Annotated in this window: 52 protein-coding genes, 1 pseudogene and 1 riboswitch (1 of these 54 cut by a window edge); of the genes and pseudogenes, 25 read left to right on the top strand and 28 right to left on the bottom strand. The window is 73.0% G+C overall.

The genetic code is table 11. The features are described from left to right. On the bottom strand, window positions 1–330 hold the 5' portion of the coding sequence (locus ACX6XY_RS14310) for an acetoacetate decarboxylase family protein (protein WP_460330068.1). The gene continues 468 nt to the left of window position 1, outside the view; 330 of the gene's 798 nt are visible here — the first part of the coding sequence; it begins with the start codon at window positions 328–330; its stop codon lies off the left edge, out of view. A gap of 117 nt (window positions 331–447) precedes the next feature. On the opposite strand from ACX6XY_RS14310, the gene ACX6XY_RS14305 reads away from it, so the two are divergent. From ACX6XY_RS14305 to ACX6XY_RS14285, 5 genes are all read left to right on the top strand, one after another. Beyond that, window positions 448–1,200 (top strand): TetR/AcrR family transcriptional regulator, encoded by a 753-nt coding sequence (locus tag ACX6XY_RS14305; RefSeq protein WP_460330066.1) that lies wholly within the window; start codon window positions 448–450, stop codon window positions 1,198–1,200. Between the two features lie 72 nt (window positions 1,201–1,272). Beyond that, window positions 1,273–2,289: a DEDDh family exonuclease gene (locus ACX6XY_RS14300; RefSeq protein ID WP_460330064.1), complete on the top strand. Its 1,017-nt coding sequence runs from the start codon at window positions 1,273–1,275 to the stop codon at window positions 2,287–2,289. A 64-nt stretch (window positions 2,290–2,353) separates the two neighbouring features. Next, window positions 2,354–2,587 (top strand): hypothetical protein, encoded by a 234-nt coding sequence (locus ACX6XY_RS14295; protein WP_411058674.1) that lies wholly within the window; start codon window positions 2,354–2,356, stop codon window positions 2,585–2,587. A gap of 107 nt (window positions 2,588–2,694) precedes the next feature. Next, window positions 2,695–3,498 carry an SURF1 family cytochrome oxidase biogenesis protein gene (locus tag ACX6XY_RS14290; RefSeq protein WP_460330061.1) on the top strand — a complete coding sequence of 268 codons (804 nt, stop codon included), beginning with the start codon at window positions 2,695–2,697 and terminating at the stop codon, window positions 3,496–3,498. Window positions 3,499–3,578: 80 nt separating this feature from the next. Then, the gene (locus tag ACX6XY_RS14285; protein ID WP_460330059.1) at window positions 3,579–4,334 is read left to right on the top strand and encodes an SDR family oxidoreductase; all 756 of its coding nucleotides are present in this window, start codon (window positions 3,579–3,581) and stop codon (window positions 4,332–4,334) included. 65 nt (window positions 4,335–4,399) lie between these two features. On the opposite strand, the gene amaP is transcribed toward ACX6XY_RS14285, so the two are convergent. The 5 genes from amaP to ACX6XY_RS14260 are packed head-to-tail and all read right to left on the bottom strand — an operon-like array spanning window position 4,400 to window position 6,708. Beyond that, window positions 4,400–4,978: an alkaline shock response membrane anchor protein AmaP gene (amaP, locus tag ACX6XY_RS14280; RefSeq protein ID WP_460330057.1), complete on the bottom strand. Its 579-nt coding sequence runs from the start codon at window positions 4,976–4,978 to the stop codon at window positions 4,400–4,402. 3 nt (window positions 4,979–4,981) lie between these two features. Next, window positions 4,982–5,656, bottom strand: a complete 675-nt coding sequence (locus tag ACX6XY_RS14275) for a DUF6286 domain-containing protein (protein ID WP_460330055.1) — start codon at window positions 5,654–5,656, stop codon at window positions 4,982–4,984. Then, entirely contained in the window at window positions 5,653–6,003 is a 351-nt protein-coding gene (locus ACX6XY_RS14270; RefSeq protein ID WP_460330053.1) for a hypothetical protein, read from the bottom strand. The genes ACX6XY_RS14275 and ACX6XY_RS14270 overlap by 4 nt, the downstream gene beginning before the upstream one ends. After that, complete coding sequence (locus ACX6XY_RS14265) at window positions 6,003–6,200, bottom strand: hypothetical protein (RefSeq protein WP_460330051.1); 198 nt, start codon at window positions 6,198–6,200, stop codon at window positions 6,003–6,005. Before ACX6XY_RS14265 ends, ACX6XY_RS14270 begins: the two co-directional genes overlap by 1 nt. Before the next feature lie 10 nt (window positions 6,201–6,210). Continuing rightward, window positions 6,211–6,708, bottom strand: coding sequence for an Asp23/Gls24 family envelope stress response protein (locus ACX6XY_RS14260; RefSeq protein WP_460330049.1), 498 nt, complete (start codon window positions 6,706–6,708; stop codon window positions 6,211–6,213). 97 nt (window positions 6,709–6,805) lie between these two features. Between ACX6XY_RS14260 and ACX6XY_RS14255 the strand changes: the two genes are divergently transcribed. Further along, window positions 6,806–7,549: a nucleopolyhedrovirus P10 family protein gene (locus ACX6XY_RS14255; protein WP_460330047.1), complete on the top strand. Its 744-nt coding sequence runs from the start codon at window positions 6,806–6,808 to the stop codon at window positions 7,547–7,549. Window positions 7,550–7,577: 28 nt separating this feature from the next. Here the strand turns inward: ACX6XY_RS14255 and ACX6XY_RS14250 are convergent, their stop codons facing one another. The 3 genes from ACX6XY_RS14250 to ACX6XY_RS14240 form a co-directional block, all read right to left on the bottom strand. Further along, the gene (locus ACX6XY_RS14250) at window positions 7,578–8,387 is read right to left on the bottom strand and encodes an enoyl-CoA hydratase/isomerase family protein (RefSeq protein WP_460330045.1); all 810 of its coding nucleotides are present in this window, start codon (window positions 8,385–8,387) and stop codon (window positions 7,578–7,580) included. A gap of 108 nt (window positions 8,388–8,495) precedes the next feature. Further along, window positions 8,496–8,717: a helix-turn-helix domain-containing protein gene (locus ACX6XY_RS14245; protein ID WP_460330043.1), complete on the bottom strand. Its 222-nt coding sequence runs from the start codon at window positions 8,715–8,717 to the stop codon at window positions 8,496–8,498. Between the two features lie 324 nt (window positions 8,718–9,041). Then, window positions 9,042–10,640, bottom strand: coding sequence for an ABC-F family ATP-binding cassette domain-containing protein (locus tag ACX6XY_RS14240; RefSeq protein WP_460330041.1), 1,599 nt, complete (start codon window positions 10,638–10,640; stop codon window positions 9,042–9,044). 232 nt (window positions 10,641–10,872) lie between these two features. Between ACX6XY_RS14240 and ACX6XY_RS14235 the strand changes: the two genes are divergently transcribed. Next, a complete protein-coding gene (locus ACX6XY_RS14235) occupies window positions 10,873–11,274 on the top strand; it encodes a VOC family protein (RefSeq protein WP_460330039.1) in 402 nt (133 codons plus the stop codon). A gap of 63 nt (window positions 11,275–11,337) precedes the next feature. On the opposite strand, the gene ACX6XY_RS14230 is transcribed toward ACX6XY_RS14235, so the two are convergent. From ACX6XY_RS14230 to ACX6XY_RS14220, 3 genes are all read right to left on the bottom strand, one after another. Next, complete coding sequence (locus tag ACX6XY_RS14230; RefSeq protein WP_460330037.1) at window positions 11,338–12,726, bottom strand: hypothetical protein; 1,389 nt, start codon at window positions 12,724–12,726, stop codon at window positions 11,338–11,340. Between the two features lie 341 nt (window positions 12,727–13,067). Further along, the gene (locus ACX6XY_RS14225) at window positions 13,068–14,195 is read right to left on the bottom strand and encodes an alpha/beta hydrolase (RefSeq protein WP_460330035.1); all 1,128 of its coding nucleotides are present in this window, start codon (window positions 14,193–14,195) and stop codon (window positions 13,068–13,070) included. A gap of 189 nt (window positions 14,196–14,384) precedes the next feature. Continuing rightward, window positions 14,385–15,047 carry a class II aldolase/adducin family protein gene (locus tag ACX6XY_RS14220; RefSeq protein WP_460330033.1) on the bottom strand — a complete coding sequence of 221 codons (663 nt, stop codon included), beginning with the start codon at window positions 15,045–15,047 and terminating at the stop codon, window positions 14,385–14,387. 190 nt (window positions 15,048–15,237) lie between these two features. Here ACX6XY_RS14220 and ACX6XY_RS14215 point away from each other — a divergent pair, with 190 nt between their 5' ends. The 10 genes and pseudogenes from ACX6XY_RS14215 (at window position 15,238) to cobI (ending at window position 29,660) form a co-directional block, all read left to right on the top strand. Then, window positions 15,238–15,969: a lysozyme gene (locus ACX6XY_RS14215; protein WP_460330031.1), complete on the top strand. Its 732-nt coding sequence runs from the start codon at window positions 15,238–15,240 to the stop codon at window positions 15,967–15,969. A 143-nt stretch (window positions 15,970–16,112) separates the two neighbouring features. Continuing rightward, window positions 16,113–17,432 carry an inorganic phosphate transporter gene (locus ACX6XY_RS14210; RefSeq protein WP_460330029.1) on the top strand — a complete coding sequence of 440 codons (1,320 nt, stop codon included), beginning with the start codon at window positions 16,113–16,115 and terminating at the stop codon, window positions 17,430–17,432. 16 nt (window positions 17,433–17,448) lie between these two features. Then, a complete protein-coding gene (locus ACX6XY_RS14205; protein WP_460330027.1) occupies window positions 17,449–17,670 on the top strand; it encodes a hypothetical protein in 222 nt (73 codons plus the stop codon). 234 nt (window positions 17,671–17,904) lie between these two features. Then, window positions 17,905–18,038, top strand: a riboswitch (cobalamin riboswitch). A 142-nt stretch (window positions 18,039–18,180) separates the two neighbouring features. Beyond that, window positions 18,181–19,125 (top strand): annotated as a pseudogene (locus tag ACX6XY_RS14200) (cobalamin biosynthesis protein); the annotation flags it as partial. A gap of 305 nt (window positions 19,126–19,430) precedes the next feature. Then, entirely contained in the window at window positions 19,431–20,996 is a 1,566-nt protein-coding gene (locus ACX6XY_RS14195) for a cobyric acid synthase (protein ID WP_460330025.1), read from the top strand. Next, window positions 20,993–24,640: a cobaltochelatase subunit CobN gene (cobN, locus tag ACX6XY_RS14190; RefSeq protein WP_460330023.1), complete on the top strand. Its 3,648-nt coding sequence runs from the start codon at window positions 20,993–20,995 to the stop codon at window positions 24,638–24,640. Before ACX6XY_RS14195 ends, cobN begins: the two co-directional genes overlap by 4 nt. 169 nt (window positions 24,641–24,809) lie before the next feature. Continuing rightward, window positions 24,810–26,915, top strand: coding sequence for a putative cobaltochelatase (locus tag ACX6XY_RS14185; RefSeq protein WP_460330021.1), 2,106 nt, complete (start codon window positions 24,810–24,812; stop codon window positions 26,913–26,915). Then, window positions 26,915–27,523, top strand: a complete 609-nt coding sequence (gene cobO / locus ACX6XY_RS14180; protein ID WP_460330019.1) for a cob(I)yrinic acid a,c-diamide adenosyltransferase — start codon at window positions 26,915–26,917, stop codon at window positions 27,521–27,523. The genes ACX6XY_RS14185 and cobO overlap by 1 nt, the downstream gene beginning before the upstream one ends. Beyond that, on the top strand, window positions 27,517–28,905 hold the full coding sequence (locus ACX6XY_RS14175; protein WP_460330017.1) for a cobyrinate a,c-diamide synthase: 1,389 nt from the start codon (window positions 27,517–27,519) through the stop codon (window positions 28,903–28,905). The genes cobO and ACX6XY_RS14175 overlap by 7 nt, the downstream gene beginning before the upstream one ends. Then, on the top strand, window positions 28,902–29,660 hold the full coding sequence (cobI, locus tag ACX6XY_RS14170; protein WP_460330015.1) for a precorrin-2 C(20)-methyltransferase: 759 nt from the start codon (window positions 28,902–28,904) through the stop codon (window positions 29,658–29,660). The genes ACX6XY_RS14175 and cobI overlap by 4 nt, the downstream gene beginning before the upstream one ends. 17 nt (window positions 29,661–29,677) lie before the next feature. On the opposite strand, the gene ACX6XY_RS14165 is transcribed toward cobI, so the two are convergent. Continuing rightward, complete coding sequence (locus ACX6XY_RS14165; RefSeq protein WP_460330013.1) at window positions 29,678–30,400, bottom strand: ZIP family metal transporter; 723 nt, start codon at window positions 30,398–30,400, stop codon at window positions 29,678–29,680. Window positions 30,401–30,514: 114 nt separating this feature from the next. Here ACX6XY_RS14165 and cobM point away from each other — a divergent pair, with 114 nt between their 5' ends. From cobM to cobC, 6 genes are read left to right on the top strand one after another with little or no spacing between them, the layout of a single operon-like run. Then, entirely contained in the window at window positions 30,515–31,366 is an 852-nt protein-coding gene (gene cobM / locus ACX6XY_RS14160) for a precorrin-4 C(11)-methyltransferase (protein ID WP_460330011.1), read from the top strand. Beyond that, the gene (cbiE, locus tag ACX6XY_RS14155) at window positions 31,363–32,679 is read left to right on the top strand and encodes a precorrin-6y C5,15-methyltransferase (decarboxylating) subunit CbiE (RefSeq protein ID WP_460330009.1); all 1,317 of its coding nucleotides are present in this window, start codon (window positions 31,363–31,365) and stop codon (window positions 32,677–32,679) included. Before cobM ends, cbiE begins: the two co-directional genes overlap by 4 nt. Beyond that, entirely contained in the window at window positions 32,676–34,454 is a 1,779-nt protein-coding gene (gene cobJ, locus ACX6XY_RS14150; RefSeq protein ID WP_460330007.1) for a precorrin-3B C(17)-methyltransferase, read from the top strand. The genes cbiE and cobJ overlap by 4 nt, the downstream gene beginning before the upstream one ends. Next, on the top strand, window positions 34,451–35,065 hold the full coding sequence (locus ACX6XY_RS14145) for a precorrin-8X methylmutase (RefSeq protein WP_460330005.1): 615 nt from the start codon (window positions 34,451–34,453) through the stop codon (window positions 35,063–35,065). The genes cobJ and ACX6XY_RS14145 overlap by 4 nt, the downstream gene beginning before the upstream one ends. Then, complete coding sequence (locus ACX6XY_RS14140; protein ID WP_460330003.1) at window positions 35,062–36,000, top strand: sirohydrochlorin chelatase; 939 nt, start codon at window positions 35,062–35,064, stop codon at window positions 35,998–36,000. Before ACX6XY_RS14145 ends, ACX6XY_RS14140 begins: the two co-directional genes overlap by 4 nt. Beyond that, a complete protein-coding gene (gene cobC / locus ACX6XY_RS14135; protein ID WP_460330001.1) occupies window positions 35,984–37,057 on the top strand; it encodes an Rv2231c family pyridoxal phosphate-dependent protein CobC in 1,074 nt (357 codons plus the stop codon). Before ACX6XY_RS14140 ends, cobC begins: the two co-directional genes overlap by 17 nt. A gap of 140 nt (window positions 37,058–37,197) precedes the next feature. Here cobC and ACX6XY_RS14130 read toward each other — a convergent pair whose 3' ends face one another. The 14 genes from ACX6XY_RS14130 to ACX6XY_RS14065 all read right to left on the bottom strand — a co-directional run bounded on the left by ACX6XY_RS14130 (window position 37,198) and on the right by ACX6XY_RS14065 (window position 53,319). Then, window positions 37,198–38,151 carry an SCO1860 family LAETG-anchored protein gene (locus tag ACX6XY_RS14130; protein WP_460329999.1) on the bottom strand — a complete coding sequence of 318 codons (954 nt, stop codon included), beginning with the start codon at window positions 38,149–38,151 and terminating at the stop codon, window positions 37,198–37,200. Window positions 38,152–38,446: 295 nt separating this feature from the next. Next, on the bottom strand, window positions 38,447–39,583 hold the full coding sequence (locus ACX6XY_RS14125; RefSeq protein ID WP_460329997.1) for a pectinesterase family protein: 1,137 nt from the start codon (window positions 39,581–39,583) through the stop codon (window positions 38,447–38,449). A gap of 44 nt (window positions 39,584–39,627) precedes the next feature. Continuing rightward, window positions 39,628–40,941 (bottom strand): pectate lyase family protein, encoded by a 1,314-nt coding sequence (locus ACX6XY_RS14120; RefSeq protein WP_460329995.1) that lies wholly within the window; start codon window positions 40,939–40,941, stop codon window positions 39,628–39,630. 34 nt (window positions 40,942–40,975) lie between these two features. Continuing rightward, window positions 40,976–41,803, bottom strand: a complete 828-nt coding sequence (locus ACX6XY_RS14115) for a rhamnogalacturonan acetylesterase (protein ID WP_460329993.1) — start codon at window positions 41,801–41,803, stop codon at window positions 40,976–40,978. Further along, window positions 41,800–43,146: an ABC transporter substrate-binding protein gene (locus ACX6XY_RS14110; protein WP_460329991.1), complete on the bottom strand. Its 1,347-nt coding sequence runs from the start codon at window positions 43,144–43,146 to the stop codon at window positions 41,800–41,802. Before ACX6XY_RS14110 ends, ACX6XY_RS14115 begins: the two co-directional genes overlap by 4 nt. After that, window positions 43,143–44,774 carry a glycoside hydrolase family 43 protein gene (locus ACX6XY_RS14105; protein ID WP_460329989.1) on the bottom strand — a complete coding sequence of 544 codons (1,632 nt, stop codon included), beginning with the start codon at window positions 44,772–44,774 and terminating at the stop codon, window positions 43,143–43,145. Before ACX6XY_RS14105 ends, ACX6XY_RS14110 begins: the two co-directional genes overlap by 4 nt. Further along, the gene (locus tag ACX6XY_RS14100) at window positions 44,771–45,634 is read right to left on the bottom strand and encodes a DUF6807 domain-containing protein (RefSeq protein WP_460329987.1); all 864 of its coding nucleotides are present in this window, start codon (window positions 45,632–45,634) and stop codon (window positions 44,771–44,773) included. Before ACX6XY_RS14100 ends, ACX6XY_RS14105 begins: the two co-directional genes overlap by 4 nt. After that, complete coding sequence (locus tag ACX6XY_RS14095) at window positions 45,634–46,809, bottom strand: Gfo/Idh/MocA family protein (RefSeq protein WP_460329985.1); 1,176 nt, start codon at window positions 46,807–46,809, stop codon at window positions 45,634–45,636. The genes ACX6XY_RS14100 and ACX6XY_RS14095 overlap by 1 nt, the downstream gene beginning before the upstream one ends. Next, window positions 46,806–47,696, bottom strand: coding sequence for a carbohydrate ABC transporter permease (locus tag ACX6XY_RS14090; protein ID WP_460330144.1), 891 nt, complete (start codon window positions 47,694–47,696; stop codon window positions 46,806–46,808). The genes ACX6XY_RS14095 and ACX6XY_RS14090 overlap by 4 nt, the downstream gene beginning before the upstream one ends. 53 nt (window positions 47,697–47,749) lie before the next feature. Then, window positions 47,750–48,706, bottom strand: coding sequence for a carbohydrate ABC transporter permease (locus ACX6XY_RS14085; RefSeq protein WP_460329984.1), 957 nt, complete (start codon window positions 48,704–48,706; stop codon window positions 47,750–47,752). A gap of 102 nt (window positions 48,707–48,808) precedes the next feature. After that, on the bottom strand, window positions 48,809–50,536 hold the full coding sequence (gene araD / locus ACX6XY_RS14080; RefSeq protein ID WP_460329982.1) for an L-arabinonate dehydratase: 1,728 nt from the start codon (window positions 50,534–50,536) through the stop codon (window positions 48,809–48,811). Next, a complete protein-coding gene (locus ACX6XY_RS14075) occupies window positions 50,533–51,459 on the bottom strand; it encodes a dihydrodipicolinate synthase family protein (protein ID WP_460329980.1) in 927 nt (308 codons plus the stop codon). The genes araD and ACX6XY_RS14075 overlap by 4 nt, the downstream gene beginning before the upstream one ends. Beyond that, window positions 51,456–52,103 (bottom strand): GntR family transcriptional regulator, encoded by a 648-nt coding sequence (locus ACX6XY_RS14070; RefSeq protein ID WP_460329978.1) that lies wholly within the window; start codon window positions 52,101–52,103, stop codon window positions 51,456–51,458. Before ACX6XY_RS14070 ends, ACX6XY_RS14075 begins: the two co-directional genes overlap by 4 nt. A gap of 85 nt (window positions 52,104–52,188) precedes the next feature. Then, window positions 52,189–53,319 carry a hypothetical protein gene (locus ACX6XY_RS14065; protein WP_460329976.1) on the bottom strand — a complete coding sequence of 377 codons (1,131 nt, stop codon included), beginning with the start codon at window positions 53,317–53,319 and terminating at the stop codon, window positions 52,189–52,191. 111 nt (window positions 53,320–53,430) lie between these two features. Here ACX6XY_RS14065 and ACX6XY_RS14060 point away from each other — a divergent pair, with 111 nt between their 5' ends. Next, window positions 53,431–54,240: an NAD-dependent epimerase/dehydratase family protein gene (locus tag ACX6XY_RS14060; protein ID WP_460329975.1), complete on the top strand. Its 810-nt coding sequence runs from the start codon at window positions 53,431–53,433 to the stop codon at window positions 54,238–54,240. Window positions 54,241–54,579: 339 nt separating this feature from the next. On the opposite strand, the gene ACX6XY_RS14055 is transcribed toward ACX6XY_RS14060, so the two are convergent. Next, window positions 54,580–55,671, bottom strand: a complete 1,092-nt coding sequence (locus ACX6XY_RS14055) for an amidohydrolase family protein (protein WP_460329973.1) — start codon at window positions 55,669–55,671, stop codon at window positions 54,580–54,582. A 130-nt stretch (window positions 55,672–55,801) separates the two neighbouring features. Here ACX6XY_RS14055 and ACX6XY_RS14050 point away from each other — a divergent pair. Then, window positions 55,802–56,602 (top strand): pyridoxal-phosphate-dependent aminotransferase family protein (locus ACX6XY_RS14050; RefSeq protein WP_460329971.1); only part of this gene is annotated, 801 nt, incomplete at its 3' end.

Raw genomic sequence — 56,602 nt, 5'->3', positions numbered from 1 at the left:
GAACACCTCTCGGCCGCCGATCAGAGCGCGCTCGTGGGTCATCGGCATGACCAGGGGGTACCAGCCCTCGACGCCGTCGTGCGCGGCGGCGACCGCGACCGATCCGGCGCCCAGGGGGTAGCCAGGCAGGTCGACGTCGCTGATGTTGGCCCGCACCAGGGGCTGTCCGGTGGGTTTCAGCGGCGGCGGCAGCACTGCGGCCACGGTGTCCGGGTCGGTCTCCCAGACGGCGACGACGCCGGTGGACCAGATGTCGGGGAGTCTGGAGTTCGCGGTGCGCGCCGCGGTGATCTCGGCCTCGGTGCGCGCGCCGTACCGTACCCGTGCCATGTCGAACCACCCTTCGCAGGTCGTGCGGAGACGTGCCGTACCAGGGAGCCTGTAACACTGTTACAGGCTTCTGGGTGAGGGGTAAAGAGCCGTGCGTGAAACGGAATGAGGGGACCGATGACCGGACCGATGACCGGACCGACGAGAGAGCCGACGACCGGACCGACGAAGCCGCCGGGGCCAGCGAGGGCGACGCGCGCGTCGTTGACCCGCGACGAGGTGCTCGATGCCGCCGCGGACCTGGTCAAGCAGCACGGCCCGGCCGCCCTGACCATGCGCAAGCTCGCCGCCGAGCTGGGCACCGCGGTCACCTCGATCTACTGGCACGTCGGCAACCGCGAGTCGCTCCTCGACGCGCTGGTCGCCCGCACCGTCCAGGACCTCGGCGAGATCCGTCCGAGCGGCCGCACCCCCGCCCAGCGCGTCGTGTCGGTGGCCCGCGCCCTGCGCCGCCAGCTGCGCGACCACCCGCACCTGGTCGCGATGGTCCACGAACGCGGGCTGACCGAGCGGATGTTCCAGCCCGCCGCGCAGACCCTGGTGCACGAGGTGCACGCGGCGGGACTGCGCGGCGCGCGGGCCGCTGACGTGGTACGCGCGGTGCAGTTCCAGGTCGTCGGGTTCGTCCTGGTGGAGCGCAACCGCGAGCGCGCTCCCGTGCAGCGCCCCAGCGACGAGGAGCTGTGGAGTGCCGCCAGCGCCGAGCAGGACCCGGCACTCGCGCGCGCGCTCGCCGGACCGCCCGACCCGGAGCAGCTCTTCACCGTCTCGGTTCGCGCCCTGGTGGACGGGCTGTTCGGACCACCGGGACAGTCCGGCGCGCCGGCCCCGGCGGGCGGCTCCGGCACACGCCCCGGCACCCGGCCCTAACATCCGCCCCGTCAACCCGGCCCCACCGGTCCTGGTCCGCGCTGTCAGTGACGGGTCGTATCCTCAGGGACCATGCTCGAAGACCACACGACCGCAGCCCCGTGGCCGACCGCGTATCCGAAGGGATACGCGGTCGTCGACGTGGAGACCACCGGTCTCGCCCGCGACGACCGGATAGTGTCCGCCGCCGTGTACCGGCTGGACGCGCGCGGCGACGTCGAGGACCACTGGTACACCCTGGTCAACCCGCAGCGCGATCCGGGACCCGTGTGGATTCACGGGCTGACGAGCGCCGCGCTCAAGGACGCGCCGCTGTTCGCCGAGATCGCCCAGGAGTTCTCCGAGCGGCTGGCCGACCGGGTGCTCGTCGCGCACAACGCGGTCTTCGACTGGTCGATGATCGCCCGCGAGTACGCACGCGCCGAGCGCACCGCGCCCGTGCGGCAGCGGCTGTGCACCATCGCGCTGTCCAAGGAACTGGGTCTGCCGCTGCCCAACCACAAACTGTCCTCGCTCGCCGCGCACTTCGGCGTCGAGCAACAGCACGCGCACCACGCGCTGGACGACGCGCGCGTGCTCGCCGAGGCGTTCCGCCCCAGCCTGCACGCGGCGGCGAGCACCGGGGTGCGGCTGCCGCTCCTGGAGTGCCGACCGCTCACCGAGTGGAGCCAGAGCCCCGCCACGCCGCGCATCGGCCACCAGGCCACGCACGCGTCGTACGGCCAGGGCGGTTGGCGTCCTTCGCGCAAGCGGCCGCCGTGCCCGTACCCCAACCCCGGACGGTACGAGGAGGGGAAGCCGCTCAAGCAGGGCATGCGGGTGGCGTTCTCCGGGGACACCTCGGTGGACCGCGAGCTCCTGGAGGATCGCGCGTTCGACGCCGGGCTGCATATCGCCACCAGTGTGTCGCGGCTCACCAGCCTGCTGGTGACCAACGACCCGGACGCGGGCACCTCCAAGGTCGTCAAGGCCAGGGCGTACGGCACCCCGGTCGTCGACGAGGCCGCGTTCGGGCAGCTGCTGCGGGACGTGGCCCCCGCCGAAGGAGCGGCTCGGGGCGCGACCGAAAGCACATCGCCAAACGGGTGATTAGCCGGACCCCGCCCCGCATGCCGCACGCACGCGGGCGCGCCCGCGTCCCACCCTGTGGCGCATGGCACGTTGTGAAGTCTGCGGAAACGACTACGGCATGTCCTTCGAGGTGCACGCGCAGGGCGCGGTGCACGTCTTCGACTGCTTCGCCTGCGCCATCCACCGCATGGCGCCCCTGTGCGAGCACTGCCGGGTACAAGTGATCGGGCAGGGCGTCGAGGTCGAGGGGCACTGGTACTGCGGGGCGCACTGCGCACGCGCGGAGGGGCGGGTGGGGATCGTCGACAAGGTGTGAGCCCGCCCACCCCGCACGGTCCTCGCGCAGTCCCCGCCGGTGCGGAATCCGCCCCCTGACGGGACCCCTCCCGCCGGGGGGCGGTCGCCTGCGGGTAACGTCGAGGCGTGTACCGCTTCCTGTTGTCCCGGCAGTGGGTGCTTCTCACCCTCCTCGCCCTCGTCCTCATCCCTGTGATGGTCGAACTGGGCTTCTGGCAGCTGCACCGCCACCAGCACCGCGTCGCGCAGAACGCCCTGATCGCCAAGAACCTCGACGCGGCGCCGGTGCCCGTCACCGAGCTCACCTCGACGGGACACACGGTGCCCCGCTCCGACTACTGGCGCCGGGTGACCGCGACCGGGACGTTCGACACCGCGCGCGAGGTCGTCGTCCGCAACCGCACCAACGCCGACGACCGGGTCGGCTTTCACGTCCTGACGCCGCTGGTACTCGACAGCGGCACCGTGCTGCTCGTCAACCGCGGCTGGGTGCCACGGGGCGCCAGCCTGCGCGACTTCCCCGAGGTACCGGCTCCCCCGGCGGGCGAGGTCACCGTCACCGGCCGCCTGATGGCCGACCAGACCACGGACGCCAGCGGTATCCGGGACCTCAAGGGGCTGCCGCCCCGGCAGACCATGCTGATCAGCAGCGAGCAGCAGGCCGAGGCCCTCGGCCAGCGGGTGCTCGGCGGCTACGTGGAGCTGATCGCCCCCCGCCCCGATGACGGCGGCCCCGAGCCGGTAGGCGCCCCGGACAAGGGCTCCATCGGCCCGCACATGGCCTACGCCGTCCAGTGGTGGCTGTTCGCCGCCGCGGTCCCGGTCGGCTGGGTGATCCTGGTACGCCGCGAGCTGAAGGAACGCGGGCAGCGGTCGGAAGGCGACGCCGAAGAGGCGGAGCAGCCGAATTCCGCCGCCGCGCAGCCGTAGCCCCGCGGCTCTCAGCCCTGCGGCTCTCAGCCCCGCGGCTCTCTCGCCTCCGGACCGTGTGACACGGCAGGATGGGGGCCATGGATCTTGGACTGAAGGACCGTGTCTACGTCGTCACCGGCGCCACCCGTGGCCTCGGGCACGCGGCGGCCCGCGAACTGGTCGCGGACGGCGCGCGGGTCGTGGTCAGCGGCCGGGACGCGACGACGGTCGCCGAGGCCGCCGACGCGCTCGGCCCGAACGCACTGGGCGTCGCCGCGGACAACGCCGACCCGGACACCGCCGACCGCCTGATCGGGGCCGCGCGTGAGCGCTACGGCCGCGTCGACGGCGTACTGATCAGCGTCGGCGGCCCGGCCCCCGGCTTCGCCGCCGACAACACCGACGCACAGTGGCAGGCGGCCTTCGACTCGGTGTTCCTCGGCGCCGTACGCCTGGCCCGCGCGGCCGCGGCGGAGCTGGGCGACGGCGGGGTCATCGGTTTCGTGCTCTCCGGCTCGGTGCACGAGCCGATCACGGGCCTGACCATCTCGAACGGTCTGCGCCCCGGACTCGCGGGCTTCGCCAAGTCTCTCTCGGTCGAGCTCGGGCCGCGCGGCATCCGCGTGGTGGGGCTGCTCCCCGGCCGGATCAGCACCGACCGGATGCGGCAGCTCGACGGCCTGTCCCCCGACCCGGAGGCCACCCGCGCGGCCAACGAGGCGCGGGTGCCGCTGCGGCGGTACGGCACGCCGGAGGAGTTCGGGCGCGCGGCGGCGTTCGTCCTCTCGCCCGCGGCCTCGTATCTGACCGGTGTGATGCTCCCGGTGGACGGCGGCGCACGGCACGGCTTCTAGGGCCTGTCCGGTTCTACGGTCTGCCCGGTTCTACGGTCTGCCCGGTTCTACGGTCTGTCCGCGGATCAGGTCACGCGCCGCGCGCGGTGGCTGGCCGCGCGCATACGGACCTCGGCCGGAAGCCGGGCGAGGCCCGCCGAATCGCGGGCCCGCCCCACCGCGTCGGCGGACAGCCGACGCAGCGCGTCCGCGGGTTCCGCGTGCGCCTCCAGCAGGAGGTGAACCCGAGCCTCGGGCGCGCGGCGCGTACCGGTGAGCGTGACCTGTGCCCGCTGTACGCCGTCCAGCGCCTCGGCCTCGTCCGTCATCACCCGTTCCAGCGCCCGCCCGCGCAGCAGCGCGACCTGCCCGTCACCGCTGTCGACCACCACATCGGCGAGCCGGGCACGGCGGGCCTGAGCCAGCAGCCACCACAGCATGAGCAGCACCAGCACCGCGAGCACCAGGAAGACCACGGGCCACCACCAGCCGTCGTCCCGCCACCGCGCGCGGTCCGCGTCGCTCAGCAGCACGTCGCCGCGCCCGTCGTACAGCCACCAGGACGGGACCGGCGCCCCGAGTCCGGCGGCGAGCACGGAGCCGCCCAGCACCAGCAGCGCCAGGCCCACCAGACCGAGCAGGACGCGGTTGACGGTCCGCAGCATCGTTCAGCCCTTCTTCCGGGGCAGCCGGGACACCCGCACCGAGAGCGCCGGGCGGCGTACCAGGCCGAGCCCGTGGACGCCCTCGCTGAGGGTGGCGTCCAGGTCGGCGCGTACCTCGTCGAGCGGCCGGAAGTGGGACACGGCGCGCACGTCGACCCTGGTGCGGGTGACCCGCACCCGCACCGACCGCACCCCGGACACCTCCATGGCCCGGTCGCGCAGCACCAGCGCGGCGGCGTCCCGGTCCAGCCAGGCCCGTACGCCGGGGTCGTCGGGTTCGCGCAACGTCAGCAGGGAGCGCTGTCCGGGCGTGGCCGCGAGCACGAGCAGCCACGCGCCCACGGCGACCGCGGCGCCCGCACCGGCCAGCACCCAGGGGTCGTCAAGCGGCCGCTCGGCGAGTTCCGTGGCCAGGGTGCGCCGCCAGCGCATGGCCGGGCGGTCGGCGCGGACCGCCGCGAGGTCGTACAGCAGGAGTCCGGCCGCGCCGAGTGCCAGCAGCGCCACCAGCGCCGCGGGGACGCGGCGCGCGGACCAGAAGCGGCCGCCGCCGTGCGGGGCGCCGTCGCGGTCACCGTCGCCGCCGTCACCGCCGTCGAGTACGGGCGGGTGCGACGCCGCGGAGGCGGACTGGCCGCGTCCCGCGTCGCCGTCCCGTCCCTTCTCCGTCGCGTTCATCGTGTCCTTCCCTGTGCCGCCGCACGGGTCGCCGCCGAGTGCAGACGCTCGACCTGGACCACGACCTCGGGCACGTCCATGTCCGCCAGCGTCTTCACCCGCTCGGCGACCTGACGGCGTACCGCGCCGCACTGGCCGCCGATATCGCTGGGAAAGTCGAGTTCCAGGCTGATCCGCACCCGTGCGCTGCCGTGCTGGACGACGACCGTGGCGTGCGGCGGGTCGGCGCCGTCGGGCACGCCGTGGCGCAGCGCCTCGCGTGCCGCGCGCGCGGCGATCTTCGCGACGACCCGGTCGGCGATACGGGTCGCCCCGCGCTCGCCCGGTGCGACCCGCGCAGCCGCCACTACCGCCGCCGGTCGCCGCGGGCGTCGCCGCGGCCGCGGAACAGGTCGCCCGCCTCCAGGTCTCCGTCCGCATACCGGCCGACCAGGAAGCCCAGCGCACCAAGCGCCGCGACCAGCAGAAACGCGCCGAATCCGCCGAAGTACGCGGCGAAGCCGAGCCCCATGCCGGCCAGCAGGCCGACCACCGCCATGCTCATCCCGAGCTCCTCACTGGAGTCGTGGTTCCGGCTCGTCCTCGTCCTCTTCGGGCAGCTTGACGTCGCCGACGGCGATGTTGACCTCGACGACCTCGAGTCCCGTCATGCGCTCCACGGCGGCGACGACGTTCTCCCGTACGGCCCGTGCCACATCGGTGATCGAGACGCCGTAGTCCACGACGATCTCCAGGTCGAGCGCGGTCTGCACCTCGCCCACCTCGGCCTTCACCCCGCGCGACACGGATTTGGTGCCGCCGGGTACGCGGTCGCGTACGGCGCCGAAGGTACGGGAGATTCCGCTGCCCATCGCGTGTACGCCGACCACGTCGCGTGCCGCGAGCCCGGCGATCTTCTCCACCACGCCGTCGGCGATGGTGGTACGGCCCCGAGTCGCGGGGTCGCCCCCGCCGCGCTTGGTCGGCCCGGTCCGTTCTGTGCGTTCGGTGCCGGGACCTGGCAGTTCCGTCTCCCCGGTGTCCGGCGTGCTGCGCTCCACGGTGTCGCCCATCGCGTTCATCCCCATCCGTACGGGTACGGTCGGCTCCTTGCGCCCACACTAAGTGTGCTTGCCCCATGGCGCTCAGGGGATGCGGCAGGCTGGGGAAATGACGGCTGACCGGTGGACCCAGGCGGTACGTGACCAACTCGGCCTCGGGCGGCTGCTGCCGCTCGGGGGCGAACGGGACGGCGCCTGGATCGCGGAGCGCGCGGCGGCGGGCGTCCTGCGGGACGCGGCGTCGGGGGTCGCCGGGGTCCGGGTGTACGCGCTCCGGATCGGCCTGGCCGATCCGGGCGCCGCCGCGCCGGAGCCCGTCGTTCCGCCGCCGCCGAGCGCGCTGGCTCCCGGACCGCTGCGGATCGAGGCCGAGGTCGCGGCCGCCGCGGCGGAGCCGCTGCCCGTGGCGGCGGACCGGCTGCGTACGGCACTGGCCCAGGCGGCGAACGCACGGCTCGGACTGCTGACCGAGTCGGTGGACCTGCGCGTGACAGGGCTGCTTGAGACCACCCCGGCTGGGACACCCGCCGCCCCGGAAGGCGCGGGCGGCCAAACCCGCGCCGCGGCCTGCGCCACCCCGGAAGGCGCGGGTGATGAGGTCCGGGTGGGGGCTGTGGTCGCGTCGGTGTCCGGGGTGTCCCGGCTCGCTGGGGCGGGGCGGGGGGTGCGGATCTCCGCGTGTGCCGCGCTGGGGGTGTCGGTGCCCGGACGCCATGTCCGTGTCGAGGTGGCCGTGTACGCGGATCACCGGGCGCTTGACGTGGCCCTCGCGGTGCGCCGGGCGGTGGCGCACGCGCTCGCCGACCGCCCGACGGTGGCCGTCCTGGTCACAGCGGTCGACCGCCCGCGCTGACCAGGACGGCCCTGCCCCGGTGGGGCCCTCAGTCGCCGAGGCCCGCCAGGTCGCGCAGGCGGCGGGCCTGGGCCGCTCGCTCGGCGACGCGCTGGTCCTCGTAGGAGCGCACGGCCGCGCCCTGGAGCAGGGTCTTCGTCTCGATCACCGCGTCCCGAGGCGCGGCGAGCAGCGCGGCCGTCAGGTCGCGCACCGAGGCGTCCAGGTCGGCGCCCGGCACCACGAGGTTGGCCAGGCCGGTGCGCTCCGCCTCGGCCGCGTGCACGAAGCGGCCGGTGGCGCAGATCTCCAGGGCCCTGGCGTAGCCGACCAGGCTCACCAGGGGGTGCGTACCGGTGAGGTCGGGGACCAGGCCGAGGCTGGTCTCGCGCATCGCGAACTGCGCGTCGTCGGCGACCACGCGCAGATCGCAGGCGAGCGCGAGCTGGAAGCCCGCGCCGATGGCGTGCCCCTGCACCGCGGCGATGGAGATCAGGTCGCCGCGCCGCCACCAGGTGAAGGCCTCCTGGTACTCGGCGATGACCGCGTCCAGGTCGGCGTCGCTGCCGCGCGCCATGTCGACGAAGGACGGCTCGCCGTCGAAGCCCTCGGGCGTGAACGCCTGTCGGTCGAGCCCCGCGGAGAACGACTTGCCCTCGCCGCGCAGCACCACGACGCGCACGCTGCCCGGCAGCGACCTGCCCGCCTCGGTCAACGCCCGCCAGAGAGCGGGACTCTGGGCGTTGCGCTTGGCGGGGTTGGCCAGGGTCACCGTGGCGACCGCATCGTCGACGGTGAGCCGTACGCCGTCCTTGTCGAGTACGGGTACCGCTACGCGGCCGGGGTCGAGCGAAGCCATGGTGCGCCTCCGATGGGACTGCAGCGACAGTTAAGTGACTGCACAGTAACCACCCGGTCGATCACCCGACCGGCCGGGTGGCCACCACCGGAGACAGTGCGCCCGCCGTCAGGCCGAGGCGGCCTTCTTGCCCCGCGTCGCACCGCCGCGGCCGCGCAGCTGGATCCCGGATTCGGTGAGCATCCGGTGCACGAATCCGTAGGAGCGGCCGGTTTCCTCGGCCAACGCCCGGATGCTCGCACCGGCGTCGTACTTTTTCTTCAGGTCTGCCGCGAGCTTTTCGCGCGCGGCGCCGGTCACCCGGCTGCCCTTCTTCAGAGTCTCGGCCACCCGTGCCTCCTCATGGGAAGTGCGCTCTGGACTTCTCATGATCACCCCTCTCGGGCTTCCTGGCCACCCATTCGACAAGGTCCGTGTGACAAGGTTCGCCGCCAGCGGACGTCCCGGTACGCGGCCGGCGGCGGCCTCCGCTCGCGTCGGCGGCCGCCGCTGACCGGGGTGTGTGGACGAACGACCTGGTCAGCGATGGGGCGGCGGCGGTCGGCCGCACGCGGGATGTACACCGGTGTGCGCGCTGTCCGACACACCGCGGTACGAGGCGCGCTCACTCAGATGATGGATCACCCATAGGCCGAATGATCCATACGGCGTTGATCACGCGAGGGCGACGAGGTCCGCGTAGTCGGCGCCCCACAGGTCCTCGACGCCGTCCGGCAGCAGGATGATCCGCTCCGGCTGCAGCGCCTCGACCGCGCCCTCGTCGTGGGTCACGAGGACGACCGCGCCCTTGTACGTGCGCAGCGCGCCGAGGATCTCCTCGCGGCTGGCCGGGTCGAGGTTGTTGGTGGGCTCGTCGAGCAGCAGCACGTTGGCCGAGGAGACGACCAGGGTCGCCAGCGCGAGCCGGGTCTTCTCGCCGCCGGAGAGCACTCCCGCGGGCTTGTCGACGTCGTCCCCGGAGAACAGGAAGGAGCCGAGCGTCTTACGGACCTCGACGAGGTCGAGGTCGGGGGCGGCCGAGCGCATGTTCTCCAGGACCGTGCGGTCCGGGTCGAGCGTCTCGTGCTCCTGCGCGTAGTAGCCGAGCTTGAGGCCGTGACCCGGCGTCACCGTGCCGGTGTCGGGCTGCTCGACGCCGCCGAGCAGCCGCAGCAGGGTGGTCTTGCCCGCGCCGTTCAGGCCGAGGATGACCACCCGCGAGCCCTTGTCGATGGCGAGGTCGACGTCCGTGAAGATCTCCAGCGAGCCGTACGACTTGGACAGGCCCTCGGCGGTGAGCGGGGTCTTGCCGCAGGGCGCGGGCTCGGGGAAGCGGAGCTTGGCGACCTTGTCGGCCTGCCGGACTTCCTCAAGACCGGCGAGCAGCCGCTCGGCGCGGCGGGCCATGTTCTGCGCGGCGACCGTCTTGGTGGCCTTGGCGCGCATCTTGTCCGCCTGGGAGTTCAGCGCCGAGGCCTTCTTCTCGGCGTTCTGCCGCTCGCGCTTGCGGCGCTTCTCGTCCGCCTCGCGCTGCTGCTGGTAGAGCTTCCAGCCCATGTTGTAGACGTCGATGACGGAGCGGTTGGCGTCCAGGTAGAAGACCTTGTTGACGACCGTCTCGACCAGTTCGACGTCGTGGGAGATCACGATGAAGCCGCCGTGGAAGTTCTTCAGGTAGTCGCGCAGCCAGACGATCGAGTCGGCGTCGAGGTGGTTCGTGGGCTCGTCGAGCAGCATGATGTCCGCGTCCGAGAACAGGATGCGGGCCAGCTCGACACGGCGGCGCTGACCGCCGGAGAGGGTGTGCAGCGGCTGGCCGAGCACCCGGTCGGGGAGCTTCAGGGCGGCCGCGATGGTGGCCGCCTCGGCCTCGGCCGCGTACCCGCCCTTGGTGAGGAACTCGGTCTCCAGGCGCTCGTAGCGCTTCATCGCCTTCTCGCGGGTGGCGCCCTTGCCGTTCGCCATCCGGTCTTCGTTCTCGCGCATCTTGCGCAGCAGGTCGTCGAGGCCGCGGGCGGACAGGACGCGGTCGCGGGCGAGCACGTCGAGATCGCCGGTGCGCGGGTCCTGGGGCAGGTAGCCGACGTCGCCGGCGCGGCTGATGGCGCCTCCGGCGGGGGCGCCCTCACCGGCCAGGCACTTGGTGAGGGTGGTCTTGCCGGCGCCGTTGCGGCCGACGAGTCCGATGCGGTCGCCCTTGGCGACGCGGAAGGAGGCGTTGTCGATAAGGACGCGGGCGCCGGCGCGCAGCTCGATGCCGGTTGCGGTGATCACGGACAGACTCCAGGGCGGGATGTGAGGACGACGGACAGCGACGGGCGGGTGGTCAGCGCCGTCTAATGCGCGAGGAGAATGGCCATACGGCCGATTCTACCGGGCGGTCGCAACCCCTTTTCCCGGCGGGCGTCGGGCGTCGGACGGGCGTTGTCAGACCCGGATGCCAGACTGTGGAGCAGGTCACATTCCGCGCCGGATCCGGCGTTGAGTCCGAGGAGGAGTGATCGTCATGGCACAGTCGCCGACCATCAGCCCGACGCTGCTGTACGAGGACGCCAAGGCCGCGATCCGCCAGCTCACCGAGGCCTTCGGCTTCACCGAGACCGCCGTGTACGAGAGCGAGGACGGCTTCGTCGAGCACGCCGAACTCTCGTATGGGAACGGCGTGGTGATGCTGGGCTCGAAGGGGCGCGAGGGAGTGTTCGCCAAGGCGATGGCGGACGCGGGCACGACGGGCGTCTTCGTCCATGTGGACGATGTGGACGCGCACCACAAGCAGGCCGTGGAGCACGGCGTGGAGATCCTGATGCCCCCGACGGACCAGGACTACGGCTCGCGGGACTATATGGCCCGAGACGCCGAGGGCAATGTGTGGAGCTTCGGGACGTACACGCCGCTGCCGGGTTCCTAGCCGACGCCTGAGCGGGCCGGGGCTCCTCAGGCGTCGGCGTCGGCGTCCGGGGTTCTGACGGGGTCAGGCGCCGCCGGTGTGCACCTGGAACGCGGCCCGGCGTACGGCCTTGGCGAGTGCCGGGTCGGGGTGCGCGGCGGCCAGGGCGACCAGGACCTGCACGGTGCGGGGGTGGCCGACGGCCCGTACCTCCTGCAGCAGCGCGGGCACGGTGGGCTGCACCGCCGACTCCAGGTGCCGTACCAGCAGCGCCGACTCGCCGTGGTCGGCCACGGCCGCGGCGGTGTCGACCCAGAGCCAGGTGGCCTCGTCGCGGGTGAGGACCGCGTGGACGTCCTCGGGGTCGGCGCCCTCGTGCTCGGCGAGCCACATCAGGGCGTAGGGGCGCAGCGACGCCTCCTGCGCCACGGCCCGGACCTCGGGCTCGGCGGGGGCGCCGACGACGCGCAGGGCTTCAAAGGCCAGTCCGCGCAGCAGGGCGTCGTCGCCGCGTGCGGTGTCCAGGAGTTCGGCGACGGCGGTGCTGGCGGGGCGGGCGGCGAGCCAGGCGCGGTACTCGGCGCGGGCGGCGTTGGGGCGCAGGCGGGCGCAGCCGCGGAGCATGGCGTCGGCGGACTGCTCGATGTTCCCGGCGGGGCTCTGGGCGGCGACGATGATCTGCTCGAGTTTGACCCAGGCGGCCCAGCTGCCGAGCGGGGTGAGGGTCGCCTGGCCCGGACTCAGGGTGAGCGCTCCGACGGCGGCGAGCGCGCCCAGGGCCCAGTCGAGGAGCGGGGGCAGCTGGGCCGGGGGGCGGGGCGCGGGGTCGGGCCGCGGCCCGTCGGGGATCTCGCAGCGCTCCTCACGGAGTTCGGTGGCGCGCTGCTCAAGGAGGTCCAGGAGCTGGGGCACCGGCACCGGGCCTGCGGAGAGCTGGAGGAAGGAGAGCAACTGGGGTACGGCTTCGACGGCTTCGGCGACGGCGGCGGGGTCGAGTCCGGCGGGCGCGGGGTGCACCAGCGACCAGGCGTCGAACAGCGCGACCCAGCCGCGCAGTACGGCGGAGTCGTCGCGGTCCCAGGCGCGCAGCCGCCAGCCGGGGCGTGCGGTGCTGCCGTGCACTTCGATCAGGCCCGCCAGCCGGGCGGTGTCCCAGTCGGTGCGCACCTGTGCGGGGGGCAGGTCCAGGTCGGCGGCGGCCTGCGCGGCGGCCGTGTCAGACAGGGCGCCGCCGTCGAGTGGGCGCACCGAGCTGCCGTGCTGGCGCGCCGCGTCGGCCCAGCGGGCGATCGCGACGGCCGGGGCGAGCCCGGCGCGGGCCATGCCCGCGAGCACCGCGGGCGCCGGTGTGCCCTCGGGCGGGCGTGGCGCGGGCCGTCGGGACGGGCGCTCGGACACGGCCTCGGGGGCGGTGGCGAGCATGCGGGGGCCGACGAGTCGGAGCCTGGAGTCGCGCGGGGTACGGGACGTCACGGGAGCAGTCTTGCCGCTGATGGCGGGAAAGCCCAAACGGAATCCCGGTACCGGGTTCCGGCGCGGGCCCGTGCTGCCCGCCCCGCGGCGGACTAGGTCCTGTCGTCAAACTCCCGTCGTCGCCCGGAGGGCGGCCGCGCGCCCGCTGCGAAGCAGCTGATGTCACCGAGGTGCGTGCTCTCGGCGTGCCGGGCGCAGGCCCTCGTACTGGACGTACTTGGGCTTGTGCCCGGTGCGGCGAGAGTGCGTGCATGGCGTCGCGGGGCAGACGGGAGTTTGACGACAGGGCCTAGCGCCTGCGTCGGCGGGCGTCCGCATCCGCGGGCGTCGACATCAGGTGTCTACATCAAGGGGGTGAGGAAGCGGCGGAGGGCTTCCTCGTACGGGGCGGGCGCGGCGTTCCAGCAGGCGCCGTGCGGGGCGTCGTGGACGGGGTGGAGGGTGATCAGGTCCGGGCGGCGGGCGGCCAGCGTCCGGGAGGGGCCCCAGGGGGCCAGGGCGTCGTCCGGCCCGTGGAAGAGGAGGACCGGGACCCTCAGCGCGGCGGGGTCGGCGATGTGGGTGAGCCGGTCGCCGCGCAGCCCGGTGCGGCCCTGGGCCGCGCGTACGGCGAGCGGGAGCACCGCGGCCGGGGTGCCGTGGGCGCGGGCGAGCGCGCTGAGGGTCGTCTCCCAGTCGAGCACCGGGGAGTCCAGGACGAGGCCGCTGATCCGGTCGCGCAGCGCGGACTCGGCGGCGGCGTGCAGGGCCATCGCGGCGCCGGTGGACCAGCCGTACAGGACGACGCGTTCGGCGCCGTAGCGCACGGCGTAGCGGATGGCGGCGTCCAGGTCGCGCCACTCGGTCTCGCCGAGGTGCCCGAGCCCGTCCGGCGAGCGCGGGGCGCCGAGGTCGCCGCGGTAGGCGAGGTCGAGCACCGGGAACCGCAGACGGTGCAGGAGGTCCATGACGACCATCGGGTGCTCGCGGGTGGTGCCGAGCCCGTGGACCGCGATGACCCAGGTGTCGCGGGCGGCCGGGACGAACCAGGCGGGCAGCCCGCCGAGTTCGCCGGGGACGTCGATGTCGGCGTGGTCCAGGCCGAGCGCGGTGCGCGGGTTGCCGACGTGCACCTGTGGGGTGAGCCAGGCCGTCGCTCCGGCCTCCAGGGTTCCGTGGGTGACCCGTTCCAGGCGGCGCACCACGGTGTCCGCGGGGCCGGGCACGTCGTCGAGCACGGGGCCGACCACCGCGTGGCAGCCGTCGCCGCTCAGCCCGTAGACGCCGGGGCGCAGGGTGGCCAGGGTGCGGGTGAGGGTGACCCGGTCGTGGTCCGTGGCGTGCACGGTGAGTGCGGGCTCGGTGGGCAGTGGACGTCCGGGGGGCGTCTTCAGGGCGGTGTCGCTGGCGTACCGGCCGACCGCGACCAGGGCCGCGCCGACGCCTAGCACGGTGGAGACGGCCGCGGCCGTGGCTTTAGCAGGGCGCACGGCTCCAGTGTCGGGGCCGGGGCGCGTACCGGCCAGCGGACCGTGGCGTTCAGGGACACCGGTCCGGGACACCGGTCCGGGACACCGGTCCGGGGCACTGGTCCGGGGCGCTGGTCCGGGGCGCTGGTCCGGGGAGGGACACCGGTTTGGGGGACGCGAGGGGGACACTGGTCCGGGGGACGCGCTGGCTCAGGGGCGCTGGCCGTAGTTCTTCAGTCGTCGTTCCACGTCCCGGAGCTGCTCCGGGGTGAGGGTCGTCGGGGTACGGCCCGGAATCGACGTGGCGGTGAGCCAGAGGCGGCAGAGCCACTCCAGGTGGGCGGTCCGCTCGTAGGCCTGGTCGAGGGTGCTTCCGTAGGCGACCGTGCCGTGGTTCTGGAGGAGGCATCCGGTACGACCGCGCAGCGCGAGCAGCATGCTCTCGGCCAGTTCGGGCGTCCCGTACAGGGCGTACGGGGCGACCCGGACCGGGCCGCCGAGCGCCATGGTCATGTAGTGGATCGGCGGCAGTTCGTCGACCAGCGTGGAGACGGCCGTGGCGTGCACCGCGTGGGTGTGCACGACGGCGCCCGCGGGGGCGGCGCGGTAGACGGCGAGGTGCAGCGGCAGTTCGCTGGTCGGGGTGAGGGTGCCGATGACCCGCTTCCCGTCCAGGTCGACCCCCACCGCGTCGTCCGGCGTCAGCCGGTCGTACGGCACCCCGCTCGGAGTGACCAGCACGACGTCACCGGCCCGGACCGACACATTGCCCGATGTACCGACGACCAGGCCTTCCGCCGCTGTTCTGCGAGCCGTGGCCACCAGCTCCGCCCAGGCCCGCTCCAGGGCCGCGTCCGATGTTCGACCGTCCATGGGGCGATCCTGTCAGGCCAGCGGGCGGTCCTGTCAGGCGCGCGGTCGTACGGCGATCGAGTGGTCGCACTGCCGTGCGGAGTCCCGCCGCCCGTAAGGGCCTATAGAGGAATACGCGGGCGTGTGCCCAGGGTCAGCCGGAGATCGCCGGGCATAGTGGCGCTCCCCGCTAGCCTCAGGATGATCTGTCGTGCACCTCACTCCCACCCTCGCCCTCACCCGTGCCGTCGGCGCGTCGGCGGTGGCGCTCGCCCTCGTGAGCGCCGCTGTCACCACCCCTTCCAGTGCCGCGTCCAAGCCCAGGGGGCATGACGTCTCCTCGCACCAGAAGGACGTCGACTGGGCGAAGGCGAGGAGCGACGGCGCCCAGTTCGTCTATGTGAAGGCGACCGAGTCGCACACGTACCGGAACCCGTACTTCCGCCAGCAGTACGACGGCTCGCGCCAGCACGGCCTGATCCGCGGCGCGTACCACTTCGCCCTGCCGCACAAGTCGTCCGGCCGGAAGCAGGCCGCGTACTTCGTACGCAACGGCGGCCGGTGGCGGGCCGACGGCTGGACGCTGCCCCCGGCGCTGGACATCGAGTACAACCCGTACGGCGAGAACCAGTGCTACGGCCTGAGCAAGACCCGGATGACCGACTGGATCAGCTCCTTCAGCGCCGAGGTGGAGCGGCTCACCAGCCGCCGCCCGGTGATCTACACCAACGCGCGCTGGTGGCGGACCTGCACCGGCGACAGCGGCGCCTTCGCGGCGCGACACGCTCTGTGGCTGGCCCGCTACGACTCGTCTCCGGGCCCGCTGCCCGGCGGGTGGTCGTATCCGACCTTCTGGCAGTACAGCGACCGGGGGGAACTGCCGGGTGACCAGAATCTCTTCAACGGCTCCGCGGCCCAGCTGAGGCGCTTCGCACGGGGCTGAACCCGCCCCGGAGGCCGCCTCGGCGCAAGCGGAACGGCGGCGACCCGGTGGGGTAAACCGCGATGCCCGCCTCAGTTCATCTTCCGTTCACTCAGGTTGCCTACGTTCTACGGGCCACTGACATCAAACGATTGCCTGGGTAAATGGAACACATCACGCTGCTGCTCGCGATCGTGATCGTGACAGCCCTCGTGTTCGATTTCACGAACGGTTTCCACGACACCGCCAACGCGATGGCGACGACCATCTCGACCGGCGCGATGAAGCCCAAAGCAGCGGTGGCCATGTCCGCCGTGCTGAACCTGGTCGGAGCGTTCCTGTCCGTGGAGGTCGCCAAGACGATCTCCAAGGGGCTGGTGCAGGAAGACGGCATCCAACCCGAGGTGATCCTCGCGGCGCTCGTCGGCGCCATCCTCTGGAACCTGCTGACCTGGCTGATCGGGCTCCCCTCCAGCTCCTCGCACGCCCTCATGGGCGGCCTGATCGGCGCCACCATCGCGTCGATCGGCGTCAGCGGTGTCAATGGCGGAGTCGTCGTCACCAAGGTGCTGATCCCGGCGATCGCCGCCCCGCTGGTCGCGGGCATCGCCGCGATGATCGGCGCCCGGCTGACGTACAAGCTGGGCAAGAACGTCGACGAGAAGACCTCCGCGAGGGGCTACCGCGGCGGTCAGATCGCCTCCGCGGGCCTGGTCTCGCTGGCGCACGGCACCAACGACGCGCAGAAGACGATGGGCATCATCACCCTGGCGCTGGTCGCGGGCGGCGCTCTCGCGCCCGGCTCCAACCCGCCGGTGTGGGTCATCGTCTCGGCCGGACTGGCGATCGCGCTCGGCACCTACCTGGGCGGCTGGCGCATCATCCGCACCATGGGCAAGGGCCTCACCGACCTCCAGCCGCAGCAGGGCTTCGCCGCCCAGACCAGCGCGGCCGCGGTCATCCTGTCCTCGTCGAACCTCGGCTTCTCGCTGTCGACCACGCACTCCTGCTCCGGCGCGGTGATGGGCGCGGGCCTCGGCCGCAAGGGCGGCGTGGTCCGCTGGTCCACCGCGACCCGGATGTTCGTCGCCTGGGGCCTGACCCTCCCGGCCGCCGGTCTCGTGGCCGCGCTGGCGGAGTTCGTGGCCCGGCAGGGCGACTGGGGCGTCACCGTCGTCGTCGTCTTCCTGATCGGCTCCTGCCTCGCGATCTGGTTGGTCTCCCGCCGCCAGGTCGTCGACCACACCAACGTCAACGACGTCGACGAGGCCGAAGGGGCCGCCCCCGCCGCCTCCGTGTCCGCCTCGGGCGAGGCCGAGCCCGCGGGCGTCATGACCAACGCGATCGCCGCGGTCATCCCGCCGCCGACCGCCGCGGCCGAAGCGGCGGAGGCCGCCGACCTGACGGCCGGCGAGCCCCTGACCCCCCTCCCGGCCCAGGCCGTCCCGTCGGCGGACACCGCCGAGCGGCCCGCCCGAGTCTGACTAAGGACACCGCAGTATGCACATCGACTGGCAAGCCCTCGGCTCCGTCTTCGGCGTCAGCCTCGTCGCGACCGTCGCCCTGGTGGCCCTGTTCACCCTGGGCATGATCGGCCTGTCCAAGCAGCAGGAAGCCGCCGACCAGGGCGGTTCCGCGGTCCTGGCGCGCACCGGCGCGTACGCCTGCTTCGCGCTGTGCACCGCGGCCGTGGCGTTCGGCATCTTTATGATCGTCTCCTGACGCGGCGGGCCCGCCGCCCGCCGCCCCGCAGGGGCGACGCATCTTCGCGTGCGGCGTCCGGCGACCTCACCAGGGTCGCCGGACGCCGCTTCCGTGCGCCCGCGCACCCGGTGAGCGGTCCGGGCACTCGCCGCCCACGTGGCCCTCGTAACACTGTCCCCGTGCAGGTCAACGGCGAGTTGACGGGCGTTCGGGGGCCGTGGTGGACTGCCGGAGCCATATACGGCGGCAGGAGAGGAAGCCGGTGCGAATCCGGCGCGGTCCCGCCACTGTCACCGGGGAGCTCTCCCCCAACACCGGAAGTCACGGTCCGCGTCCGCGGACTGGAAGGCCGGGGGAGCTGCGCGTATCCGGGAGCCAGGAGACTCACGTCGCCGTTTCCGTCAAACCAGGGCGCGGACCCTGAGTGAGGACAAAGCGCGATGCCGGGCTGCCCGTCACCAGTTCTGCCGAGTACAGAAGTTCTGTTGAGCACAGAGGTCCTTCGAGGCGTATCGGTCGGCTGACCCCGTGCGTGCCGATCGTGTTCTCGCGTACGGCGCCACCGCCGGCCTGGTCGGCGACCTGCTGCTCGGCGATCCGCGCCGCGGCCATCCGGTCGCCGCGTTCGGCCGTGCGGCGGGCTCCGTCGAGCGTCTGCTGTGGCGTGACCACCGCGGCTGGGGCGCCCTGCACACCGCCGTGTGCGCCGGTGGCGCCGTGGGCGCCGCCGCGCTGGCTTCGCGCACCCTGCGCCGCTCCCCCGCCGCGTCCGTCGCGCTGACCGCGGCCACCACCTGGGCCGTGCTCGGCGGCGCCTCGCTGGGCCGCGAGGCGCGGGCCGTCGCCGCCGCCCTTGAGGCCGGGGACCTCGACGCCGCCCGGAAGCGGCTGCCGCACCTGTGCGGGCGTGACCCACAGGCCCTGGACGGCCCCGGCATCGCGCGGGCCGTCGTCGAGTCGGTCGCCGAGAACACCTCGGACGCCGTGGTGGGCGCGCTGGTGTGGGGCGCCGTCGGCGGGGTGCCCGGCCTGGTCGGGTTCCGGGCCGTGAACACACTGGACGCGATGGTGGGCCACCGGTCGGCGAAGTACCGGCGGTACGGGTGGGCTTCGGCCCGGCTCGACGATGTCGCGGGCTGGCCGGGGGCCCGGCTGACCGCGGCGCTCGGGGTCGTGGCGGGCGGCGACCCGCGCGGCGCGCTGCGCGCCTGGCGCGCCGACGCCGCGAAGCACCCGAGCCCCAACGCGGGCCCGGTGGAGTCCTCCTTCGCCGGGGCGCTGGGCGTACGGCTCGGCGGGACCCTGTCGTACGGCGGACGGGTCGAGCACCGGCCGGTGCTGAACTCCGGGGGCCGGGCCGTCGAGGCCGCGGACATCGAACGGGCGGTGCGCCTGTCGCGCCGCGTCAGCGCCCTGGCCCTGGCCGTGTGCGTCACCGGACGCCTCGGCGCGGCGGCCCTGCGCCGCGGCGGCCCGCGCCCCGACCGCCCGCGGGTCGAACGTCTGCCGGTCGGCCGCCTGCCGGTCGGCCGCCTGCCGGTCGGCCGCCCACAGAGCGCCGGTATACGGCTCAGCGGCACCGGGACCGGGACCAGGACCAGGACCGACGGCACACGGCGAGCCGGAGGGGCGCCGCTCGGTGACGCGCGGGCCGGAGATACGCGACTCGGCCGCCCGCAGGGCGGCCGTACCCAGGCCGGGAGGACACAGCTCGGCAGGGCGGGGACAGGCGGGTCAGACGTGACCGGTGGGTCGGGTACGGATGTGCGGAGGGGATCGTGACGGGGACTAGTCGCCAGGGCGGCGGGCTGTTGGTCGCCGGGACCACGTCGGACGCCGGGAAGAGCGTGGTCACCGCGGGCATCTGCCGGTGGCTGGCCCGCAAGGGCGTGTCCGTCGCGCCCTTCAAGGCGCAGAACATGTCGCTGAACTCCTTCGTCACGCGCGAGGGCGCCGAGATCGGCCGGGCCCAGGCGATGCAGGCGCAGGCCGCCCGCGTCGAGCCCACCGCGCTGATGAACCCCGTCCTCCTCAAGCCCGGCGGCGAACGCTCCAGCCAGGTCGTGCTGATGGGCAAGCCGGTCGGCGAGATGACCGCGCGCGGGTTCTTCGGGGGGTCTGGGGGGTCGTCCCCTGAGGGAGGGCTGCACGGGGGCCGCCAGGAGGCCCTGCTCGGCACGGTGGTGGAGTGCCTGGACGAGCTGCGGCGCTCGTACGACGCCGTGATCTGCGAGGGCGCGGGCAGCCCCGCCGAGATCAACCTGCGGCGCACCGACATCGTGAACATGGGGATCGCGCGGGCGGCCCGGTTCCCGGTGGTGGTGGTCGGGGACATCGACCGGGGTGGGGTCTTCGCGTCCTTCTTCGGCACGACGGCGCTGCTCAGCCCCGCTGATCAGGAGCTGGTCGCCGGGTATCTGGTCAACAAGTTCCGCGGCGATGTGTCGCTGCTCGAACCGGGCCTGGAGATGCTGCGCCAGCTCACCGGCCGACGGACGTACGGCGTCCTGCCGTTCGCGCACGGGCTCGGCATCGACGAGGAGGACGGGCTGCATGTGTCCCTGCGCGGCGCGGTCCGCGAGTCCGCGGTGACGCCGCCGGTCGGCGACGACGTGCTGCGGGTCGCCGTCTGCGCCGTACCGCTGATGTCGAACTTCACCGACGTGGACGCGCTGGCCGCCGAACCCGGCGTCGTGGTGCGGTTCGTGGACCGGCCCGACGAACTGCACGACGCCGACCTGGTGGTGGTGCCGGGCACCCGCGGCACGGTGCGCGCGCTGCGGTGGCTCCGGGAGCGCGGCCTGGCGGACGCGCTGGCGCGCCGGGCCGCCGACGGCCGCCCCGTACTCGGTGTCTGCGGCGGCTTCCAGGCGCTCGGCGAGCACATCGAGGACGAGGTCGAGTCCCGCGCGGGCGCGGTCGACGGGCTGGGACTGCTGCCGGTCCGGGTCGCCTTCGCGCGCGAGAAGACCCTCGCCAGGCCGGTGGGTGAGGCGCTGGGCGAGCGGGTCGAGGGGTACGAGATCCATCATGGCGTCGCCGACGTCACGGGCGGGACGCCCTTCTTGGACGGCTGCCGGGTCGGCCAGGTGTGGGGCACCCACTGGCACGGGTCGCTGGAGAGCGACGGCTTCCGGCGCGCCTTCCTGCGCGAGGTCGCGGCCGCCGCCGGGCGCCGCTTCACGCCCGCGCCCGACACCTCGTTCGCCGCGCTGCGCGAGGAGCAGCTCGACCGGCTCGGCGACCTCATCGAAGAACACGCGGACACCAGTGCGCTGCTCAGTCTGATCGAGACCGGCGCTCCGCCCGGTCTCCCGTTCATCGCTCCGGGGGCACCTTCATGACCGTCCTGCTTCTGTCCACCGCCGACACGGATCTGCTGGCGGCCCGCGCGTCGGGCGCGCCGTACCGGATCGGCAACCCGACCCGGATCGACGTGGCGACCGAACTGCCCGCGCTCCTCGACGGCGCCGACATCGCCGTCGTACGCCTGCTCGGCGGCAAGCGCGCCTGGGAGGACGGGCTCGCCGCGCTCAAGGCCTCCGGCGTTCCGACCGTGCTGCTCGGCGGCGAGTCGGTGCCCGACGCGGAGTTGATGGCCGAGTCGTCCGTACCGGCCGGTGTGGTCGCCGAGGCGCTGCGCTATCTCGTCGAGGGCGGTCCGGGGAACCTCGTCGAGCTGTCGCGCTTCCTGTCCGACACGGTGCTGCTGACGGGGCACGGCTTCGCCGAGCCGCAGAAGATGCCCGAGTTCGGGGTGCACGGCGACCACGCGCGCGTGGCGGGCCGCCCCACCGTGGGGGTGCTGTTCTACCGGGCGCACGAGCTGTCCGGGAACACCGCCTTCGTCGACACCCTGTGCGCGGCGATCGAGGCGCGTGGCGCCAACGCGCTGCCGGTGTACTGCGGTTCGCTGCGCGGCGCGGACGCGGCGCTGTACGAGCTGCTCGGGCGGGCGGACGCGCTGGTCGCCACGGTGCTGGCGGCCGGGGGCACGCACGCGTCGGAGGCGTCGGCGGGGGGCGACGACGAGACCTGGGACATCGGGGCGCTCGCCGAGCTGAACGTCCCGGTCCTGCAAGGGCTCTGCCTGACGTCGTCCAAGGCCGCCTGGGAGGCGTCGGACGCCGCGCTGTCCCCCATGGACGCGGCGATGCAGGTCGCCATCCCCGAGTTCGACGGGCGGCTGATCACCGTCCCGTTCTCCTTCAAGGAGCAGGGCCCCGACGACGTCCCGGTGTACGCGGCCGACCCCGAGCGGGCCGCGCGGGTCGCCGGAATCGCCGTACGCCACGCCCGGTTGAGGCACAAGCCGAACGCCGAGAAGAAGCTCGCGCTGGTCTTCACCGCCTACCCGACCAAGCACTCGCGCGTCGGCAACGCGGTGGGCCTGGACACGCCCGCGTCGGCGGTACGGGTCCTGGACGCGCTGCGCGACGCCGGATACGGCGTCGACGGTCACCCCGACAACGGCGACGAGCTGATCCACCGCCTCATCAACGCCGGTGGCCACGACGTGGAGTGGCTCACCGAGGAGCAGCTGGCCGCCGCCCCCGCGCGCGTACCGCTCGCCGACTACCAGGCGTGGTTCGCCACTCTGGACCCCGAGCTGCGCGACGGGATGGTCGAGGCGTGGGGCGAGCCGCCGGGCTCGCTGTATGTGGACGGCGACGACATCGTGCTGGCCTCGCTGCAGTTCGGGAACGTCGTGGTGATGATCCAGCCGCCGCGCGGCTTCGGCGAGAACCCGATCGCGATCTACCACGACCCGGACATGCCGCCGTCGCACCACTACATGGCGGCTTACCGGTGGCTTGAGCTGTCGTTCGGCGCGGACGCGATCGTGCACATGGGCAAGCACGGCACCATGGAGTGGCTGCCCGGCAAGGGCCTCGGTCTGAGCGGCGGCTGCGCGCCGGACGCCGTCCTCGGCGACCTGCCGCTGATCTACCCGTTCATCGTCAACGACCCCGGCGAGGGCACCCAGGCCAAGCGCCGCGGCCACGCCACGGTGGTGGACCATCTCGTACCGCCGATGGCGCGCGCCGACACCTACGGGGATCTGGCGAAGCTGGAGCAGCTGCTCGACGAGTACGCGCTCGTGTCCGACCTCGACCCGGCGAAGGCCCCGGCCGTACGCGCCCAGATCTGGACGCTGGTGAAGGCCGCCGAGCTGCACCATGACCTGCATGTCGACGAGCAGCCGGACGACGAGGAGTTCGACGAGTTCGTCATGCACATCGACGGCTATCTGTGCGAGATCAAGGACGTGCAGATCCGGGACGGGCTGCATGTGCTGGGCGGCGGGCCGGTCGGTGAGGCGCGGGTGAATCTCGTGCTGGCCGTGTTGCGCGCCTCGCAGGTGTGGGGCGGGACGGCGAACGCGCTGCCCGGCCTGCGGGCCTGCCTCGCCGAGCACTTCGGGCTCGACGAGAAGGCGCTGCTGGCGGAGCCGGGGGCGGCCGTCAAGGTCGCCGACGGGCTGACGGCGCTGGTCGACGGGCCCGCGCGGACCGGCTCCGACGCCGTCGACCTGCTGGAGCAGCTGTGCCGACGGCTCGCCGAGGGCATGGAGGAGCACGGCTGGGACCTCACGGCGGTGCGTGGGCTGGTGCGTGAGGTGGTCGGCGTCGACCTGCCGGACGCGGTGGCCGTGCTGGGCTTCGCCTGCGAGGAGGTCGTACCGCGGCTGGCCCGTACGACGGACGAGATCGGGCACATCCTGCGGGCCCTGGAGGGCGGTTACGTCCCGGCGGGTCCGTCCGGGTCGCCGACCCGCGGTCTGGTGAATGTGCTGCCCACGGGGCGGAACTTCTACTCCGTGGACCCGAAGGCGATCCCGTCCCGGCTGTCCTGGGAGGTCGGGCAGGCGCTCGCGGACTCGCTGGTCGCGCGGTACCTACAGGACACGGGCGAGTATCCGAAGTCGGTCGGGCTGACCGTGTGGGGTACGTCCGCGATGCGCACCCAGGGCGACGACATCGCGGAGATCCTGGCGCTGCTGGGGTGCCGCCCGGTGTGGGACGACGCGTCGCGGCGGGTGACCGGCTTCGAGGTGGTGCCGGTCGAGGAGCTGGGCCGTCCGCGGATCGATGTGACCGTGCGGATCTCCGGGTTCTTCCGGGACGCGTTCCCGCATGTGGTCGGGCTGATCGACGACGCGGTACGGGCGGTGGCCGAGCTGGACGAGCCCGCCGAGTCCAACTACGTACGGGCGCACGCCGACGAGGACACCGCCGAGCACGGCGACCGGCGGCGCGCCACGGCGCGTATCTTCGGCTCGAAGCCGGGGGCGTACGGGGCCGGGCTGCTGCCGCTGATCGACGCGCGGAACTGGCGGTCCGACGCGGATCTCGCCGAGGTGTACGCGGTGTGGGGCGGCTACGCGTACGGGCGGGGGCTTGATGGGCGGGCCGCTCGGGGGGATATGGAGACGGCGTTTCGGCGGATCGCGGTGGCGGCGAAGAACGTTGACACCCGCGAGCACGATATCCATGACGCTGATGATTACTTCCAGTACCACGGCGGCATGGTGGCCATGGTGCGGCATCTGACGGGGACCTCCCCCGAAGCGTACGTCGGGGACAGCGCCACACCTGAGCAGGTCAAGACCCGCACGCTGGGCGAGGAGACGCACCGGGTGTTCCGGGCCCGGGTGGTCAATCCCCGCTGGATGGCGGCGATGCGGCGGCACGGGTACAAGGGCGCGTTCGAGATGGCCGCGACCGTGGACTACCTGTTCGGATATGACGCGACGGCCGGTGTCGTCGACGACTGGATGTACGAGAAGCTCTCGGCGGAGTACGTGTTCGACCCGGAGAACCGGGAGTTCATGGGGAAGTCCAACCCTTGGGCGCTGCGGGGGATTACCGAGCGGTTGCTGGAAGCGGCGGAGCGGGGGCTTTGGGCGGAGCCGGACCAGGAGACCCTGGACCGGCTCCGGGCGACCTACCTCGAACTTGAGGGAGATCTGGAGGGAGACGAGTGATCTCCCTGGGAACCCTCGCGTCGGCGGGGACAAAGGCGAGCACGACCTCGTCGAGGCCGACGACTACGGACCATCCCCGCACCAACGGGGACCAGACACCCACCATGACGAACCCCGAGCTGGGATTCGAGCCACTTTGCCATGAGTCATCCGAAGGAGTGATCGCCGCGTGACCACGCCTTATCCGTTTACCGCCATCGTCGGGCAGGATGATCTGCGGCTTGGGCTGTTGCTCAACGCCGTGTCACCCTCCGTCGGCGGTGTATTGGTGCGTGGTGAGAAGGGGACCGCGAAGAGCACCGCCGTGCGGGCGCTTTCGGCGCTGCTGCCGGAGGTCGCCGTGGTGGCCGGGTGCCGGTTCTCCTGTGATCCGACCGCCCCGGACGCCGGGTGCCCGGACGGGCCGCACGAGGCCGCCGGGCGGGACTCCAGGGCCGCGCGGATGGTCGAGCTGCCGGTTGGCGCGTCCGAGGACCGGCTGGTCGGGGCGCTCGACATCGAGCGGGCGCTCGCCGAGGGCGTCAAGGCGTTCGAGCCGGGGCTGTTGGCGGACGCGCACCGGGGTGTGCTGTACGTCGACGAGGTCAACCTGCTGCATGACCACCTGGTTGACCTGCTGCTCGACGCCGCCGCCATGGGCGCCTCGTACGTGGAGCGCGAGGGCGTGTCCGTACGGCATGCCTCGCGGTTTCTGCTCGTCGGCACGATGAACCCCGAAGAGGGCGAACTGAGACCCCAGTTGCTCGACCGGTTCGGGCTGACCGTCGAGGTCGCCGCGTCGCGGGAGCCCGACCAGCGGGTCGAGGTGGTGCGGCGGCGGCTGGCGTACGAGGACGACCCGGCCGCGTTCGCCGCGCGCTGGGCGGACGAGGAGGGCGCGCTGCGGGCGCGGATCGTGGCGGCGCGTGCGCTGCTGCCCTCGGTGCGCCTCGGGGACGCCGCGCTGCGGCAGATCGCGGCGACCTGCGCGGCCTTCGAGGTCGACGGGATGCGCGCGGACATCGTGATGGCGCGTACCGCTACCGCGCTGGCCGCCTGGGCGGGGCGGAGCGACGTCCTGGCCGAGGACGTGCGGCAGGCGGCGCTGCTCGCGCTGCCGCACCGGCGGCGCCGCAATCCCTTCGACGCTCCGGGGCTCGACGAGGACAAGCTGGACGAGACGCTGGAGGAGTTCTCCGGTCAGGGTGACGGCGAGAGCGACGGCGACGGCGGGGACGACGATCCGGACGGCGGGGGGCCCGGTGGCGGCGGGCGGCCGCCGCAGGACGGTCCGGATGTGCCGCCCCAGGGAGACGCCCCGGCCCAGGAGGACACCCCGGCTGAGGGCGGCGCTCCCGCACGGCCCGACGCCGACGGCTCCGGCGAGACGGCGCAGGTGCCGTCGGGCGGCGGTGAGCAGTCGCCCGTGGGGGCCGCCGAGCCGTTCCGTACGAAGCTGTTCAGCGTGCCCGGCATGGGCGCGGGCGCGGCGGGGCGCAGGTCTCGGGCGCGTACCGAGCACGGCCGTACCACCGGCGCGCAGCGCCCCCGAGGGGTGCTCACCAAGCTGCACCTGGCGGCGACCGTGCGGGCCGCCGCGCCGCACCAGCGGGCGCGCGGGCGGTCGGGGCGCGGGCTCGTCGTACGCCGGGACGATCTGCGGCAGGCCACGCGTGAGGGCCGCGAGGGGAACCTCGTGCTGTTCGTGGTGGACGCCTCGGGGTCGATGGCGGCCCGGCAGCGGATGAGCGCGGTGAAGGGCGCCGTGCTGTCGCTGCTGCTGGACGCGTATCAGCGGCGGGACAAGGTGGGGCTTGTGACGTTCCGCGGCAAGGACGCGGAGGTCGCGCTGCCGCCGACCTCGTCGGTCGACGCCGCCGCGGTCCGGCTGGAGTCGCTGCCCACGGGCGGGCGTACGCCGCTGGCCGCGGGGCTGCTGAAGGCGCACGAGGTGCTGCGGGTCGAGCGGCTGCGGGACCCGGCGCGGCGGCCGCTGCTGGTCGTGGTGACGGACGGCAGGGCCACGGCCGCCCGTACTGACGCGGGGTCCGGTGATCCGCTGGCGCTCGCGCGGCGGGCCGCGCGGCTGCACGCCGCCGACGGCACCGCGTCCGTCGTCGTGGACTGCGAGTCGGGCGTCGTACGGCTCGGACTCGCCCCGCGGCTCGCGGGCGACCTCGGCGGCACCGCCGTCACCCTCGACGAGCTGCGCGCCGAGTCGATCGCCGGGCTCGTGAAAGACGTACAGCAGGACACCACCCGTATCACCGCACCACGGACGAGGAGCGCCGCCTGATGCCGCAAGGACAGCCTGCCGTCGTACCCGACGACGGCCTCACCACCCGCCAGCGCCGCAACCGGCCGCTGGTCGTCGTGCACACCGGCATCGGCAAGGGCAAGTCGACGGCCGCGTTCGGGCTCGCGCTGCGCGCCTGGAACCAGGGGTGGCCGATCGGGGTGTTCCAGTTCGTCAAGTCCGCGAAGTGGAAGGTCGGCGAGGAGAACGCGCTGAAGGTGCTGGGCGCCTCGGGCGAGGGCGGCAGCGTCGACTGGCACAAGATGGGCGAGGGCTGGTCGTGGATCCAGCGCGCCCCGGCGGACGGCGAGCTGAGCAACGAGGAGAAGGCGCGCGAGGGGTGGGAGCAGGTCAAGCGAGACCTGGCCGCCGAGACCTACCGGCTGTATGTGCTCGATGAGTTCGCCTATCCGATGCACTGGGGCTGGGTGGACACGGAGGAGGTCGTCTCCGTGCTGCGGGACCGGCCCGGCACCCAGCATGTGATCATCACCGGCCGCAACGCGCCGCAGCCGCTGGTGGACTTCGCGGATCTGGTGACGGACATGTCGAAGGTCAAGCACCCGATGGACGCGGGCCAGAAGGGCCAGAGGGGCATCGAGTGGTGAACATCCCACGCCTGGTCATCGCCGCGCCCGCGTCGGGCAGCGGCAAGACCACCGTGGCGACGGGCCTGATGGCGGCGTTCTCCACGGCGGGTCTCGCCGTGTCGCCGCACAAGGTCGGGCCCGACTACATCGACCCCGGCTATCACGCGCTGGCGTGCGGCCGGGTGGGGCGCAACCTGGACGCGTACCTGTGCGGTACGGAGCTGGTCGCGCCGCTGTTCGCGCATGGCGCGGCGGGGTGCGACCTCGCCGTGGTCGAGGGTGTGATGGGGATGTTCGACGGGGCCGCGGGGGCTGGCGAGCTGGCGTCCACGGCTCAGGTGGCGAAGGTGCTGCGGGCACCGGTGGTGCTGGTGGTCGACGCGTCGTCGCAGTCGCGGTCGGTGGCGGCGCTGGTGCACGGGTTCGCGTCGTGGGACCCCGAGGTGCGGATCGGCGGCGTGATCCTCAACAAGGTGGGGTCGGCGCGGCATGAGGAGCTGCTGCGGGACGCGCTGGACGAGGCCGGGGTGCCGGTGCTGGGTGTGTTGCGGCGGGCCGAGCAGGTGGCCGCGCCCTCGCGGCACCTGGGTCTGGTGCCGGTCGCCGAGCGGCGGGCGGACGCGGTGGAGTCGGTGGCGGCGCTGGCCGCGCAGGTGCGGGCGGGGTGTGAGCTGGAGGCACTGCTCGCACTGGCGCGCAGCGCGCCGCCGCTGGATGTCGCGCCGTGGGACCCCGCGGGCGGGGGCGCCTGCGGCGGGCCTGTCCCCCACCCCGCCCCTTCCCGGCGGGCTGACGCTTCCCCCGTCGTCGCCGTTGCCGGGGGTGCGGCGTTCACGTTCTCCTACGCGGAGCACGCGGAGTTGCTCAGCGCTTGCGGCGCGGAGGTCGTGACGTTCGACCCGCTGCACGACGAGGCGCTCCCCGACGGGACGTCCGGGCTCGTGGTCGGCGGTGGCTTTCCCGAGGTGTACGCACCCGAGTTGTCCGCCAACGAGCCGTTGCGCAAGGCCGTCGCGGAGCTGGCGCGCTCCGGCGCGCCGATCGCCGCCGAGTGCGCCGGGCTGCTGTATCTCGCGCGCTCCCTGGACGGGAAGCCGATGTGCGGCGTCCTGGACGCCGAGGCACGGATGTCCGGGCGGCTGACGCTCGGGTACCGGGAGGCCGTCGCGGTGTCGGACAGTGCGCTGGCCGCGAACGGCACCCGGATCAGGGGGCACGAGTTTCACCGTACGGTGCTCGAACCCGGCGCGGGCCCGAGTCCCGCGTGGGGGCTGCACGCGCCTGAGCGGCGCGTCGAGGGCTTCGTACAGCAGGGCGTGCACGCGAGCTATCTGCATACGCACTGGGCGGCCTCGCCCGGCATCGCCCACCGGTTCACAGAGAGGTGCACGCAAGCATGAGCAGCGACAAGGGCAGCGACGAGGGCAGCAGGCTGATCGGTGTCGGAGTAGGGCCCGGCGACCCGGAGTTGGTGACCGTGAAGGGCGTCAACGCTCTCAAAGGCGCTGACGTGGTCGTCGTCCCTGTCATGGACACAGGCGAGCGCGGGCGCGCTGAGGCGACCGTGCTGCACTACGTTCCCGAAGGGAACGTAGTGCGCGTCGTGTTCGCGCTCAACGAGCGGACCGACCGGGCCCGCCGTGAGGCCGCCTGGGACGCTGCGGGCGAGCGGGTCGCCGCGCTGCTGCGTACGCACCGGGCGGTGGCCTTCGCGACCATCGGGGACCCCAATGTGTACTCCACGTTCACCTATCTCGCGCAGACCATCGGCGAGCTGGTGCCGGGCACGGCCGTGGAGACCGTGCCGGGTATCACCGCGATGCAGGACCTGGCCGCGCGCAGTGGGGCCGTACTGACCGAGGGCACCGAGCCGCTGACGCTGGTGCCGGTGACGGCGGGTTCCGCGGTCCTGAAGGACGCGCTGGACGGGCCCGGCACGGTGGTGGCGTACAAGTTCGGCCGCCTCGCGCACGAGGTGGCCACCGCGCTGCACGAGACCGGGCGGGTCGAGGGCGCCGTGTGGGGGTCGGCGCTGGGTCTCGACGAGGAGTCGATCCGTCCGGCGGCGGAGCTGGCCGACGGCGGTCCGCTGCCCTACCTGTCGACGCTCATCGCGCCCGCGCGGCGCGACGGCGGGCGCGGGGGCAAGCTGTGAGTCCGCCACGCCGTGGCTCAGCCCGCCGCGCCGACCACCAGCCAGATGAAGCCCACGCCCAGGGCCGTGCACAGCAGGGTCGAGCGGGCGGGGTGGCTGTGGTGTGCCTCAGGGAGGATCTCGGCGGCGGCGAGGTAGAGCAACGCGCCGCCGAAGAAGCCCAGATAGCCGCCGAGCAGGGACTCGGGCAGGGTGAACAGCAGCGTGGTCGCCGCGCCCGCCACCGGCGCGGCGGCGTCCGCGACGAGCATGGCCGCGGCCTTGCGGCGGGTGTTCCCGTACAGGCTGGTGATCGTGTACGTGTTGAAGCCGTCCGCGAAGTCGTGGGCGATCACGGCGAGTGCCACGGTGGCTCCGATGGCGCCCCCGGCCTGGAAGGCCGCGCCGATCGCGATGCCGTCCATCAGGCTGTGGCCGATCATCGCCCCGGCCGCCGTCAGCCCCACCTGCGGAACTCGGGTACCGTCCGCGCCGCGCGCGGCCTGACGTACCGCCAGCAGCCGTTCGACCGTGTGCGCGGCCAGGAACCCGGCCGCGAACAGCAGCAGGGCCTCGGGGACGCCCCACAGTTCGCGGCCCGCCGCCTCGATGGCCTCGGGCAGCAGGTCGAGCGCCACCACGCCGAGCATCAGGCCCCCGGCGAAACCCAGGACGAGATGGCGGCGGTCGGTGACGCGGTGTGCCGTCCAGCCGCCGACCAGCGTCATCAGGAACGCGCCGAGCGCGACGATCACCGCCATGCGCTCTTGCTAGTTGATTGACCCGCGTTGTGCACGTCCGCCCCGCCCCGTCCCGCCAAGTTCCACCCGCATTGATTCCGGCTGAACCCAGTGATTCCGAGAGGACCCCTATCCATGGCCCCCACATCGTCCGTCGGCAAGGTGACCTTCGTCGGCGCCGGTCCCGGCGCCGCCGATCTGCTGACCTTCCGCGCCGCGCGCGCCATCGCGGAGGCGGACGTCGTGATCTGGGCGGCCAGCCTGGTGCAGGCCGAAGTGCTTGAACACGCGCGCGAGGGCGCCGAGATCCTGGACTCGGCGACCATGTCCCTGGAGGACGTGGTCGCGGTGTACGAGCGTGCCCGGCGCGAGTGCCTGCGGGTGGCGCGGGTCCACTCCGGTGACCCGGCCCTGTGGGGCGGCACCCAGGAGCAGCTCGACCGGTGTGCCGAGCTGGGTGTCGAGACCGAGGTGGTGCCCGGTGTGTCGGCGTTCTCGGCGGTCGCCGCGCTGGCCGGGCGCGAGCTGACGATTCCCGAGGTCGCGCAGTCGGTGATCCTGACCCGGCTCGGCGGCGGCAAGACGCCGATGCCGCCCGGTGAGGAGGTGCGGGAGTTCGCCCGGCACGGCACCACGATGGCGCTGTTCCTGTCCGCGGCGCGCTCCGGGCAGCTGACCCGTGAGCTTCTGGAGGGCGGCTATCCGACGTCGACGCCGGTGGTCGTCGCGTACCAGGCGACCTGGCCCGAGGAGCTCATCGTGCACTGCACGATCGGCACGCTGGAGGAGACGGTCAAGGAGCACAAGCTCTGGAAGCACACGCTCTTTCTGGTGGGCCCGGCGCTCTCGGCGTCCGGCACCCGCTCGCATCTGTACCACCCTGGGCACTTCCACGGGTTCCGCAGGGCCGACCCGCAGGCGCGGCGTGCGCTGCGCGCCCAGAGCGCCGCGGGCGGCACGCGCACGGACGCGGACGGCCTGACGTGATCGACGTGATCGGCGCGGGGACGACCGGGGCGCCGCTCGGCGCCCCGGCCCGTGCGGCGCTGGACGCGGCCACGCTGGTCGTGGGCGGGCGGCGGCATCTGGACGCGGCCGGTCTCCACGCGCGCGTGGAGCGTGTCGTGCTGGGGCCGCTGGCGCCCGCGTTCGACGCGATCGCCGCGCATACGGCGCAGCGGGCAGCCGCTCCGGGCGGCGGCCACGCGCGCGTGGTGGTCCTGGCCTCCGGTGACCCCGGTTTCTTCGGGGTCGTGCGGGCGCTGTGCGAGCGCTTCGGGTCCGCTGCGCTGCGGGTGTGGCCGGGGGTGTCGTCGGTGGCGGCGGCGTTCGCCAGGGCCGGGCTGCCCTGGGACGACGCCGTCGTGGTGAGCGCGCACGGGCGGGAGCTGCGGACGGCCGTGAACGTGTGCCGGGCGCGCCCGAAGGTCGCGGTGCTCACCGGACCGGGCGCGGGGCCCGCGGAGCTCGGCGCGGAGCTGGCGCACCACGCCGACGACCGGACCCTGGTCGTCGCCACGGCGCTCGGAGATCCGGAGCGCGAGCGCGTGGAGCGGGTGACGCCCGCCGAGGCCGCCGCCCGTGACTGGGGCGGCACGGTGAGTGTGGTGCTGTGCCTGGACGTGTCGCGGGCGCTGTCGCCGGTGCGTACGGTCGCCGGGCCGGGGCCCGCGCCGGAGCGGTGGGCGCTGCCCGAGACCGCGTTCGCGCACCGTGACTCGATGATCACCAAATTCGAGGTGCGGGCGCTGGCGCTGGCCAGGATCGGGCCGCGCCTCGGTGATCTGGTGTGGGACGTCGGGGCCGGGTCCGGTTCCGTGGCCGTGGAGTGCGCGCGGTTCGGCGCGGCCGTGGTCGCGGTGGAGAAGAGCGCGGACGGGGTCGCGCGGGTGCGCGCCAACGCCGCCGCGCACGGGGTCGACGTACGGGCCGTGCACGGGGCCGCGCCCGCGGCGCTGTCCGGGCTCGCGGACCCGGACGCGGTGTTCGTCGGCGGCGGGGGGCGCGAGCTGCCCGCCATCGTGCGGGCCTGCGCGCGCCGGGCGCGCCGGACGGTGGTGGTGGCGCTGGCGGCGCTCGACCGGGTGCCCGCGGTGCGCGCGGCGCTGGGTGAGGCCGGGTTCGCCTGTGACGGGGTGCTGTTGCAGTCGTCCCGGCTCGCGCCGCTGCCGGGGGATGTGTCGCGGCTCGCGGCGGCCAATCCGGTGTTCCTGCTGTGGGGCGACCGCCCCTCGGCTGAGGGCCCCTCAGCCGAGGTGTCTTCTGACGTGTCTGAAGGATCTGAAGGAGTAGTCAAGTGATCGGCCTGATCTCTGCCACGGCGGCGGGCGCGGCGCATGCCGCGCGGCTGGCCGCGGCGTGGCCCTCGCGGGTCCGGGTGTACGACGGCCCTGTTCGGGAGGCCGTGGGGCGGGCCTTTGCCGAGTGTGAGCGGGTGGTGTGCTTCCTCGCCACGGGCGCCGCGGTGCGGCTGGTCGCCCCGCTTCTGGCGGACAAGGAGTCCGACCCCGGTGTGGTGTGCGTCGACGAGGCGGGCCGGTACGCGGTCGCCCTGCTCGGCGGGCACGCGGGCGGCGCGAACGCGCTGGCGTACGAGGTGGCCGGGGCGCTGGGCGCGACGCCGGTGGTGACCACGGCCACCGACGCGGTGAACGTGCCGGGGCTCGACACGCTGGGGCTGCCGGTCGAGGGGGCCGTGGCCGCGGTGACCCGCGCGATGCTGGACGGCGAGCCTGTCGCGCTGGACCTCGAAGTGCCGTGCCCGCTGCCCGCGTTGCCGCCGAACGTGGTGCGGCGGCCTGCCGTGTCGGGGGGCGGCGCGCCTGGGGCCGGGGTGCCCGGTACCGGCGCGGGCACGAGCGAGACGGGCTCGGCGCGTGTGCGGGTGACCGATCGGGTGGTCGAGGCCGGTGCGCGTACGGTGCTGCTGCGGCCCGCGTCGCTGGTGGTCGGGGTCGGCGCCAGCAAGGGCGCGCCGGTCGGCGAGATCACCGCGCTGGTGCGCGACGCCCTCGCCGAGGCGGGGCTGTCGCCGCTGTCCGTGAGCGCGCTCGCGACCGTCGACGCCAAGGCCGACGAGCCGGGGCTCGTCGCGGCGGCGGCGGAGTTGGGGGTTCCGCTCGTGTCGTATCCGGCCGACGAGCTGGCCCGCGTCGCCGTGCCGAACCCGTCCGACGCGCCGCTGGCCGCCGTCGGAACCCCGTCGGTCGCGGAGGCCGCCGCGCTCGTCGGCGGCGGTGAACTCCTGCTCCCGAAGCGGAAGTCGAGCCCCGAGGGGCGGGCCGCGATGGCCACCTGCGCCGTGGTGCGGCGCGCCCCGCGCGGCCGTCTCGCGGTGGTCGGGCTCGGCCCCGGCGCCCGCGACCTGCTGACGCCGCGCGCGCTCGCCGAGCTGCGGCGGGCCTCGGTGCTGGTCGGACTCGACCAGTACGTGGACCAGATCCGGGACCTGCTGCGGCCGGGCGTCCGCGTCATCGAGTCGGGGCTCGGCGCCGAGGAGGAGCGGGCCCGCACCGCCGTCGCCGAGGCCGGGAAGGGCCAGGCGGTGGCGCTGATCGGCAGCGGGGACGCGGGCGTGTACGCGATGGCCTCGCCCGCGCTCGCCGAGGCGAGCGACGCCATCGACGTGGTGGGTGTGCCCGGTGTGACGGCCGCGCTCGCCGCGGGCGCGATCCTCGGCGCACCGCTCGGGCACGACCATGTGTCGATCAGCCTGTCCGATCTGCACACGCCGTGGGAGGTCATCGAGCGCCGGGTGCGGGCCGCGGCCGAGTCGGATCTCGTGGTGACGTTCTACAACCCGCGCAGCCGCGGCCGTGACTGGCAGCTGCCGAAGGCCCTGTCGATCCTCGCCGAGCACCGGCGGCCCGGCACGCCGGTCGGTGTCGTACGCAACGCCTCGCGCCCCGACGAGAGCGCGCGGCTGAGCACGCTCGGCGTTCTGGACCCGGCGACGGTGGACATGATGACGGTGGTGACGGTCGGCAACACGGCGACGCGCGAGATCGCGGGCCGGATGGTGACGCCGCGCGGCTACCGCTGGCAGGGTTGTGAGCGTGCGGAGGCGGCCCAGTGAACCGGATCGTGCACCCCATCGAGCAGGAGTCGTTCCGCAGGCTCCGGGCCCGCCTGGACACCTCGCGCTTCCCGCCGCTGACCCGCGCGGTCGTGGAGCGGGTCATCCACTCCGCCGCCGACCTGGAGTACGCCACCGATCTCGTCACCGACGAGGACGCGCTGCGCGGCGCCCACCGGGCGCTGCACGCGGGCGCCCCGGTGGTGGTGGACGTGGAGATGGTCGCGGCGGGCATCACCCGCCGGGACACCGTGTGCCGCCTCAAGGAGGCCGAGTCGGGTCCTGGGCTGACCCGTTCGGCGCACGCGGTCCGGCTGGCGTACGAAGAGGTCGGCCCCGGCGCGCTGTGGGTGATCGGCTGTGCGCCGACCGCGCTGGAGGAGCTGCTCACGCTGGACGCCGCGCCCGCGCTGGTGATCGGCCTTCCGGTCGGGTTCGTCGGCGCGACGGAATCCAAGGCGGCGCTGCGCGAGAGCGGGCTGCCCGCCGTCAGCAACGTGTCCGAGAAGGGCGGGTCCGCGGTCGCCGCGGCCGCGCTCAACGCCCTGCTGTACCACCCCGAGTCAACCCATCCGCAGTCTCCGGCTGCGCAGTTCGAGGAGAACCAGTGACCGTCACCGGCCGTGACCGCCCCGCCCTGCTCATCGCGGGCCATGGCACCCGAGACGACGCGGGGGCCGAGGCCTTCCGTGACTTCGTCCGCGAGCTGGGCCAGCGCAACCCCGGTCTGCCCGTGGCGGGCGGCTTCATCGAGCTGTCGCCGCCGCCGCTCGGCGAGGCCGTCACCGAACTGGTCGAGCAGGGCGTCAGGCGTTTCGCCGCGGTGCCGCTGATGCTGGTGTCCGCCGGGCACGCCAAGGGCGACATCCCGGCGGCGCTGGCCCGCGAGAAGGAGCGGCATCCGGGGATCTCGTACACGTATGGGCGGCCGCTGGGCCCGCACCCCGCTCTGCTCAAGGTGCTGGAGCGGCGCCTGGACGAGGCGCTGGGGGGCACCGACCGCTCCGATGTGACGGTGCTCCTGGTGGGCCGGGGCTCCACGGACCCGGACGCCAACTCCGAGGTGCACAAGGCGGCGCGGCTGCTGTGGGAGGGGCGCGGGTACGCGGGCGTGGAGACCGCGTTCGTGTCGCTCGCGGCGCCCGACGTGCCCAGCGGTCTCGACCGGTGCGCGAAGCTCGGCGCGCGGCGCGTGGTCGTTCTGCCGTATTTCCTGTTCACCGGCATCCTGCCGGACCGGGTGCGGCGGCAGACCGAGGAGTGGGCGGCCGCGCACCCGGACGTCGAGGTCCGCTCGGCGGACGTGATCGGGCCCGAGGAGGAGCTGCTCGATCTGGTCATGGAGCGCTACGAGGAGGCGGTCAAGGGCGATCTGCGGATCAACTGCGACTCCTGCGTCTACCGCATCGCGCTGCCCGGCTTCGAGGACAAGGTGGGGCTGCCGCAGCAGCCGCACTTCCACCCGGACGACGACGGCCACCACCACGGGCACGGCCACGGCCATGGGCACGGGCACCATCACGGCGATCATGCGCACGCCCACTGACACCGGCTCCGCGGCCGCCCACGACCTGCGGCACCACGGCGACGCCGAGGTGCGGGGCGGGGATCTGACGGATCTCGCGGTCAACGTACGCGAGGGCACGCCGCCCGGCTGGCTGCGCGAGCGCATCGCCGCGTCGCTGGCCGGGCTCGCGGCCTACCCGGACGGCCGGGCGGCGCGGGCCGCGGTGGCGGCCCGGCACGGGCTGCCGGTGGGGCGGGTGCTGCTGACCTCGGGCGCGGCGGAGGCGTTCGTGCTGCTCGCCCGCGCCCTGACGCCGCGTCATCCGGTGGTGGTGCACCCGCAGTTCACCGAGCCGGAGGCGGCGTTGCGGGACGCCGGGCACACGGTGTCTCGGGTGCTGCTCGACGCGGCGGACGGGTTCCGGCTCGATCCGGCGGCCGTGCCGGACGCCGCCGACCTGGTCGTGATCGGCAATCCGACCAACCCGACGTCCGTGCTGCACCCGGCCGGTCTCCTCGCCGGACTGGCCCGTCCCGGACGGACGCTGGTGGTCGACGAGGCCTTCATGGACGCGGTGCCGGGCGAGGCCGAGGCGCTGGCCGGACGCGTCGACGTGCCGGGCCTCGTGGTGCTGCGCAGCCTCACCAAGACCTGGGGTCTGGCGGGGCTGCGGATCGGCTACGTACTGGCCGACGAGGAGACGGTCGTCGCGCTGGAGCGCGCTCAGCCCCTGTGGCCGGTGTCCTCGCCCGCGTTGGCGGCGGCCGAGGCGTGTGTGACCCCGCGGGCGCTCGCCGAAGCGGCGGACGCGGCGGTGGCGATCGCCGCCGACCGGGCTCATCTGCTGGCCGGGCTCGCGGAGTTCGCTCAGGTGCGTACGGCGGGCCCGGCGGCGGGGCCGTTCGTCCTGGTGCGCCTGGACCGGGCCGCCGAGGTGCGGGAGCGGCTGCGCGCGCTGGGCTTCGCGGTCCGGCGCGGGGACACGTTCCCCGGTCTCGGCCCTGACTGGCTGCGCATCGCCGTACGCGACCGGCCGACGACCGACGGGTTCCTCCGGGCCCTGGCCCGAGCGCTGGCCCAGCTCTCCGCCCCCTGACGGGCCCGCGCCGGGACCCTGCCCTGACGGGTCATGCCGGGCCTGGCTCAGGCTGTCGAATCCCGATCCTGGACGCCAGGGCCTGGCATGGCCGCCAGGCCCTGGCCCTGGGCATCAGGCCCTGGCGTCAGGCACGCGCCTCAGGTGCGGCGGCGGCCTCGGGCCGCGAACAGGACTCCGGCGAGCAGCAGGGTGACCGCGCCGCCCGCGATGTAGGGCGTACTGGAACTGCCGCCGGTCGCGGCGAGGTTCTGCTTCTCGACGGCGGGCGCGGGGGCCGACTGCGGCCGCGCGTCGCTGGCGGCAGCGGGCTCGGCGTCGTCCCGCTCCGACTCTGGTTTCTTCTCCGGCGCGGCCTTCTTCTCCGGCGCGGCGGGCGACTCGCAGGTGGCGCCCGCCAGGGTGACGACGCCCTCCACCTCGGCGACGTTCAGGTTCAGCGGGTTCACCGAGACCTTCAGCTCAAGCGCTGAGGCGGCGGCCGTACGGGATGTGGTGCGGGTCTTGGACAGGTCGAGCGTGACCTCTCCCACGCCGGGCGCCTTCACCTGGGTCGGGCCGCCCGCGCTGAGGGTGACCTTCTTGCCCAGGACGGTCACCGCGCCCAGCAGGTTGGACTCGGCGACCGGCTGTTCGCCCGCCGCGCAGACGGCCTTCGACGTGACCTGCTCGATCTCGATCAGCGAGAGCAGGGGCAGCCCCGGCACATGCACCGTGGCCCCGGCGAGGCGGGTGACGCCTTCGGCCTTCTCGCGGTCCACGGTGGCCTTGGCGGTGGCGACGTCGGCGCGCAGCACGCTGATCGGGCGGCCCCCCTCGACGCCGTCGAGACGCACCGTCAGCGCGGTCTTCTCGGCGCTCCGCGGTGCCTGTACCTCGTTGAGCGAGGCCTTGAGCGGAACGTGGACGGTCTTGTTGAGCAGGCCGACATCGAGCCCGGCGCGGAGGACGACCGCGCTCGCCGTGCCGCCGCCGTCGCCCGTGGCGTGGGCGGGTACGGCGCCAGCGAGGGCCGCGGGACCTGCGGCCAGGGCCGTCGCGGCCGCGGTGGCGGCGAGACGGCGTGCGGGCATGCGGAAGGTGTTGCTGTTCAAGATGGTGGAACCCCCACAAGTGACTTTCGACAGAAGTCGCGCCGGTCGGCGCCCGCTGGGACAGCGCGGGCGCCGACGGCGTCGATGGGGGAATCCTTACGCACAGAGGGTGAACTGACAGCGACCTGGCGTGAGTTCACTCCTTCGAGGAGTTTCCGGCCTGGCATTCGATTCAGTCGGCGCTTCAGGTCACTTCTCTCACTCGAACCGCTGACGTGACCCGAACGCGCCGGTTGACGCACCGGAGCGCAGCGTTGACGTTCAACGAGCCGCCGCGCTCAGATGTCACGGTCTGTCAACTCCGCCAGTGCGGCCGCCAGTCGCCGAGATACCTCCCCCTGGTGTGTTCACGTGCCGCCGCGTCGGACAGCTGCGGGCGGTTCGCGGGTACCGAGATCTCCGCGCCGGGCCCCTTGTTGGCGTACTCGGCGAAGCGCTGCTCCTGCCACGGATACGCGTCACGCATGTTGGTGTAGGGCGCGACCGCGTCGGTGCCCGCGTCCAGCCGCGAGTCCCGTACGACCAGCGACGGCCAGGCGGTCGGGGCGGACGACGGCACCCAGGGCCGGGCCAGCTTGTACGCGCCGTCCGGCGCGCCGGAGGTGATACGGCACCGCAGCGCCAGGAAGCCGTAGGGCGTGGCGCGCGCGGTGGACGGGGCGAAGACCATGCCCTTGGGCGTGAAGTCGACGTCCCGGTCCAGGGTGTGGAAGCGGCAGTGCTCGAACACGGCGGTGGCCCGGCCGAACACGAAGTCCACGTCGCCCTCGACGTAGCAGTGCGCGAAGTACTGGCGGGCGACGAGGGACATATGGCGGGTGTCGGCGTACAGCGTGTCCTGGTGCCCGAGGAACCGGCAGTGGTGGAACGCCGAGCGGTCCCCCATCACCTTGATGGCGACGGCCTGGGTGTGGGTGATGTCCGGGTGGTCCGCGCGCAGCCAGTCGTTGGCGAAGGTGATCCAGCGCGCGGTGAACCCGTCCGGCCGCACGGTGGCGGTGGCCGATCCGGTGGTGCCGTAGACGCCGGAGCCGTCGGGCCGCTGGGTGCCCGCGGCGTTGTCGTACACGATGACGGTGTCGCGCGGGTCCTCGCTGGCGCCGATCAGTGTGAGGTCCTGCCGCGAGGTGGGGACGCTGACCGTCTCGCGGTAGCTGCCGGGGGCGACGACCAGGGTGAATCCGGCGCCGCTCACGGCGTCGACGGCGGCCTGGACGGTACGGAAGTCACCGCGTCCGTCCGGGTGTACGTACCGGGTCAGCGCGTCGCGGCGGGCGGCGGGCGACCCGTACCGTCCGAAGGGGCGGGCCGGGGTGCAGCGGCCGCGGCCTTCGTCGGCGCGGGCGGGCGCCGCCAGGCCCAGGGCGAGCGCGGCGCCGCTGCCCGCGGCGAGCAGCGAGCGGCGGGTCAGCCGGGGGTGTGCGGGGTGCACGGTACGGCTCCTTCCCTCAGCGGGGTGGCGGGGGTGCGGGCCGGTCACTTGAGCCGTCCCGCGCCGGCGCCCTTGCGGATCTTCTTCGGCAGGCAGGCGGGATGGTCGACCTGGGTGCGCAGTTCGGGCGTCCAGCCCGCGCCCTCGGGCAGTCGCTCGTCGGGCACGCCCGCGTTGTGCACGGCGATCAGATCGGTTTTCACGCCGTTGACGTAGTTGTTCTCGGCGGTGAGCGGGGACTCCTTCCACCGCTTCAGGATCCGCGCGGGGTCGACATGACCGGCGAGCGTGAAGGCGTTGTGCTCGGCGACGAGTTGCGACTCCAGGCCGATGCCGTAGGTGTAGCCGTAGACGCTGCCCTCGGTGGCGACGAAGTGGTTGTTGTACGAGTCGACCTGGCCGAAGCGGACGCGCGGGGCCCGCTCGTTGAGATCCTGGAACAGGTTGTGGTGCAGGGTGACGCGCAGCTTGCCGCGGTCCGTGTCACCGGCCTTGGTGCTGTTGCCGATCAACATGGTCTTGTCGTGGTCCTTGAGCACGTTCCAGGACACGGTGACCAGGTCGGCGCCGCGCACGATGTCGATCAGGCCGTCGTGCTGCTGGTAGAGCTGGCCGTAGTACCTGGGGGCCGCGCTGTCGGGGTAGCGGCCGTCGCTGAACGTGTTGTGGTCGAGCCAGACATGGGTGGAGCCGTACACGACCACTCCGTCGTACTCGGAGTTCCAGGCGCCCTTCGAGCCGTCGGTGGGATCCCACTGGGGGAAGCAGTCCAGTGCGCTCTCGACGTGGAGGTTGCGCACGATGACGTTGTCGACGCCCTTGATCTGCAGGCTGGCGCCGGTGATGCCCGCCTTCTTGCCGACCCCGACGACAGTGGTGTTGGAGGGGATGAACGCCTTGATCGCCGCGCTCTGGTTGGCGGCCGACTCGGCGCGCAGGTCCTCCTGTTCGCCGCTGACGGGGTTCTCGTAGCCCCAGGTCTCGGGGTCGTAGTCGGCGAGGTACCGGTCGAAGTCGTAGCCGTCCGCCTCGAACGCGGCGCAGCCGGACGCGGACCCGGTGTCCGTGGCGTCCAGGGTGCCGACCACCTTGACGATGCTCGGCGCGTCGCCGCCCGCGGCCAGGGCGGCCTTGAACTCGGCCCAGGTGGTGACCGTGTAGACGTGGTGGGCGTCGGCGGCGGCGCCGCCCGTGGTGCCGGTTCCCGCGGAGGCCCAGCCGTCGCCGTCGGCGAGCACCTGGCGGGCGGGGTCCTGCCGGGGCTTCGCCTGGGCGGGGGCGGCGGCCAGCGCGCCGAGGGCGAGCGAGGCGCACCCGATCAGCGATACGACGCGTACATGACACTTACTGACGTGCATTGCGGCTCCTTCTGGCTCCTGATGGTGGGGGGTTCTACGACCGCGGCCAGGTGATCCAGGACTCCGGGATCTCGTCGTCCAGCCGTCGTACGTCCCGGTGGGCGAGCACCCGCCGCTCGACCAGCCCGTCCGCGACCATGCGGGCGACGGCGATCGCGCCCGGCGGGTTGAAGTGGGTGTTGTCCTGCTCCGTCTCCGTCCAGTTGAAGTACCGCTTGGTCTCCTCGACGCCGAGCTTCTGCCAGAGCGCGAGGGACAGCGCCTGGATGTCGAGCAGTGCGACGCCTTCCTGGTCGGCGAGGGCCCGCATCGCCGCCGGGTAGTCGCCGTGGGACGACCTGGCGTTGCCGTCGGAGTCGAACCGCCTGCGCTCCACGGAGGTGAGCAGCACCGGCCGCGCGCCGCGCGAGCGCGCGCCGTCCAGGTACTGGCGCAGGTGGTCCTGGTAAGTGGTCCAGGGCTCGGTGTAGCGGTCCGGGTCCGCGCTCTTGGAGTCGTTGTGGCCGAACTGGACGAGCAGCAGATCGCCCGGAGTGATCGCGTCCAGGATCGGGGCGAGGCGGCCCTCGTCGATGAAGCTCTTTGAACTGCGGCCGTTCACCGCGTGGTTGGCGACCGTCAGGTTCTTGTGCAGGAAGAACGGGAGGGCCATGCCCCAGCCGGTCTCGGGCGCCGCGGCGGCGTACTTCTGGGCCGCGGTGGAGTCGCCCGCGATGAACAGGGTGCGCATCCGGCAGCGCCTCTCCTTGGAGTGGGTGTCGGCGGGACGGGAGTCCGCGAGGGCGGCCGGGGCCGCGGCGAGCGCGAGCGGAAGGCCCGCGAGCGCCGCGACGACCTGCCTGCGGGAGGCGGTGTGGGTCACTGCTGCTGCTCCTTCCACTCGGCCTGGCCCGCGTTGATCTGCTTGGCGAGGCTGTCCAGGAAGTCCTTCGCGGACTGCTTGCCGAGCATCACCTTCTGGAAGGCGGGCTCGTTCTCGGACTTGGAGATGGTGTTCCAGTCCGGCAGGTAGTACGGCAACTGGACGATCTTCGTGCTGCCGTCGTTCAGCGCGGCGGCGGCGAGCTTGGTGGGCTCGGCCTTCTCGATCCACGCGTCCTGCGCGGCGTCCTTGTGGGCGGGGATGGCGCCCGCCGACTCGTTCCACTTGCTGTTGGACTCGTGCGAGGCGGCGAACTCGATGAACTTCCAGGCCGCGGCCTTGTTCTTGCTGGACTTGAACAGGCCGAGCCCGTCGACCGGGTTGGACACCTGCACCCGCGTGCCGTCGTCCATGGTGGGCAGCGGGATGCCGCGGAACTTGTCGGTGCCGAGCGCCTTGGCGTGGTCCTGGTACGAGCCCAGGTTGTGGTTGAGCATGCCGATCTGGCCGCTGTCCCACTGGGCGACCATCTTGGTGAAGTCGTTGTTGAGGTCGGCCTCGGGGGTGGCCTTCTTGTAGAGGCCGACGTACTTCTCCAGCGCCGCCACGTTCTTCGGGTCGTTGAGCGTGGTCTTCTTCCCGGACTCGTCCCAGAACGAGGTGATCCCGGACTGGCCGTAGATCGCGTCCAGCGCCTGGGCGATGGAGCCCGCGCCGCCGCGGATGGTGTAGCCGAACTCGTTGTCGCCCTTGGACGTCAGCTTCTCGGCGGCCTCGTAGAACGCCGACCAGGTGGCGGGCTCCTCCAGACCGGCCTTGTCGAACAGGTCCGTGCGGTAGTACAGGACGCCGTTGTTGGCGGAGGTCGGCACGGTGAACGTCTGGTCCCGGCCGCCCGCGTTCCGGACGGACTCCAGCATCCCCTCGTTCAGCTTGCCTTCCAGGGCGCTGCCCTTGATCCGGTCGTCCAGGGGCTCCAGGGCCCCCTGCGCGGCGATCCCGGCGAGCATGGCCGCGCCGACGCCGCCGACGTCGGGCAGCCCACCGCCCTGGATCGAGGTGTCGTACTTGGACTGCACCTCGGTCGAGGCGACCGGAACGTACTTGACCTTGATGTCGGGGTGCTCGGACTCGAAGTCCTCGATGATCTCCTTCCAGATCTCGGTGCGGACACCGCCGTTGTTGTCCCAGAAGGTGATCTCGCCCTTGCCCGAGCCCTCGTCGCCCTTGTCGCCCGCGGCGCCGCCGCTGCCCTCGCCGCAGGCGGCGGTCAGGGCCAGGGCGGTGGTCAGGCAGAGCGCGGCGGAGGCACGGCGCCGTCTGCCGCTGTGGAAGATCGTCATGGTCGGCTCTTTTCTCCCTGTGTCGGGTGGTGACCCATCGGTGTGATCCGGAAGTGCGTGAAAGTGGCGGATGAGGCGGGGGCCTCTCCCGGCGGTAAGGGGTCCGCGCCGGGCGGCGCGGCGGCGAACAGGCCCAGCAGAGCGCCGACCCAGCGCCACGGCGTGGCGGCGAAGACCTCCCCGGACGGCGTCCAGCCGCTGCCGATGTCCGCGCTGAAGCGGCAGCGCGCGCCCTCGGCGACCTCGATCCGGAGCCGGGCCGAGCCGTCCGGCGCGGGCCGCCCGACGGCCGCGTCGCGCTCCCGCTCCGCGCCGGCCTCGGCGAACCGGTGGACCAGCCGTACGGACCCGTCGGCGGCCCGCTGGAGCCCGATCCAGCCGAACGCGTCGCCGAGTACGGCGAGCCCCGCCCTGGCGTCCGCCGCCGCGCCGTCCAGCCGGACGCCGACCTGCACCGTGAACCGCTCGGCGGGCGGCCGCTGCGTCAGCACGTTCGGCAGCCGCCGCAGGTCGTGCGCGTCGGCGGAGGGCAGGCAGGCCAGCCGCAGCCCGTCCCCGGCGTGCCCGGCGGTCCAGCCGGGCCGTGGGTTCGCGGTCCACTGCCACTGCGGCCCGTACCGGCCGCCGGGGAAGTCGTCGTCGGTGACGGGCGCCGCGACCGGCTGCCGGGGCAGCCGCGGCTTGGGGTGTACGGCGACGGGCTCGCCCGCGTCACCGAGCACCGGCCAGCCGCCCCCGCCCCCACCCCCGTTCTCGTCCTCGTCCTCGTCCTCGTCCTTCGCCCAGTGCATCGGCTGGAGATGGACGACCCTCCCGTACGCGCCGCGCGCCTGGAAGTGCAGAAACCAGTCCTCGCCCTCCGTGGTGCGCACCCAGCCGCCCTGGTGGGGTCCGTTGACCGGCGTGGCGCCCTGGCGCAGCACCACCCGCGCCTCGTACGGGCCGAAGAACTCCCGCGCGCGCAGGGCGCCTTGCCAGCCGGTCTCCACTCCCCCGGCCGGGGCGAAGATCCAGAAGTAGCCGTCGTGCCGGTAGAGCTTGGGGCCCTCCAGCGTGAACCAGCCCGGTATGCGGTCGCCGTCGACGACCGTCCGGCCCTCGTCGAGGAGCCCGCGTCCGTCCGGGCTCATCCGGTGGCCGGTGAGCCGGTTCTTCACCCCGGACCGCGACTTGGCCCAGGCGTGCACGAGGTAGGCCACGCCGCTCTCCTCGTCCCACAGGGGGCACGGGTCGATCAGCCCCTTTCCCGGCTTGACCAGGTGCGGGCTGCTCCACGGGCCGTCGGCCGCGGGGGCGTTGACCTGGTAGACGCCGTGGTCGGGGTCGCCCCAGAAGATCCAGAAGCGGCCGGCGTGGTGCCGCAGGGACGGCGCCCACACCCCCCGGTCGTGCCGGGGCTCGGCGAACTCCTCTTCAGGGACGAGGCGTTCGAGGGCGTGCCCGATCAGGGTCCAGTTGACGAGGTCGCGGGAGTGCAGCAGCGGCAGTCCGGGCGCGCGGCCGAAGCTGGAGGCCGTCAGGTAGTAGTCCTCGCCGACGCGCAGCACGTCGGGGTCGGACCAGTCGGCGTGCAGGACGGGGTTGCGGTAGGTCCCGTCCCCGAGGTCCGCGGTCCAGGGGCGGCTCACTCCTCGCTCACCGCCCGCCGTATGTACGCCGCCGCCTGGTCGCGGTCCAGGCGGCCGTCCGCGACGACCGTGACGATCCGCCGGGTGAGGGCGCCGCCCGCCTCGATCGTCGTACGGCGCTCGTGGGCGAGCGAGGAGCCGACGCCGGGGTATTCGGCGGCGCGCACGAACCAGGGGTCGCGGCGGGTCGGTTCGTCTCCCCCGGCGAAGACCAGGGTCCAGCCGTCCCCGGCGAGCGCGACCCAGTCGGCGGTGGACTCGTGTACCGCGCTCTCCCCCTCGGTGCGCGCCGTGAACACGGCGGGCGTCTCCTTCTCCCTGGGCGCGCGCCAGAAGAAGCCGCCGTAGGCCGCGCCGGGCCGGCCGTTGGTGGCCGGGCTGCCGAGGGTCAGCGGGCCGTCCGTCGCGTTGCCGAGCGCGAAGGAGAAGTCCAGCGCCCAGGCCTGGCCGGTGAGTTCGCGGGCGGTGACGGTACGCCGCTCACGCAGCAGCCGGGTGCCGTCGGCCGTCCAGGACAGCTCCTCCACGAAACCGTTCGGGTCCCGCAGGGGAAAGCCTTCGTGCTGCTGGGCCCCGTGGTTGTCGAGGGCGACCGGCCCCCGGTCGCGGACGAAGGTGCGGCCGCCCCAGAAGTTGCGGCCCGCCACGTCGGGCACCGCCACACCGGCCCCCAGGTGGTGCGGGTGGTCGTCGGGCATCAGCTCGGTCACCGAGACGCCGCCGAGCGTGGTGACCGGGTGCAGATACGGGCGCGGCGAGTGATCGCGATCGAGGGTCGGCCGGTAGACGCAGCGGCCGACGACCCGCCCGCCGAGGCGCAGGTCCAGCGCGTCAGGTGCGCCGGTCGTGTCAGGTGTCATCAGCAGGCCTCCTGAGTGGTGCGGGTGCGGGCCCAGGGGGCGTCCAGTTCGGAGTAGAGCGAGCGGGTCTCGGCGCCGGCCGCCACCAGGGCGTCGACGCCGTGCACGACCCGGCGACCGGCCCCCTCGCCCGGTATCCGCCGCCAGGCGTCGGCGGGCAGCGGCCGGGGGTCGGGCGCCCGCCGGACCGCTTCGACGACCCGCATGAACGCGCCCGTCGCCTCGGCCGGGACCAGGAGTTCGGCACGCCCCGCGAGGTGGTCGACGAGGTTCTCCAGCAGATCGGTGCGCCCGTACGTGATCTCCTCCGGCCCGTGGCCCGCGCGCTGGAGCAGCACCCGGTCCTCCGTGTACCAGAAGGTGATCCGGCCGCGGGTGCCGTGCGCGATGACGTACGGCGCGGTGTGCTCGGCGGCGCACAGCGTGGCGGTGACGGTGACGTCGGTGCCGTGCGCGCCGTGGACGCGTACGCAGGAGGTGTCGTCGGACTCGATGGCGTTGGCGCGGAACAGTTCGGCCGTGACGCCGGTGACGTCGGCGGCCCGCGTGGTGCCGTTCAGGGCGAGCCCGGTGGCGACGGCGTGGGCCAGCGGGTTGGTGAGTACGCCGTCCACCACGTCGGTGCCGCCCAGGCGGCGGCGTCCGGCCCAGGGGGCGCGCCGGTAGTACGCCTCGTCGCGTACCCAGGCTCCGGCCCCGCCGACCCCGACCAGGTCTCCGACGGCGCCGGAGGCGATGAGGTCGCGGATCGCGGGCAGGGCGTGCGAGCCGAGCGACTGGAAGCCGATCTGGCAGCGCGCCCCGGCCGCCGCGACCCCGTCCGCCATCCGCCGGAACTCGGCTTCCGACGGCGCGGGCGGCTTCTCCAGCAGCAGGTGGGCTCCGTGCCGGGCGGCGGTCAGCGCGAGGTCGGCGTGGGTCTGGATCGGCGTACAGATCACGGCGACGGCGGCGCCGGTGGAGCGCAGCAGCGCGTCGAGGTCGGCCGACTGCTCCGGCGCACCGAGTCCGGTGAATCCGGCGAGTTCGGCGGGTTCCAGCGGGGTCAGCTCACAGATTCCGGCGAGCCTGACCCGCCCGGCGCGCTCCAGCCTGCGCAGGTTCTCCAGGTGGGAGCGGCCGTGGCCGCGCGCGCCCGCGAGGACGACGGGCAGCGGTTCGGCGGTGGCGCTCATCCCTTCACCGCCCCGGCGCTGAACCCGGTGATCAGGAACTTCTGGATGAAGGCGAAGACGATGACGACCGGGACGGCGGCGATGACACCGCCCGCGGCGAGCGCGCCCAGGTCGACGCTGTCCGCGCCCATCAGGGTGTTGAGGCCGACCGGGATGGTCTGCTTGTCCTGGTCGCTGAGGAACATCAGGGCGAACAGGAAGTGGTTCCAGCTGTGCACGAAGGCGAAGGAGCCGACCGCGATCAGGCCGGGCCGCAGCAGTGGCAGCACCACCGCGCAGAAGGCCCTGAAGCGGGAGCACCCGTCGACCCAGGCGGCCTCTTCCAGCGAGTAGGGCACGTTCTTGATGAAGCCGCTGATGAGGATCATCGACAGCGGCAGCTGGAAGACGGTCTCGGCGATGACGACGCTGGCCAGCGAGTTGATCATCTGGAGTTCGGCGAAGATCTGGAACAGCGGCACCAGCATCAGCGCGCCGGGGATGAACTGCGAGCACAGCAGCGCCAGCATGAAGCCGCGCTTGATACGGAAGTTGAAGCGGGCCAGCGCGTAGCCGCCCGCGAGGGCGACGAGTGTGGTCATCAGCAGCGAGGCGACGCCGACGATCAGGCTGTTCTGGAAGAACAGTCCGAAGGACCGCTCGGTCCACACCTTGTCGAAGTGCTCGAACGTGATCGGCCAGGGCACCAGGGACGAGGAGCCCGCCGGGCGCAGCGCGAACAGCAGCATCCAGTAGAAGGGCACGAGCGTGAACAGCAGATACAGGCTCAGCGGCACATACAGCTGCCAGCGCGGGACCTCGTCCCAGGCGCGCCTCTCGCGGCGCGGTCGCCGGGTGCCGGGCCCGCCCGGAGCGTCGGACGGTGCCGCTGTGGCGGTGTCCGCCACAGCGGGGTCCTCGGCGGTCGCTCGGGAGGCTTCCGGTGCTTTCTCGGAGGTGATCACTTGTCCTCCCCTCCGAACTTGCTCAGCCGCAGATAGACGATCGAGCAGAACAGGAGGATCACGAACGCGACGGTGGTCAGGGCGGAGGCGTAGCCGAAGTCGTGGGAGTCCACCGCGATGCCCGCGATGCGCAGCGGCAGTGTGGTGGTCTCGCCCGCGGGCCCGCCGCCGGTGAGGGTGTAGAGGAGGTCGACGTTGTTGAACTCCCACACCGCGCGCAGCAGGGTGGCGAGGATGATCGCGTCCTTGAGGTGCGGCAGGGTGATGTGGAAGAACTGCTGGAACCGGCTGGCCCCGTCGACCTCGGCCGCCTCGTACAGGTCCTTCGGGATGGACTGCAGGTCGGCGAGGATGAGGATGGCGAAGAACGGGACACCGCGCCAGAGTTCGGCGACCACGACGGCCGGGAAGACGGTGGCGGTGTCGGACAGCCAGGACGTGCCGTGCTCGCCCGCGCCCAGCTCGGCGAGGTAACGGGTCAGGCCGGTCTGGGAGTTGTAGAGCAGCAGCCAGATCGTCGAGGTGAGGACGCCGGAGACGGCCCACGGTGAGAAGACCAGGGCGCGGGCGACGCCGCGGCCGATGAAGGTCTGGTTGACGATCAGGGCGAGCACGAGACCGAACAGCAACTGCAGGCTGACCTCGGTGACAACCCACTGGAAGCTGAAGGTGAGGGTGCGCCAGAAGTCGGGGTCTTCGGTGAAGGCGCGGACGTAGTTGTCGAAGCCCGCGAAGCCGTCGCGCCAGGGCTTGGTGGGGTTGTAGTGCTGCAGGCTGTAGTAGAAGACGCTGCCGACCGGGTAGGCGATGAAGCCGAGCATCAGCAGCCCGGCGGGCGCGATCAGCAGGTAGGGCAGCTTGCGGGGGGTCGCGTTCCCCGTGCGGCGCGGGGTGGGTTTCCGGCCGGGTGGCGGTCTGCGGTCCGGTGGCGCCACGGCTGTGTCCTGGGCCATGACAGTTCTCCGTTCTCAGGGTCTGGCGGCGGTGAAGCGCTTCGCGGACACCGTTCGATATCTCGTGCATACGGGAGGCCACCCGGCCGGGCGGGGGGGGTGTCAGCCCGCGTACGGTTCCGGGACGCTGCCCGGCCTGGCCAGGAAGGCGAAGTCACAGCCGGTGTCGGCCTGGGTGATCTGCTCGTGGTAGAGGGCGCCGTAGCCGCGCTCGTAGCGCTCGGCGGGCGCGGTCCACGCGGCCCGGCGCCGCGCCAGCTCCGCGTCGTCCACCCCGAGGTGCAGCGTCCGGGCGGCGACGTCGAGGGTGATCGGGTCGCCGGTGCGCACCAGCGCGAGCGGCCCGCCGACATGGGACTCGGGCGCCACATGCAGGACGCAGGTGCCGTAACTGGTGCCGCTCATCCGGGCGTCGGAGATCCGCACCATGTCCCGTACGCCCTGCTTGAGCAGGTAATCGGGGATGGGCAGCATGCCGTACTCGGGCATGCCGGGCCCGCCCTTGGGGCCCGCGCCGCGCAGCACCAGGACGCTGTCGGCGGTGATGCCGAGGGCCGGGTCGTCGATGGTGCGCTGCAGGGTCCGGTAGTCGTCGAACACGACGGCGGGCCCGGTATGTTCGAGCAGCTGCCCATCCGTGGCGATGTGCTTGATCACCGCGCCGTCCGGGCAGAGGTTGCCGCGCAGTACGGCGAGGCCGCCCTCGTCGGCGACGGGGTTGTCACGGGTGCGGATCACGTCGTCGTCGTGCACGAGAGCCGGTGCCAGCTGCTCGCCGAGGCTCCCGTTGACGGTGGGCCGGTCCAGGTGCAGCAGATCGCGGATCCGGGACAGGAATCCGGGCAGCCCGCCGGCGAAGTGGAAGTCCTCCATGAGGTACGGGCCGCCGCCCGGCCGGACGTTGGCCAGCACGGGCACCGTACGGGCGATCCGGTCGAAGTCGTCCAGGGTCAGCGAGACTCCGGCGCGCCCGGCCATCGCGATCAGATGAATGACCGCGTTGGTGGACCCGCCAAGCCCGAGCACGGCGGTGACCGCGTCCTCGAAGGCCTCCCGTGTGAGCACCCGCCCCAGTGTCAGGTCCTGCCATACGAGGTCCACGATCCGGCGTCCGGACGCGGCCGCCATCCGTTCGTGCCCGGAGTCGACGGCGGGGATCGAGGACGCGCCGGGCACGGTGACGCCGAGCGCCTCGGCGGCCGCGGTCAGTGTGGACGCCGTGCCCATGGTCATGCAGTGGCCCGGCGACCTGGCGAGACCGGCCTCCAGCTCGGACAGTTCGCAGTCCCCGACGAGCCCGGCCCGCTTGTCGTCCCAGTACTTCCACATGTCCGTACCGGAACCCAGCACCTCCCCCCGCCAGTGTCCGGGAAGCATGGGCCCGGCCGGAACGAACACGGTGGGCAGGTCAGCGGACGCGGCGCCCATCAACAACGCGGGAGTCGACTTGTCGCAGCCACCGAGCAGCACCGCCCCGTCCACCGGATAGGAGCGCAGCAGCTCCTCGGTCTCCATGGCGAGGAGGTTGCGGTACAGCATCGGCGTCGGCTTCTGGAAGGTCTCGCTGAGCGTCGACACCGGGAACTCCAGCGGGAATCCCCCGGCCTGCCAGACGCCCCGCTTGACGGCCTGGGCCCGGTCCCGCAGGTGCGCATGGCAGGGGTTGATGTCGGACCAGGTGTTGAGTACGGCGATGACCGGCTTGCCGAGGTGTTCCTCGGGGAGGTAGCCGAGCTGGCGGGTGCGGGCGCGGTGGCTGAAGCTGCGCAACCCGGAGGAGATCTCGGAGCCGTACCACTGGTGGCTGCGCAACTGCTCCGGGGTCCTCATATATCCCACCCCTTGACGATGGCCGCGACTTCGGCGCGCTGGTCTTCGGGCAGCGGCGTGGCGGGGGAACGCACCTCACGGCGGCACAGCCCGAGGGCGTACAACGCCTCCTTGACAACCGACACATTGTTGGCCGAACTGTCAGCGGCGCGCAGATCCTCCAACCGGCGAATCCGCTCCCACACCTTCATCGCGGCCGGGTAGTCCCCCGCCCGCAGGGCGTCCAGCATGCCGAGCGAGAGGCCCGGCGCGACATTGACAAGCCCGGAGGTGAACCCGGTAGCCCCGCCAGCGAAGTAGGAGGGCGCGTACAACTCGGCGAGCCCCGCGACCCAGACGAACCGGTCAAGCCCCGCGTCCCGGCTGAAGGCCGCGAACCGCGCCGCGTCCGGTACGGCGTACTTGGCGCCGATGACGTTCGGGCACGCCTCCCCCAGCTCGGCGAGCCGCTCCCCGCTCAACTGCGGGTTGCGCACATACGGAACGACACCGACCGCAGGCACAGCGTCCGCGATCGCCCGGTGGTAGTCCAGCCAGCCGTGCTGGGAGACGTACGGGTGCACGGGCTGATGCACCATCACCATGGTGGCGCCATACCGCTGGGCGTGCAGCGCGGCCTCGACGGCGGTCGGCACGTCATGCCCGACCCCGCCCAGGATCACCGCCTCGCCACCGGCCTCGTCGGCGGTCAACTCCACCACGGCACGGCGCTCGTCGGGTGTCAGCGTGTAGAACTCACCGGTATTGCCGTTCGGCGTCAGGGTGCGCACACCACCGTCGATGAGACGTCGCACCAGGACTCGGTGGGCGTCCTGGTCGATGGCGCCGTCCTCGGTGTACGGGGTGACGGGGATCGCCACCACATCCGCGAGCGCGGCGCGCTGCGCGGCGAACTGCTCCGGGTGCGGAGCGGGGTTGGTCATGCCTGCTCATCCTCTTCCGGGAAGGCGCGTGCGACGAAGGACGCGATATGGGTGTGCAGGGCCAGGGCCGCGGCGTCGGAGTCCCCGGCCAGCGCCAGGCGCAGAATCTCCCGGTGCTCGGCGGCCTCGCGCTCCCAGGAGGGGGTCTCGGACCATGCGACGGCGGACACCAGGGCGGCCTGGTCGCGCACCTCGTCGAGCATCTTGGACAGCAGCGGGTTCCCGCACGGCAGATACAGCGCGCGGTGGAACTCCCGGTTGGCCAGGGAGCGTTCGGCCGCGTCGGCGGCGGAGTCCGAGCGCTCCAGCGCCTCGCGCGCCACGTCGAGCGAGGCGCCGCGCCGCACACTGCGGCGCAGCGCCTCCGGTTCGAGCAGCAGCCGCACGTCGTATACCTCGCGGGCCATGGTCGCGTCGACCATGCGCACGGTGACGCCCTTGTACTGACTCATCATCACGAGCCCGGTCCCGGCGAGGGTCTTCAGCGCCTCGCGCACGGGCGTCTTGGACACCCCGAACTGCGCGGCCAGCTCCGACTCGACCAGTGCCTGCCCCGGAGACAACTGCCCCGTCAGGATGCGGTGCTTGATCGCCTCGAGCACATACTGCGTGCGGGAGGGGATCGGGGTCGGCGCGGAGGTCATGGGCTCCCTCAGATCTCACATATCGCGTCTCATATATGACGTACGAAGTACGACGCGATGAAGGTAAGAGGGGCCCGATGTTTCGTCAATGCTTCTGACAAAAGAACTTCCGCACCGCGTCCAGGTCGGCGTCCGACGCCAACCCCGCGTGATACAGCCGCAGTTCCGTAGCCCCCAGGTCAACGGCCCGCGCGACGTCCTCACCCAACCGCTCCGGACGCCCGCCCATCCCCGAGACGACCATGAGGTTGGCGGCAACCACAGCACTCCCCCCGCCAAAGGCCACAAGCCCCTCACCCGCACAGGGCACCACCACCCCATCCGCGACATCGAGGACATGCGCGGGATCAACCCCGACATTGGCGCCGCAGCGATACCCGACCGGATCAGCGTGCAACAGCACCTGAAAGCCGTCAGCGGCGGCGGCCCGCACCGCACCGACCACCGACTCCTGCACCTCACGGGCGACCCGCCCCCGCCACCCGAGCGTCACGTCAACCCAGTCACCGTCCGGAAACCGCTCGCTGTCCCCGCCCGCCCACATCGCATCCAGCGCCGCCCGCACCCACCCCGCGAGCTCATCCGGATCACACCCACCCCCCGCATACCCCTCCCGGCAAACAGCACAAAAACACAACGACATCAAATACTGACCGGCATCCCCCAACGCACCCCCTCCGGTCTTGTCGTGCGCGTGCAGATGCGCGAACCCGTACCAGCCACAGGACTCCAACTCAGTCCCGCGCGCACCGGGCCGCACCGCGGCCTCGGCCGCCAGTTCGACCAGGTACGCACGCGTAGCGGGCTGCGCGATACAGGGCGCCCACCCATAACGATCGCCATAGGCGTTGACCACGCACACATCCGGATGCTCCGCCCCCAGCCGGGAGTTGTGCGCGAGCACCACCCAGGAGTGCACCTCAAGCCCCGCACCGGCCAGCGCTTCGGCCGCCTCGGCGTACGCGTCACCGGGAGCCCAGTCCCCGGCCGCGTACGGCCTCAGCCGCCGGCCGTCCCAGCGCTCGCCCGGCGGATAGAGCACGGCGGCGTACTCCGCCGTCACGATCCGGTGCCGCGGATGACGCGGCGTCAACGCGCGCGTGGAGTGGTACGCCGAAGCGAGCGTCACCTGTTCCACGCCGAGCCCGGCGAGCCTGCGCGGGGCGTCCGGGTCGCCGACGACATCCCAGGGATACAGAAAGACCGAGGACTTCACAGACACTCCTGTACATGCATATATTCTGCGTCTACATCTCTGAACGCGCTTACGCTAGGGCGGCGTTGCACCGCAGGTCAACGAACCAGTCCTGCGCACCGAGGAGGCACCTTGCCCGCTCCCCGCACCGTCCTGCTCACCGGCGCAGCCGGCGGCCTCGGCACCCTGATGCGGGAGCTCCTGCCCGCGTACGGCTACGACCTGCGCCTGCTCGACGCGGCCCCGATCCCGGACGCGCCCGACGCGATCACCGCCGACCTCGGTGACCAGGCGGCCCTGCGCGCCGCCGTGCGCGGGGTGGACGCGATCATCCACCTGGCGGGCATCTCGCTCGAAGCCCCGTTCCCCGACATCCTCAAGGCGAACGTCGAAGGCACATTCCACCTCTACGAGGCCGCACGCCAAGAAGGCGTCCAGCGCGTCGTGTTCGCGTCCTCGAACCACGCGGTGGGCTTCACCCCCCGCCCGCACGACGCCGGCCCACGCATCGGCACCGGCACACGCCACCGCCCCGACACGTTCTACGGCCTGTCGAAGTGCTTCGGCGAGGATCTGGCCCAGCTCTACTGGGACAAGCACGGCCTGGAGACCGTGTCGGTGCGCATCGGCTCCTGCTTCCCGGAGCCGACGTCGGTGCGGATGCTGTCCCTGTGGATGAGTCCGGGCGACTGCGCGCGGCTGTTGCACGCGGCCCTGACGGCCGAGGATGTCGGCCACACCGTCGTCTACGGCTCATCCGCGAACACTCGACTCTGGTGGGACCTGTCCACGGCGCGCGCCCTCGGCTACGACCCTCAGGACGACTCCGAGGCGTATGCGGCGGAGCTGTTGGCCGCGGAGGGGGAGCTTGATCCGGGTAACCCCGATCACGCCCACCTGGGCGGCCACTTCTGCACCCACCCACCGCAGTGGGCACGCTGACCACGGGTTGCCCCGTGTCCCCCCTCCGGGGAGGGGGTCGCCCTGCGGGCCCTGTCGGACCGGCTAACCGGGTCGGGGGGTTGTGCCCACCCGTTCCGCCCTGCGGAACGTATGCCCACAACGGGGAAACGGACAGCCGCTCACGGAGGTGAGGGGGTGGGGTGGGGGGTGCGAGCGGAGCGGGGACTGTGACCTGGGCAGCACGCGGTTCGCAGCTTCCGGGCAACCAGTCGCCGTGAGCACGTACCCCCCCCCCCACCCCCGACCCACCACGAACAGAACGCACGCACCGCCGCGCACGCGGGGCCGGGGCCCCGCGCTCACCCCACGGCAGCGCGCTCAGCCGACGACCACCCCGTTCAGCACCACCCGCCGCGGCGCCGCCAGCACCCGCACATCCGCGCGCGGATCCTCCCCGTACACCACGAGGTCCGCCGCCGCCCCCTCCTCAAGCCCCGCCCGCCCAAGCCACGCCCGAGCCCCCCACGTCGCCGCGGACAACGCCGCGACCGCCCCAATCCCCGCCCGCGTCAGCTCCACGACCTCCGCCGCCGCCAGCCCATGCGCCAACGAGCCCCCCGCGTCGGTCCCCACGAACACCGGCACCCCGGCGTCGTACGCCGCCCGCACCGTGTCATACCGGCGCGCGTACAGCCGCCGCATGTGATCGGCCCAGATGGGGAACTTGCCCTCACCGCTCTCGGCCAGCTTGGGAAAGGTCGCGATGTTCACCAGGGTCGGAACGATCGCGACCCCGCGCTCCGCGAACAGCGGAATCGTGTCCTCGGTGAGCCCGGTGGCGTGCTCGACGCAGTCGATCCCCGCCTCGACGAGATCACGCAGCGAGTCCTCCGCGAAACAGTGCGCGGTGACCCGCGCACCCAGCCGGTGCGCCTCCGCGATCGCCGCCTGGACCGCGTCCCGCGGCCAGCAGGCCGACAGGTCGCCGAGCCCGCGGTCGAGCCAGTCCCCGACGAGTTTGACCCAGCCGTCCCCGCGCCGCGCCTCCCGCGCCACATACGCGACCAGCTCATCCGGCTCGATCTCGTGCGCGTAGTTCCGGATGTACCGCCGGGTACGAGCGATGTGCCGCCCCGCACGGATGATCTTCGGCAGGTCCTCGCGCTCGTCGATCCAGCGGGTGTCGGACGGCGATCCGGCGTCCCGGATCAGCAGCGTCCCGGCCTCCCGATCGGTGAGCGCCTGCTTCTCGGCGACGTCCGCGGCCACCGGCCCATGGGCGTCAAGACCGACATGGCAGTGCGCGTCGACGAGGCCCGGCAGCGCCCACCCCTCGACGGTGCGCACCTCACGTGCCCCGACGGGCCGGGTGTACGACACCCTCCCGCCGATGACCCACAGCTCGTCCCGTACGTCATCGGGCCCGACCAGCACCCGCCCCTTCACCCGCAGCACCGCGCCATCGCTCATATAAGGCAGCCTAGAACGCTCTGGATACGCTCAAAACCCACCCGCCAACTCACCCGCCAACCTCACCCCACCCCACACACCCCACACACCCCACCCCACCCCACCCCACCCCACCAACAGAGAGCACCACGTGACCCACCCCCTCCTGAACCTGCCCCCGCTGACCGCCGCACACTTCGCCGCGATCGAGCGGCGGGTGGCGCGACTGCTGCACACCGAGCAGGACGTCGTGATCATGCAAGGTGAGGCGCTGCTGCCTCTGGAGGCCTGCATCCGCTCCGGCGCACGCCCCGGCTCCACCGCGCTCAACGTGGTCACCGGCCCGTACGGCCAGACCTTCGGCGACTGGCTGCGCGACTGCGGCGCACAGGTCGTGGACCTGACCGTCCCCTTCCACACGGCGGTGACCGCGGAACAGATCGAACGCGCGCTCACCGAGCACCCGGAGATCGACTTCGTCTCCCTGGTGCACGCCGAGGCCGCGACCGGCAACACCAACCCGGTCGCCGAGATCGGCAAGGCGGTGCGGGCGCACGGCGCGCTGTTCATGGTCGACGCCGTCGCCTCGGTGGCCGCCGAACCGCTGCTGGTCGACGCCTGGGGCGTGGACCTGTGTGTGATCGGCGCGCAGAAGGCGATGGGCGGCCCCGCGGGCGTCTCGGCGGTCTCCGTGAGCGACCGCGCCTGGCAGCGGTTCGCGGACAACCCGCGCGCCCCGCGCCGCTCGTACCTGTCGCTCCTCGACTGGAAGGAGCGCTGGATCGACGGCGGCCGCCGGGCCCTGCCGCACGCCCCGGCGCAGCTGGAGATGCTCGCGCTCGACGCGTGCCTGGAGCGGATCGAGTCGGCGGGCGGCCCGGCCGCGGTGGCCGCCCGGCACGCCCGCGCGCGTATAAACAACAGACGCGGCCGGCGCGTATGCCGGTGTGTA

The organism is Streptomyces sp. O3 (assembly GCF_054788135.1).
This window is presented reverse-complemented; position numbering and strand designations above follow the sequence as displayed.

What these genes read in the sequence shown, in the direction of transcription:
- ACX6XY_RS14305 (WP_460330066.1), top strand. Translation starts at nt 448, where the DNA reads ATGACCGGACCGATGACCGGACCGACGAGAGAGCCGACGACCGGACCG.
- amaP (WP_460330057.1), bottom strand. Translation starts at nt 4,978, where the DNA reads ATGCTGCGGACCGTCAACCGCGTCCTGCTCGGTCTGGTGGGCCTGGCG.
- ACX6XY_RS14210 (WP_460330029.1), top strand. Translation starts at nt 16,113, where the DNA reads ATGGAACACATCACGCTGCTGCTCGCGATCGTGATCGTGACAGCCCTC.
- ACX6XY_RS14275 (WP_460330055.1), bottom strand. Translation starts at nt 5,656, where the DNA reads ATGAACGCGACGGAGAAGGGACGGGACGGCGACGCGGGACGCGGCCAG.
- ACX6XY_RS14255 (WP_460330047.1), top strand. Translation starts at nt 6,806, where the DNA reads ATGACGGCTGACCGGTGGACCCAGGCGGTACGTGACCAACTCGGCCTC.
- ACX6XY_RS14165 (WP_460330013.1), bottom strand. Translation starts at nt 30,400, where the DNA reads ATGGCGGTGATCGTCGCGCTCGGCGCGTTCCTGATGACGCTGGTCGGC.
- cobN (WP_460330023.1), top strand. Translation starts at nt 20,993, where the DNA reads ATGACCGTCCTGCTTCTGTCCACCGCCGACACGGATCTGCTGGCGGCC.
- cobM (WP_460330011.1), top strand. Translation starts at nt 30,515, where the DNA reads ATGGCCCCCACATCGTCCGTCGGCAAGGTGACCTTCGTCGGCGCCGGT.
- cobC (WP_460330001.1), top strand. Translation starts at nt 35,984, where the DNA reads ATGCGCACGCCCACTGACACCGGCTCCGCGGCCGCCCACGACCTGCGG.
- ACX6XY_RS14055 (WP_460329973.1), bottom strand. Translation starts at nt 55,671, where the DNA reads ATGAGCGATGGCGCGGTGCTGCGGGTGAAGGGGCGGGTGCTGGTCGGG.
- ACX6XY_RS14300 (WP_460330064.1), top strand. Translation starts at nt 1,273, where the DNA reads ATGCTCGAAGACCACACGACCGCAGCCCCGTGGCCGACCGCGTATCCG.
- cobO (WP_460330019.1), top strand. Translation starts at nt 26,915, where the DNA reads ATGCCGCAAGGACAGCCTGCCGTCGTACCCGACGACGGCCTCACCACC.
- ACX6XY_RS14260 (WP_460330049.1), bottom strand. Translation starts at nt 6,708, where the DNA reads ATGGGCGACACCGTGGAGCGCAGCACGCCGGACACCGGGGAGACGGAA.
- ACX6XY_RS14085 (WP_460329984.1), bottom strand. Translation starts at nt 48,706, where the DNA reads ATGGCCCAGGACACAGCCGTGGCGCCACCGGACCGCAGACCGCCACCC.
- ACX6XY_RS14285 (WP_460330059.1), top strand. Translation starts at nt 3,579, where the DNA reads ATGGATCTTGGACTGAAGGACCGTGTCTACGTCGTCACCGGCGCCACC.
- ACX6XY_RS14205 (WP_460330027.1), top strand. Translation starts at nt 17,449, where the DNA reads ATGCACATCGACTGGCAAGCCCTCGGCTCCGTCTTCGGCGTCAGCCTC.
- cobI (WP_460330015.1), top strand. Translation starts at nt 28,902, where the DNA reads ATGAGCAGCGACAAGGGCAGCGACGAGGGCAGCAGGCTGATCGGTGTC.
- ACX6XY_RS14075 (WP_460329980.1), bottom strand. Translation starts at nt 51,459, where the DNA reads ATGACCAACCCCGCTCCGCACCCGGAGCAGTTCGCCGCGCAGCGCGCC.
- ACX6XY_RS14220 (WP_460330033.1), bottom strand. Translation starts at nt 15,047, where the DNA reads ATGGACGGTCGAACATCGGACGCGGCCCTGGAGCGGGCCTGGGCGGAG.
- ACX6XY_RS14100 (WP_460329987.1), bottom strand. Translation starts at nt 45,634, where the DNA reads ATGACACCTGACACGACCGGCGCACCTGACGCGCTGGACCTGCGCCTC.
- ACX6XY_RS14070 (WP_460329978.1), bottom strand. Translation starts at nt 52,103, where the DNA reads ATGACCTCCGCGCCGACCCCGATCCCCTCCCGCACGCAGTATGTGCTC.
- ACX6XY_RS14120 (WP_460329995.1), bottom strand. Translation starts at nt 40,941, where the DNA reads ATGCACGTCAGTAAGTGTCATGTACGCGTCGTATCGCTGATCGGGTGC.
- ACX6XY_RS14235 (WP_460330039.1), top strand. Translation starts at nt 10,873, where the DNA reads ATGGCACAGTCGCCGACCATCAGCCCGACGCTGCTGTACGAGGACGCC.
- ACX6XY_RS14295 (WP_411058674.1), top strand. Translation starts at nt 2,354, where the DNA reads ATGGCACGTTGTGAAGTCTGCGGAAACGACTACGGCATGTCCTTCGAG.
- ACX6XY_RS14095 (WP_460329985.1), bottom strand. Translation starts at nt 46,809, where the DNA reads ATGAGCGCCACCGCCGAACCGCTGCCCGTCGTCCTCGCGGGCGCGCGC.
- ACX6XY_RS14110 (WP_460329991.1), bottom strand. Translation starts at nt 43,146, where the DNA reads ATGACGATCTTCCACAGCGGCAGACGGCGCCGTGCCTCCGCCGCGCTC.
- araD (WP_460329982.1), bottom strand. Translation starts at nt 50,536, where the DNA reads ATGAGGACCCCGGAGCAGTTGCGCAGCCACCAGTGGTACGGCTCCGAG.
- ACX6XY_RS14250 (WP_460330045.1), bottom strand. Translation starts at nt 8,387, where the DNA reads ATGGCTTCGCTCGACCCCGGCCGCGTAGCGGTACCCGTACTCGACAAG.
- ACX6XY_RS14265 (WP_460330051.1), bottom strand. Translation starts at nt 6,200, where the DNA reads ATGAGCATGGCGGTGGTCGGCCTGCTGGCCGGCATGGGGCTCGGCTTC.